Here is a 57,671-nt window from a genome sequence, read left to right on the forward strand (position 1 = left end):
CCATTGGTATGGAAGCGCGTGCTGACATGGAACGTTTATTTGATAACAAAGTTCACCTCGAACTTTGGGTAAAGGTCAAATCTGGTTGGGCTGACGATGAACGTGCACTGCGTAGTTTAGGATATATGGATGAATAAAGTGCGGTGAAATCCATAAGTAATAAATAGAAAAATCCCCATTATTGCGATGGGGATTTTTTTGTTTCTAATTTTTCACTGAATACACTTTAAATTTTCCTGTTTGAGCAAGCACTTCGTAATCACCGAAATGTTGTCTAAGTAATTCGGGATAAGGCAAAAATGCATTGGCGACAATACGTAATTCTCCACCTTGATTGAGGTGCCATTTTGCTTGAGTGATGAGTTCTGTCACTGCTCGATAGGCGGTATCAATGCCATTATGGAATGGAGGATTAGAAATGATCAAATCAAATTTTCCTTCTATATCAGAAAAGACATCACTGGCGTAAACCTCGCCTTGTAATTGATTTTCCGAAAGTGTTTTACGTGCTGATTCTAATGCCATTGCGTGAATATCAGTCATGGTAATTTGTGCATTAGGAGAGCTTTTTTTTATCATAGAGCCAATTACTCCTGCTCCACAGCCAAGATCGAGCACTTTTCCTTTTATTTTATTATCAATGGTTGAAAGTAACAGTTCTGTGCCCGTATCTAATTCCGCAGCACTAAATACCCCAGGTAAACTATATATAGTTAAGTCTTCTAGCGTAGGATGTTGATAGGTTTTCCAGAAATTTTTAAGTTCAAAGTGCGGTTTGTTTTGTAGTGAAAAATGATATAAACCGCAACGACGAGCAGAGTCAATTTTCGCTATTTCACCATAGGGTTCTAATGTTTTTTCTACTGAACGTACACCACAACGATTTTCTCCAATAATTAATATTTCTTGGCCAATAGGAGCCTTAGCTAATAGTTGAAGCAGTTGGAAATTGACTTCTTGTTTGTTTTTAGTCCAATAATAAACGATTAAATCAGTTTGGCCTTGAAATTCAACGGAAAAATTGACCGCACTTTGTGTTCTTGCATAGTCAAAATAGCAGCTCCAAATTTGGATTGATGGGTATTTTGAGGCTAATGTTTGAGGAAAATTATCAGAAATACCGCCAGCAAATAATACCGATTTTCCATCAAAAAATGAAAGATGTCGTTCTAAAACTTGGCTTTCTAGAGAAATCACGCTTTGAATCCTATGGGTTATTAGTTAAAATTACTCGCTATTTTAGCAAAATTATTAATAAAAATTGATTAAAACTATTTTAGGAAAATCCTTTATGAAAAAAATTCTCTCTGCAGCCTTAATGGCAACATTACTATCTGGATGTCAAGTTCTCGACCTTGTTCAAGGTACGCCTCAAAAGGCATCTAAAGTATCAAAGCCGGTATTAACTCCTGCTCAAACCGAAGTATTACAAAAGTTAGATGCACAGTTTCAGCGTATTTCAGCTAAAGGTATCGAAATTGAATTCAATGGCGAGAAATATGTGAAACAAACACAAGCGGTAAAAGGTGACGATCCTCGTTTTGTGAGTTTGGCATTAAGTAAAAACAGTGAGGCTCGTAAAGCTGTGCTAAGTGATACATTCTATTTAACTGATGTTTCTCATGAGAAAGCTATTACGGAACGTTATTTTGCAAAAAATAAAGAGACCTGCCAGTTACAGGCTGTGAAGTCAGATATTCATGATTATTATGCTTGTGCCAGTGATAAATTTAAACGTTATGTTGCTTTAGTGCATAAAGATAAAAATATTATTGCTTATCGTAGTTATACCTCATATCAAGTGGAACCTACTCAGGCTGAAGAACGTGTGATTATTAAGGCATTAGTCGATTATCCATTTGATAGTATTGCTCGTTAATATGAATAGACGCGATCTTCTTTTACAAGAAATGGGCATTTCCCAGTGGACGTTATATCGCCCAGAGGTGCTACAAGGTTCGGTAGGAATTAGTGTTGCTGAGAATATCCGCTTTATCACTGTTTCTGATGAAAATATAAGTGGCTCGCCTTTGTTGGCTGATGTGCTACTCAGCCTTGATCTTAAAAAAGAAGATTGCTTATGTTTGAATTACGATCAAATCCAGCATATTGAATGTAAGCAGCCTATTCGTTACTGGTTACTATCAGAAAATAACGACAAAATTGACCGTACTTTATCATTTTGTATGCAGGCTGAGCGTGTTTATCGCTCGCCAAGTTGGCAACAATTTCAATCTAATCACCAAGCCAAACGCGAGTTGTGGCAACAAATTCAGCAGCCTTAATTATGTCTATTATTTCTCAAATTGAAGCCAGTGATTTCGACCGATTGTATGAAATCGAGCAGCAAGCACATCTTGTGCCTTGGTCATTTGGTACGTTAAAAAACAATCAAGGTGAGCGTTATCTCAATTTAAAATTAATAGAGAATAATCAGATTATTGGTTTCGCTATTTGCCAAACAGTATTGGATGAAGCGACTTTGTTTAATATTGCTATTGTACCCTCTCATCAAGGTAATGGATTTGGGAAATTATTGTTGAATGAGTTAATCGCTCGATTGAAAGAAAAAGGTGTTCAGACCTTATGGCTAGAAGTCAGAGAGTCTAACCCAGCTCGTTTCTTGTATGAAAAAATTGGTTTTAATGAAGTTGATATTCGAAAAAATTATTATCCGAAACCTAGTGGCGGACGAGAAAATGCCGTAGTAATGGCCTATTATTTATAGATACAAATGATATAGCCTAGGATGTTTATCCTAGGCTATATTTTTTTATGCTTCTTCTGCTGGAAAAACAAATGGATTTAATCCGCTGCGTGCGAAACCTTTTTCTTCCATTTCAATGTCTAAGAAAATAGAAGCCAAATCATCGGCTACTGGCTCTACATGAGGATCTTTTTCTTGGAACATAATTTTCAAGTAACTTTCACAGCTACCACAGGTTTCAGCACGAACAAGTGCAAGTTCTTCATCTAATGACCACATTTCAAGTTTGTCGTGGCTATTACAGTTGGTGCATTGTGCGCGTACTAAATTCCATTCACTTTCACATAAATTACAATGTAAGTAGCGTAAACCTTGTGATGTACCAATTTGTACAATACTTGCAACAGGCAATGAGCCACAAACAGGGCAGTGATGTAAATTTTCAGCGTTTTCAACTCGGCTATTATGAGGAATTTGTTGAGCTGCTTGTAACCAATAAAGTGAAAGTGCGGCCCAGATAAAGACGGCTTTATCACTGCTGACTAAATTAAATTCTTGTGCTAAGAGTTTATTTGCCATTTCTTCTAATTCGGCAGAGGATGCTTTTTCAAGAAATTCAACTGTCGCGGCGACTTGTTCATTAGCCTTTGGTTTAATCTCATCAAGAATTTCAGTTAAGTATTCATGCCAGATGCTGTTTCTTTTAAAGGTTTTTGCATTTAGTGGCTCGATATCATTTAGCTGTTCAAATTGTTGTAGCGGTAAAGGATTTTTTTCTAACGTGGAAAGTTGGCTTTCAACTATGTCTGCAGCAAATAATAAATAATCTGATAGTGGGTGGTTTTGTGCTAAGTCTCTTAAACGTTTTGCTCTGCGTTGATAAAGATTTTTAGGATTGGCAAATAATACAGCAGGTGTTTGGAAAGAATTCGCTGCTTGTTTGATTTCTGATTCTGATAAGATTTTGATACTCATGTTCTTTTCTCACTTTCATAATAAAAAGTGCGGTCAATTTTAACCGCACTTTTTTCTTTTTCAAGATTTCAGCTTATTTGCCAAATCCTTTAAATAATACTTTGGTTTTGCCTTTTTTACCTGATTGCTCGTTGAGTAAATCTTTTTCAAGCTCAGGTAAAATTTCTTCGCGATACCATTTCGGGTGGTGTTTTTTCGCCCAACGAACGGTTACCCAACCTTCAATGATTCCTCGAATCGAACCTTTAATCCAGAATGCCATATACATATGCACTAAGATACCAGTGAATAACATAAATGCACTCAAAGAATGGAGCAGAATCGAAAAACGCAATACTGGGATTGAGAAGTAGTGCGAAAAATATTGACGCCACATAATGATGCCAGTGACTAATAACGTTACCATCGCCAAATTTAATGTCCAGAAGAGCATTTTTTGACCAAGGTTATATTTGCCATTATCAGCAACCGCGTGTTCATTCCCTTTAAGAACTTCAACGACACCTTTTGCCCAGCGAATATCGTTTTTCTCTGGAATATTGTGATCCCAGTACAATAATGCCAAGTAGATGAAGGCAAAGAACATTAAAATCCCAGTAAATGGGTGAATTGCACGCGCAATTTGTGGTGTACCTAAAATTTCTGTTAACCATGCGAAATCAGGGAAGAAAAACGCAACACCAGTGAACATTGTCATAAAGAAACAGATTACCAACATCCAGTGACTGATACGCGCTGGTGTTCTATGGCGGACGATTCGAGTATCGTTGTTGATCTCAATTTTACTCATTGTTTTCCCCCTTAGATGGTTTTTCTTCTTCAAATTCGTGGTGATGATCTTCCACATCTTCTTCAATATTAGGACCCACAGTTAAGTAGTGAGCGATTTCAGCTAATGCCAAGCCACCCATTGCAACTGCCGCTACTGGTTTCAATACATCTTTCCATAAGGTCACACTTAAATCAATTTGTGGATCTTTTGGAAGACCATTGTAAAGCTCTGGTTTATCAGCGTGATGTAACACATACATTACGTGTGTTCCGCCTACGCCTGGAGGATCGTAAAGTCCTGCATTTTCATAACCACGAGATTTTAAATCAGCTATGCGTTTTTCTGCGTAGAGCTTCATTTCTTCTTTAGAACCAAAACGAATAGCACCAGTTGGACAAGTTTTCACACATGCAGGCTCTTGACCTACAGAAACACGGTCCACACAAAGGGTACATTTGTACACACGGTTGTCATCTGGATTCATACGTGGAATGTTGAACGGACAGCCAGCAATACAATAACCACATCCGATACATTTATCAGATTGGAAGTCCACGATACCGTTTTTGTATTGAATGATAGCTCCTGGTGATGGACAAGCTTTTAAACAGCCTGGCTCAGCACAGTGCATACATCCATCTTTACGGATTAGCCATTCTAAACGATCGTTTTCCTCTACTTCGTTAAAACGCATCACAGTCCATGCTTTAGCATTTAGATCTACAGGGTTATCGTAAATACCATGACACTGCGCATTTACATCAGAGCGGATGTCATTCCACTCTGAGCAGCCAACTTGGCAAGCTTTACAACCGATACATGTACTGACATCGATTAATTTTGCCACTTCAACTTTATGATCACGCGCTTGTGGTGCTGGCGTTAAACCTGAAGTTGCGGAGATTTTAATAATATCTTGAGATTGTACATCCATTGCTCGCATATTATGCCTCCGCCTTTTCTACGTTCACCAAGAAAGTTTTATATTCCGGTGTTTGTGTAATTGATTCACCCCAAGATGGTGTTAAGGTATTTGCTGAGAAACCACGGTTACCTTTACCATTTAAGGATTTCATATTCCAGTGAATTGGAATACCAATATGGTGAACTGTGCGTCCATCGATTTCTAAATCTTTCAAACGTTTAGTCACAACGGCAACCGCTTTGATGTAACCACGTCTTGAAGTGACTTTTACCATATCACCTTTTTGGATGCCTTTTTCTGCAGCTAATTTCTCGCCAATTTCCACAAACTGTTGTGGTTGAGCGATGATGTTTAGAGCAGATTGAGCTGTCCAACTGTGGAAGTGTTCAGTTAAACGATAAGTTGTAGCCACAAATGGATACTCTTTATTTGAACCAATAAACTCACGGTCTTCTTTATAGATACGGATAGTTGGATCCGTTACTACACTTGGATGAAGTGGGTTAGTATCAATTGGGCTTTCAATCGGTTCAAAGTGTTCTGGTACTGGACCATTATTGATTTTATCAACAGCGAATAGACGACCAACACCTTCCGCAGACATAATAAACGGACCTGCATCTGAACCTGGCGGTTGCGCACCGTAGTCAGCAATGTCATACCAGTTCCAGTTTTTACCATTCCATTTAATTAATTGGCGGTGTTTGTCCCATGGATTACCGTTGATATCTAATGATGCGCGATTGTAAAGAACGCGACGATTTGCAGGCCATGCAAAGCCCCAGCCTACAGTACAACCTAATCCTGAAGGGTCAGAATTATCACGATTTGCCATTTGGTTACCTTTTTCTGTCCATTGACCAACATAGAGCCAGTTTCCGGATGTGGTAGTACCATCATCTCTTAAGTGAGCAAATCCATTTAATAATTGACCTTTCTTATAGATGAGATTGTTATTCGCATCATAAAGATCTTCAAGTGCATAACCATTAAGCTCTTTGGCTAGTTCAGCTGAGCTTGGTGAATGTGGTTGAGCATAATTCCAGGTCATCGCTTCAAAGGATTCAATACCACGACCACCTTCTTTTTTATAAAGGTCGTGCATTTCTTCACGAATCATGGAAAGAATTTCAACATCAGGCATTGCTTCGCCAGGTTGATCACAACCTTTCCAGTGCCATTGTGCCCAACGACCTGAGTTGGCAATAGAACCATCTTCTTCTGCGAAACAGGTTGTAGGTAAACGGAATACCTCAGTTTGAATTTCTGCTGGATTTACATTGTTAGATTCACCAAAGTTTTTCCAGAACTCAGAACTTTCAGTTTGTAATGGATCAAGCACAACTAAGTATTTTAATTTACTCATACCCGCAACAGTTTTGTTTTTGTTCGGTAAAGAGTTTAATACGTTGAAACCTTGTAAAATCCAGCCGTTTAATTCACCATCATGCATCATTTTTACATGCGTGATAGGGTCATAAACACGGTCAACTTTAGGGATGAAATCAAAGCCCCAGCCATTTTCTTTTGTAGCTTTATCTCCGTAGAAGGTTTTCATCATACTTACGAAGAATTTTGAGGTATTACGATAATAGTTGACTTGATTAGGCACGATATCTTTCGGCGTAATCGCATTCATATATTGTTCGTAAGAGGTTTCTTTTTCGTTTGGTAAACGCATATAGCCTGGCAACATTGTTGGTAGTAGGCCCATATCAGTTGTACCTTGAACATTTGAGTGTCCACGAAGTGCATTAATACCGCCTCCTGGCATACCAATATTACCTAAAAGTAATTGGATCATCGCCATAGAACGAATATTTTGTGTACCGATTGTGTGCTCTGTAAAACCTAATGCATATAAGTGCGTCATTGTTTTATTTGGCGCAGAAGTTTTACCGATTTCTTCACAAATTTGTAAGAACACTTTTTGTTTTACGCCGGTAACGCGTTCAACCATTTCTGGAGTATAACGAGAAACGTGATCTTTTAAGATATTAATTACACAACGAGGGTGTTGTAATGTCATATCACGTTTTGCATTGCCGTTTTCATCAAATTGGTAATTCCAAGTTGATTTATCGTAATTGCGTCTTTCTTCGTTAAAGCCAGAGAATAAACCGTCTTCAAACTTATAGCCTTCATTAATTAAGAATGATGCATTGGTATAGTGTTTAACGTATTCGTGTTGAATCTGATTAGTTTCCAATAGGTAACGGATTACGCCCATTAAGAACGCAATATCAGAACCAGAACGAATTGGTGCGTGAAGGTCAGCAACAGATGCTGTACGGTTAAAGCGAGGGTCAACTACGATGATTTTCGCACCGTTTTTCTTCGCTTCAATTGCCCAACGGAAGCCAACAGGGTGAGCTTCGGCAGGGTTACCACCTTGAACAAGAATAAGGTTTGCGTTTTTGATATCAACCCAGTTATTTGTCATGGCACCGCGACCAAATGATGGAGCAAGACTTGCTACCGTTGGTCCGTGTCAAGTATTAGCTTGGTTACATACCGGCAACATCCCTAACATTCGGATCCATTTATGGGTGAGTAACGCGGCTTCATTACTGATAGCGGATGCGGTCATAATCCCAGTGGTGGTCCAACGGTTTACAGTATTACCTGCAGCATTTTTTTCAACGAAGTTGGCATCACGGTCATCTTTCATTAAACGGGCAATACGCTTAATAGCATCATGCCAAGAAATGCGTTCCCATTTATCAGAGCCCGGTGCACGATATTCAGGATATAAACAGCGGCTTTCGCTATTTACATAATCAAGGGCGCCAGCACCTTTAGGACAGAGTGCACCACGGCTAACCGGATGATCTGGATCGCCCTCGAGATGGAATAATTTTGAACGAGTATTGGTGCCAGTGTGGCTGCTTAACGTATCGTAAGGTTTGCCTGTGCTATAAAGCAACATACCACAGCTTACGGAACAATATGTACAAGTGTTACGAGATTCAAATGCGCGTAATAATTTGTATTCACGCGGCGCAGCTAACGCACTTGCTGGGGCAAAACCCAACATCGCAGCCGATGTTCCCGCCATACCACCTGCACAGACCTTAAAGAATTTTCTTCTTGAGATCTGCATAATCACTCCTTTCAACAACAAGTTGTTGAGATATTTAGATAGTAATAAATTCGTTTAGTGTAACTAGATAATTTGGTTGATTTCGTTAAAATAACGTTACTCAACATAGTAAATTGGTTCAAAAGTAGGCCAATTTATGGGCGACTAGAATAACGATTTTTTAACGATAAATCCATAATCAAATGGCATTATAACGCAGAAATATTATGATCTAGATCATAAATTTACAAAAATATTAACATTTTTTTTACATTTTAGTAATGGGTAGGTAAAGAATGGATTGGCTGATTAAACAAACGATTAACTTTTTTAAAAGAAATAAAAGTATAGAAAATTCAACCGCACTTTTACAATCAAAAGAAGATTTTCTAGCTGTCGAAATGCCAGTTTCATTAGTTTATAACGGTATTTCTCATGCGGTTATGATGTGTTCACCGAAAGATTTAGAGGTATTTGCTCTGGGGTTTTCTCTCACGGAAGGCATTATTGAAAAACCTTCGGATATTTACGGCATTGATGTTGTGGAAGTTTGCAATGGTATTGAAGTGCAAATCGAACTGTCTAGCCGAAAATTTATGGCATTAAAAGAGCATCGTCGTACCCTAACTGGACGTACGGGGTGTGGCATTTGTGGCACGGAGCAGCTTAATCAAGTGTATAAAAACTTTCCAAAATTAGACCGCACTTTTAAGTTTGATTTGAATTTGCTCGATGGTTGTTTGTTAGATCTTCATAAAAATCAACGATTGGGTCAGCAAACAGGTTCGACTCATGCTTGTGGTTTTTTTGATTTAGAAGGCAATATGCTTGCTATTTTTGAAGATGTGGGTCGTCATGTTGCGCTTGATAAATTACTTGGCTGGCATGCAAAATCAGGCAAGCCTAATGGAATTATTGTCGCTTCGAGTCGTGCAAGTTATGAAATGGTTCAAAAAACTATTTCTTGTGGGGTGGAAATGTTAGTGACCATTTCTGGAGCAACTGATCTTGCTGTGAAAATGGCTGAAACACATCATTTGACTTTGATTGGCTTTGCAAGAGAAGGTAAAGGGAATATCTATAGTGGAGATGAACGAATTAATAGTTGATATCTGAAGTAACTCTATACATACGAAATATTTTTTCTATTTATTTGTAATCCAACTAGCCAGCGCGATAAAAATAGCAAATATGCAAAACCAAATTATGTGGAGTTTTGTACTTTTACGATTGATTTCAGCATTATGCAGTCGACGTCTTTCTAATTGTTGTTTATAAACTTCTAAATCTGCTTGTTTGAAAGAAAAACCGCAATTAGGGCAGTTTTCTGCATTTTCACTAATCTTTTTTCTGCATTCAGGGCATCGAGTTAAGGTCATCTTTTTCTTTATAATTATAAAATTACTTATTTATTAGTATTCTAATAGAATTCTTCGGTTTTACAAATGTGATGCAAGTCACAAATCCATAAAATTTCTTAAATTCAATTTTTGATTTTAAACAATTTGAAATAGAATACCGCAGCTTGTTTAGGGCATCTACTAAATACTTTCTTTTATCTTTTGAGGAGCCTTTTTATGTTATGGTTTTTCTTTTGTGTAGCCATCTTGATTCTTGGTTACTTTGTTTATGGAAAAATTATCGAAAAAATCTTTGTGATTAATCCACAACGTCAGACCCCTGCTTATCAAGTAAATGATGGCGTGGATTATATGCCAATGTCAAAAACCAAAATTTGGTTAATTCAATTATTAAACATTGCTGGAACTGGTCCTATTTTTGGTCCAATTCTTGGTGCGTTATACGGACCAGTGGCAATGCTATGGATTGTAATCGGTTGTATTTTTGCCGGTGCAGTACATGACTATTTCTGTGGTATGTTGAGTATCCGTCATGGCGGTGCAACTATGCCACATTTAGCTGGTAAATTCTTAGGTCGCCCTGTAAAAGTATTTATTAACACATTAGCACTTGTACTTCTATTATTAGTAGGTGTTGTGTTTGTATCAAGCCCAGCTCAATTAATGGGTACGATTACCATGGACTTATTGGGCGCATCTCAAGGCGCGTTACAATTAGGTGATGCTGAAGCTGTTCATCATGCAGTTGAAGCCGGTGGTATCAAAGTATGGGGAATGGATAAAGCAACGGTTGTTGCAGTTTGGACGATTATTATTTTTGCTTACTATATTCTTGCGACTTTATTGCCAATCGACAAAATTATCGGTCGAATCTATCCGCTCTTTGGCGCATTGTTGCTATTTATGTCTGTGGGTATGGTGTATGGCTTAGTTTCTGCACACTTTAGTGCAGTTGATCCTATTGAGTTCTTCCGTACTATCAATGCAGATGGTCAAGGTTTAACTTTAGAAAAATTTGCTCAAAACTTCCAAGTGAAGGGTGATGTTCCAATTTGGCCATTATTGTTCTTAACTATTTCTTGTGGTGCATTATCTGGTTTCCATGCAACTCAAACTCCTTTAATGGCGCGTTGTGCTGAAAATGAAAAAGAAGGTCGTTTTATCTTTTATGGTGCAATGATTGCTGAAGGTGTAATTGCGTTAATCTGGTGTATGGTTGGTCTTGCATTCTATGAAAATCCACAAGCATTACAAGATGCGATTACAGCAGGTTCACCATCTAAAGTTGTATATGACAGTTCATTACACTTCTTAGGCTTTATCGGTGGTATCTTTGCTGTGTTAGGTGTGGTGGTTTTACCTATTACTTCTGGCGATACCGCATTCCGTGCTGCTCGTTTACAATTAGCGGAAATTTTCCATATCGACCAACGTTCATTACCTAAACGTTTACTAATTGCTGTACCACTATTCGTATTAGGCTATTTCGTTTCAACGATTGACTTTAGTGTATTATGGCGTTATTTCACTTGGGCAAACCAAATGACAGCAATGGTAATGTTATGGACTGCAGCAGCATACTTATATCGCTACCATAAATTCCACTGGGTTGCGTCTATTCCAGCTTGGTTTATTACAACAGTATGTGCAACTTACTTGTTCTACAACAAAATCGGTTTCGGTTTAGATTATCAACTTTCTGTTTATCTTGGTTTTGCAACAACAATTGTTTGTATTGTGTTATTCTTCGCTATGCTTAAGCCATTAGGCGAGCGTGATGAAGAAGCGTATGTGAATAATTAATCAAGATAATTTGGTTTAAAAAAAGCCGTTTGAGATATTGTCTCAAACGGCTTTTTATTTTGATAAAAATAGGGTATTTCAGGGATAATCGCTTGCAACTTAAGCAAACAAATTATAAACTTACGTAGATGTGGAGAAAAGTGGTGTTTTGTGGAGATTTTTAGAAAAATTTCTCAAAATAAGTTCAATTTTTAAGGCGTAATATGTTTCGTGGTGCAACAGCGGTTAATTTAGATTCTAAGGGACGCGTAGCGATCCCAACCCGCTATCGCTCTGAAATTCTTGAAAAGAACCAAGGGCAAATGGTTTGTACTGTGGATATTCGTCAACCCTGCCTTTTACTTTATCCCCTTGATGAATGGGAAAAAATCGAACAAAAACTTCTCGCACTTTCTAACTTTGATCCTACTCAACGCCGTTTGCAACGAGTAATGCTTGGTCATGCCACTGAGTGTGAGATGGATGCTCAGGGCCGTATTTTGCTTAGTGGTCCATTACGCCAACATGCAAAATTAGAAAAAGGTTTAATGTTGGTTGGGCAACTTAATAAATTTGAAATTTGGAGCGCTGTAGAATGGCATGCCCAAATTGAAGAAGATATGGAAATTGGTTCAAGTGCAGACTTTGCGTCTGAGGCTTTGAAAGATTTCTCATTATAGAAAATGATTCACCGTTTTTTACTTTTATATTGTATTTATGGATACCGAAAATTCCTTTTCTTCACCTGAACATATCACAGTTTTACTTCACGAAGCCGTGAATGGCTTGGCATTGAAGGAAAATGGAATTTATATTGACGGTACTTTTGGCCGTGGTGGCCATTCTCGCTTAATCCTTTCTAAATTATCCTCAAATGGTCGTCTTATTGGTGTTGACCGAGATCCCAGAGCCATTGCTGAAGCTCAAAAAATTCAAGATTCACGTTTTCAGATTGAACACAACAGCTTTTCCCATATTCCTGAAATTTGTGAAAAATTAAATTTAGTGGGCAAAATTGACGGTATTTTGCTTGATCTTGGTGTGTCATCCCCACAGCTTGATGAAGCAGAGCGTGGTTTTAGTTTTATGAAAGATGGCCCGCTTGATATGCGTATGGACACGACTCAAGGTTTGTCTGCAGAAGAATGGTTAAAACAAGTAGCGGTTGAGGATTTAACTTGGGTTTTGAAAACTTTTGGCGAGGAGCGTTTTGCTAAACGTATTGCCACTGCTATTGTTGATTACAACAAAAGTGCGGCTAAAAATGGCACAGAATTTTTATCGCGTACTAGTCAATTAGCTGAGCTTATTTCACAAGCGGTACCTTTCAAAGATAAACATAAACATCCTGCTACTCGCAGTTTCCAAGCTATTCGTATTTTCATCAATGCAGAATTAGATGAATTGGAAAGTGTACTTAATTCTGCTTTAGATATGCTAGCGCCAGAAGGGCGTTTATCAATTATTAGTTTCCATTCTTTAGAAGATAGAATGGTGAAACATTTTATGAAAAAACAAAGTAAAGGTGAGGATATCCCTAAAGGTTTGCCATTGCGAGAAGACCAAATTCAACGTAATCAAAAATTAAAAACTATTGGTAAAGCAATTCAACCAAGTGATGCAGAAATTCAAGCAAATCCTCGTTCAAGAAGTGCGGTATTACGTGTAGCGGAGAGAATTTAGTGATGTCTGAAAATAATAAACCTCGTTATCCGTTACAGCAGATTTTGGTCGAAGATCTATTTTCTTCAAATAAATTGATTGTGTTGTTATTGGTTGCGATTTTGATTTCATCAATGAGCGTGATTTGGGTAACTCATCAGACTCGTCGATTAATTTCTGAAAATGGTCAATTGGTTTTACAGCGCCAAGCGCTTGAAAGTGAATATCGAAATTTGCAAGTACAAGAAGCAACAGAAGGAGACAGTACTCGAGTAGAGTCTATTGCTGTTGGCACCTTAAAAATGAAAACATTATCCCCAGAACAAGAAGTTGAAATTAGAGAATAATAGGTAGAAAAGATGGTTAAGTTCAATTCTTCTCGTAAATCAGGTAAAGCAAAAAAAACAATTAGAAAATTGACCGCACCTGAAGCCGTAAAACATAACAAACCGAAAATTGTGTTTGAAAAATGTTTTATGCGTGTTCGTTATTGGGTTTCTGCTTTTTTTATTTTGGCCGGTTTATGTGCTTTAGTCGCTCGTGCGGCTTATGTGCAGTCTGTTGATTCGAGCACCTTATCTGGAGAGGCGGATAAACGTTCTTTGCGTAAAGATGAAGTGTTATCTGTGCGTGGTTCAATTTTAGATCGTAATGGTCAGCTTTTATCTGTGAGTGTACCGATGAATGCTGTAGTTGCAGATCCGAAAACCATGTTAAAAGAAAATGCACTTGCGGATAAAGAACGGATTACTGCTTTGGCCCAAGAATTGGGTATGAGCGAAAATGATTTGGTGAAAAAAATCGAGAAGAATTCCAAATCAGGTTATTTGTATTTGGCCCGTCAAGTAGAATCGAACAAAGCAGATTATATTCGTAAACTTAAGATTAAAGGTATTAATTTAGAAACTGAGCATCGTCGTTTTTATCCTCGCGTAGAAGAAGCTGCGCATGTGGTGGGCTATACCGATATTGATGGAAACGGTATTGAGGGCATTGAGAAAAGCTTTAATTCCATGCTTGTGGGTAAAGATGGTTCACGTACTGTTCGTAAAGATAAACGCGGAAATATCGTTGAACATATTGCGGATGAGAAAAAATATGATGCGCAAGATGTCACCTTAAGTATCGATGAAAAATTACAATCCATGGTATATCGTGAGATTAAAAAGGCGGTGTCTGATAATAATGCCGAGTCTGGTACAGCGGTATTAGTTGATGTTCGAACTGGTGAAGTGTTGGCTATGGCTACTGCACCATCTTATAATCCAAACAACCGTGTGGGTGTGAAATCCGAGTTAATGCGTAACCGTGCAATCACCGATACGTTTGAGCCAGGTTCTACTGTAAAACCTTTCGTAGTTTTAACCGCACTTCAACGTGGAGTGGTGCGCCGTGATGAAATCATCAACACGGGATCATTCACAGTTAGCGGCAAAGAAATTGTGGACGTTGCACCTCGAGCACAACAAACTTTAGATGAGATTTTAATTAATTCCAGTAACCGCGGTGTGAGTCGCCTTGCATTGCGTATGCCACCTAGTGCATTGATGGAAACTTATCAAAATGCCGGTTTAAGTAAACCGACAGATTTAGGCTTGATTGGTGAACAAGTTGGGATTTTGAACGCAAACCGTAAACGCTGGGCAGATATTGAACGTGCAACAGTCGCTTATGGTTACGGTATTACTGCGACACCTTTACAAATAGCTAGAGCATATGCAACCCTTGGTAGTTTTGGTGTCTATCGCCCGCTTTCTATTACTAAAGTCGATCCGCCAGTCATTGGAAAACGTGTTTTCTCTGAGAAAATAACCAAAGATATCGTAGGGATTTTAGAGAAAGTAGCAATTAAAAATAAACGCGCTATGGTGGAAGGCTACCGTGTTGGCGTGAAAACGGGTACGGCACGTAAGATTGAAAATGGACATTATGTAAATAAATATGTGGCATTCACTGCGGGTATTGCACCGATTAGTGACCCTCGTTATGCATTAGTGATTTTGATTAATGATCCAAAAGCCGGTGAATATTATGGTGGTGCAGTCTCTGCGCCAGTATTCTCTAGCATTATGGGCTATGCTTTGCGTGCAAATGCTATTCCACAAGATGCTGAACCTGTTGAAAAAACAGCAACTAAAAGCGCAAAACGTATCGTATATGTTGGTGATCACAAGAATCAAAAAGTGAATTAAGGAAAAATTATGAAAAAACTCACCGCACTTTTTAATTTGCCTGAATTAAAGGATGATGTAGAACTCCATAATATGGTGTTGGATAGCCGTAAAGTTAAAGCTGGCGATCTTTTTGTGGCGATAAAAGGTCATCAGGTTGATGGAAATCAATTTATTAATTCAGCTATTCATTCTGGTGCGAGTGCGGTAGTTTCTGAGACAGAATTATCTAGTGAGCATTTAACTGTAACGTTTATCGGGAATGTACCAGTAGTTAAATATTATCAACTTGCACGTCATCTTTCGTCTTTGGCGGATATTTTCTATGATTCGCCTTCTAAAAAATTAACGCTTGTTGGCGTAACTGGGACAAATGGCAAAACCACTATTTCTCAATTATTAGCGCAATGGGCTGAATTATTAGGTCATCGTGCGGCAGTGATGGGAACCATTGGTAATGGCCTTTTAGGTCAAGTTGTAGAAGCTAAAAATACAACTGGCTCAGCTGTGGAAATTCAATCATCACTTTTCAGTTTTAAGCAAGCTGGCGCTGATTTTGCCTCTATTGAAGTTTCATCGCATGGTTTGGCACAACATCGCGTGGAGTCATTGCATTTTAAAGCAGCAATTTTTACGAACTTAACGCGTGATCATCTAGATTATCACCAGACTATGGAAAATTACGCTTCGGCTAAAAAACGCTTGTTCACCGAATTAGATACGCAAATTAAAGTGATTAACGCTGATGATGAGATTGGATGCCAATGGTTAAGTGAATTGCCTGATGCTATTGCGGTAAGTACGAGCGCTGACTTCCAATCAAACTCACATCAATGGATGAAGGCAACAAATATCCACTATCACGCTAAAGGTGCTGATATTACTTTTGAATCTAGCTGGGGTAATGGCGTATTGCATAGTCCATTAATCGGTGCTTTCAATGTAAGCAACTTATTATTAGTGATGACCACATTATTATCGTTTGGTTATCCGTTGGGAAATTTACTCGCTACGGCGAAATCTTTGAAAGGAGTATGTGGAAGAATGGAAATGATTCAATATCCAAATAAACCAACAGTTATTGTAGATTATGCGCATACACCTGACGCACTAGAAAAAGCCTTGATGGCAGCGCGTGAACATTGCCAAGGTGAGTTATGGTGTATTTTTGGCTGTGGTGGAGACCGCGATAGAGGTAAACGTCCATTGATGGCACAAGTCGCAGAGCAGTTTGCTGAAAAGGTTATAGTGACAAAAGATAATCCTCGAACAGAATCACAAAGCCAAATTGAATCAGATATTGTCGCTGGCTTTAAAAATATGGATAAAGTCGGCATTATTCCTGATCGCGAACAGGCTATTCAGTTTGCGATTGAAAGTGCGGTTGAAAATGATGTGATTTTAATCGCTGGCAAAGGCCATGAAAATTATCAAATTATTGGCACTGAAATCATGCATTTTTCAGACCAAGAAATTGCCCATGATTTTTTAAAATAATAACAATTAAATTATGATTAAACTCTCTACTGAAAAATTAGCACAGATTCTTCAAGCTAAATTAATTGGCGATAAAAATGTGCAAGTTGAAGAAATTAATACAGATACCCGAAAAAGCGTATCAAATAGTTTATTTTTTGCGTTGAAAGGCGAAAAGTTTGATGCTCACCAATATCTTGAACAAGCGGTAGCACAAGGTGCGGTAGCCGTTGTTGTTCAGCAAGAAAATTCTTCCATTTCTGTTCCACAACTGGTGGTTAAGGATACTCGAATTGCTTTGGGAGAACTTGCAAAATGGTTACGCGAGAAAATTAATCCGTGTACTGTCGCGATGACAGGGTCTTCTGGTAAAACTACAGTAAAAGAAATGACGGCGAGTATTTTGCAATATACTGCTGGTGATTCAGAAGCGGTACTTTTTACCAATGGGAATTTTAATAACGATATTGGTGTGCCTTTAACCCTTCTTCGTTTAACAGAAAAACATCGTTTCGCAGTGATCGAACTTGGTGCAAATCATCAAGGTGAAATTGATTACACCACAAAATTAGCTCAACCTGATGCCGCATTGATTAATAATATTGCGCCTGCGCATTTAGAGGGCTTTGGTTCTTTAGAGGGCGTTGCACAAGCTAAAGGTGAGATTTATCGTGGTTTAACATCGAATGGTGTGGCGATTATTAATGCAGAACATAACCATTTAGATTTTTGGCAAAAAGAAATCGGTGAACATGAAATTCAATATTTCAACGGTAAAGATTATTCTGCAAAAAATATTCATCATACTTCTCAAGGCTCCACTTTTATACTTATTTCCCCACAAGGTGAAATTGAGATTAACTTACCTTATCTGGGGGAACATAATGTAAAAAATGCTTTGGCAGCGACTGCACTTGCAATGAATGTTGGTGCCACTCTTACGGATGTAAAAGCTGGATTAGAACAACGCTCACAAGTGAAAGGACGTTTATTCCCTATTCAAGTAACACCTAATTTATTGTTATTAGATGATACTTATAATGCAAATAAAGATTCTCTCTGTGCTGCCATTGATGTCCTAAAAGGTTATGATGCTTTCCGTATTTTGTGTGTCGGTGATATGAAAGAGTTAGGCGAAAACTCTCTCGCTATTCACCGTGAAGTAGGAGAGCATGTCAATTCGGCAAATTTAGATTTAGTTTGTTCTTATGGCAACGAAAGTGCGGTTATTTCTGAGGCTGTTTCGGGTAAGCATTTTACTGATAAGGTGGAGATGGTTGATTTTCTTGTGCCATTAATTGAAACCCAATTACAACAAAATAACAAAGTTGTGGTGCTAGGAAAAGGCTCGCGCTCAATGAAAATGGAAGATGTGATCTATTCATTAAAGGATAAAATTAAATGTTAGTCTGGCTTGCTGAATATCTTGTTCGTTATGAAACCGCCTTTAATGCGATTTCTTATATTACCGTCCGTGCAATTCTTGCATTATTAACCGCACTTTTTATCTCACTTTGGATTGGTCCAAAAGTGATCAAACGTTTACAGATCTTAAAATTTGGCCAAGAAGTGCGAAATGATGGTCCTGAAAGCCACTTTGCAAAAAAAGGCACACCGACTATGGGAGGTGTGATGATTTTATTCTCTATTGGCGTAAGTACGTTATTATGGGCAAATCTCTCTAATCCTTATATTTGGGTTTGCTTATTTGTATTATTTGGATACGGTGCAATTGGTTTTGTGGATGATTTCCGAAAAATTACTCGTAAAAACACGGATGGTTTGATTGCTCGTTGGAAATATTTCTGGATGTCTGTTGTGGCATTAGTAGCAATCCTTTGGCTTTATTGGCTTGGCCATGATACTGATGCAACCCGTTTAGTGATTCCATTCTTTAAAGACATTATGCCTCAATTAGGTTTGTTCTATATTGTGTTGTCTTACTTTGTGATTGTTGGAACGGGTAATGCGGTGAATTTAACAGATGGTTTGGATGGATTGGCGATTATGCCAACAGCACTTGTTGCAGGCGCATTTGCGTTAATTGCATGGGCAACGGGTAACGTGAATTTTGCAGAATACTTGCACATCCCATACATTAAATATAGCTCTGAAGTGGTTGTATTCTGTACAGCCATTGTTGGTGCGGGGTTAGGATTCTTGTGGTTCAATACTTATCCCGCGCAAGTCTTTATGGGCGATGTAGGTTCCCTTGCATTAGGCGGAGCTCTTGGTGTAGTGGCGATCCTAGTTCGTCAGGAATTTTTGCTTGTGATAATGGGCGGGGTATTTGTTGTTGAAGCGCTCTCTGTTATTTTGCAAGTAGGGTCTTATAAGTTACGCAAACAACGTATTTTTAGAATGGCACCGATTCACCACCATTTTGAATTGAAGGGATGGCCAGAGCCAAGAGTGATTATTCGGTTTTGGATTATTTCCTTAATGTTGGTGTTGATGGGATTGGTCACCTTGAAGTTGCGTTAATAAATATAGCTAGGTTCGCTCTTTCAGTTTTTGAAAGGGCGACCTTTTTTACGTTAGTAAAAGAAATTTATATTTCCATCAATAATATAATTTTAGAATTTATAGCAATTAAGAAGAAAGAAAATGAACGCCTATCAAAACAAAAATATTACTATCATCGGGCTTGGCAAAACAGGTCTTTCTTGCGTGGATTATCTCCTATCCCAACAGGCTAATATTCGTGTGATTGATACCCGAAAAAATCCTACTGGTGTTGATAAACTTCCTCAAAATATCCCTCTTCATACTGGTAGTTTAAATCAGGAATGGTTACTTGAAAGTGATATGATTGTTATCAGTCCAGGGCTTGCGGTAAAAACACCTGAAATTCAAACCGCACTTAAAGCCGGAGTAGAAGTAATCGGTGATATTGAATTATTCTGCCGCGCGGCGATGAAGCCAATTGTGGGGATTACAGGCTCAAATGGAAAAAGTACCGTGACTACTTTAGTTTATGAAATGGCGAAAGCTGCTGGCGTGAAAGTTGGTATGGGTGGAAATATTGGGATTCCCGCTTTGTCATTATTGAATGAAGATTGTGAACTTTATGTATTAGAGTTGTCTAGTTTTCAGCTTGAAACAACTTACAGTTTAAAAGCTGCGGCAGCAACGGTCTTGAACGTGACAGAAGATCATATGGATCGCTATGTGGATTTAGAAGATTATCGCCAAGCAAAATTACGCATTTATCACAATGCTGAGGTCGGAGTTTTGAATAATGAGGATAAGTTGACTTTTGGTGAAGGTGAAAATCAAGCGAAACAAACCGTTTCTTTTGCGGAAAATACATCAGATTATTGGCTAAAAACGGAAAATGGCAAGCAATACTTAATGGCAAAAGATGAAGTAATTTTGCCTTGTGAAGAAGCAACATTAGTCGGTCGCCATAATTATATGAATATTTTGGCGGCAACGGCATTGGCACAATCTGTCGGTATTAATTTAGATTCAATTCGTACCGCACTTCGTCATTTCAAAGGGTTAGATCATCGTTTTCAATTAGCGCATCAAGCTAATGGCATTCGTTGGATTAATGACTCTAAAGCAACAAATGTGGGGAGTACAGTTGCCGCATTAGCAGGCCTTTATGTGGAAGGTAAATTGCATTTGTTGCTAGGTGGTGATGGAAAAGGAGCTGATTTTTCAGAATTAGCTGAATTAATTAATCAACCACACATTATTTGTTATTGTTTTGGTCGAGATGGAGCGCAACTCGCTAAGCTTTCATCGCAAAGTTATTTGTTCGATACAATGGAACAAGCGATAGAATTTTTACGCCCAACATTGCAAAGCGGAGATATGGTATTATTGTCGCCAGCTTGTGCAAGCCTCGATCAGTTTGCCTCTTTTGAAAAGCGCGGTGAAGAATTTACTCGTTTAGCACAATATTCAGCCTAATTTAGTAATATATGAAATAAGATGGAATTTTTACAAAACATCAAAAAAAATTACGATGAATGGACACGCATCACTCCGCAAGGTTTGTTGTATGATCGTGCGCTATTTTGGTTATTTGTTATTTTGCTTTTAATTGGTTTAGTTTCGGTAACATCTGCATCTATTCCTTATAGCTCTCGTTTATTTAATGATCCTTTTTACTTTGCAAAACGCGATGCTTTTTATGTATTTCTTTCTTTATCGACTTGTTATGCCATGTTGTATATTCCAACTGAAAAGTTGGAAAAATGGAATGTAAATATTTTCTGGGCAGCTGTGGCTTTATTGATAGCCGTATTATTTATCGGTACATCAGTGAATGGTGCTAAACGTTGGATTTCATTGGGGATTTTGAATTTTCAGCCAGCTGAATTTGCGAAGCTGGCACTAACTTGTTTCTTGGCAAGCTATTTTACTCGTCGTTATGATGAGGTTCGAGGTAGAAAATTTAGTGCGATAAAACCCTTTATTGTGATGGGCGTGATGGGGATGTTCCTCTTAGTTCAGCCTGATATGGGAAGTACAGTTGTACTGTTTGTTATTACTTTCGGTATGCTATTTATCGTTGGTGCGCACTTTTTCCAATTTATTTTGCTTGGCGCAACAGGTGTAATTCTTGGCGCTTGGTTAATCATCTCTGCTTCTTATCGTTTAAAACGTTTCACTGGTTTTTTAGATCCGTTTAAAGACCCTTATGGTACAGGCTTCCAATTAACGAACTCTCTTATGGCATTTGGTCGTGGAGAAATAACGGGGGAGGGGTTAGGTAATTCAATTCAAAAACTAGATTATTTACCTGAAGCGCATACTGACTTTATCATGGCGATTATTGGGGAAGAGTTTGGCTTTATAGGCATTTTAATTGTTGTTATTTTGCTTGGTTTACTTGTTTTTCGCGCCCTGAAGATTGGTAAAGAATCTTTAATGTTAGAACAACGTTTTAGAGGATTTTTAGCGTTAGGCATTGGCTTTTGGATTTTCTTTCAAGGCTTTGTTAATTTAGGTATGGCTCTAGGAATGTTACCGACTAAAGGTTTAACCTTTCCACTCGTGAGTTATGGTGGTTCGAGTATTATTATTATGTCAGCGACTATTGGCATTTTATTACGTATTGATCACGAAAATCGTTTACTTCGCGCAGGTCAAGCACGTCTACGTGATGATTAGAGATAAAGATGATGAAAAATAAAAAATTATTAGTGATGGCTGGTGGAACTGGCGGTCATGTTTTTCCAGCGATAGCTGTGGCCCAATTTTTACAAAAACAAGAATGGGATATTTGCTGGTTAGGTACCAAAGATCGAATGGAGGCTCACCTTGTACCAAAACATGGAATCCCGATTAGATTTATCCAAATTTCTGGTTTGCGAGGCAAAGGCATAAAAGCTTTATTAAGCGCTCCTTTTGCGATTTTCCGTGCCGTGTTTCAGGCAAAAAAAATTATCCAAGAAGAAAAGCCTGATGCGGTACTTGGAATGGGGGGGTATGTTTCAGGTCCTGGCGGTATTGCTGCAAAACTTTGTGGTGTACCGATAATTTTGCATGAGCAAAATGCGATAGCAGGTTTAACGAATAAATGGTTAGCTAAAATTGCTACTCGCGTATTGCAAGCATTTCCAAGTGCTTTTCCTCATGCTGAAGTTGTAGGAAATCCAGTTCGAGAAGATTTATTTAAGATGCCATATCCAACGCTCCGTTTTTCTGAGCGTGAGGAAAAATTACGTGTCTTAGTGGTTGGTGGTAGCCAAGGAGCGAGAGTGCTTAATCATACTTTACCTAAAGTAGTCGCCCAGCTTGCAGATAAATTATACGTTCGTCATCAAGTAGGTAAAGGTGCGGTAGAAGAAGTTACCAAACTTTATGGCGAGAATTCAGAACAAGTTAAAATAACAGAATTTATTGATGATATGGCTGAAGCTTATGCCTGGGCTGATGTGATAATTTGCCGTTCTGGCGCATTAACTGTATGTGAAATTGCGGCAGTTGGCTCTGCAGCTATTTTTGTACCTTTCCAACATAAAGATCGTCAACAATATTTGAATGCGAAATATTTGGCTGATGTGGGGGCGGCAAAGATTGTAGAACAGGCTGATTTAACACCTGAAATTCTGGTGAATTATTTAAAAAACTTTACTCGTGAAAATTTATTACAAATGGCTGAGAAAGCGAAAGCAATGTCGACACCACTCTCTGCACAGCGAGTTGCTGAGGTTATTATAGAAAATTCAAACTAATTGATATTCCAAAGAATAAGAAAAATATTGCGATTTTCAACCGCACTTTTAGAATAGGCACCAATATTTTGCCAATGTGTCAAAAAGGAAAAATAAATGAAACATTCCCACGAAGAAATTAGAAAAATTATCCCTGAAATGCGTCGAGTGCAACAAATTCATTTTATTGGAATTGGTGGCGCGGGAATGAGTGGTATTGCTGAGATTTTATTGAATGAAGGCTATCAAATCTCTGGCTCAGATATTGCTAACGGCTTAGTAACTCAACGTTTAGCTCAAGCTGGAGCAAAAATCTACATTGGCCATGCAGAAGAACATATTGAAGGTGCCAGTGTTGTTGTCGTATCTAGCGCGATAAAAGATGATAACCCTGAATTAGTTGCGGCGAAACAAAAACGCATTCCAGTGATTCAACGAGCACAAATGTTGGCTGAAATTATGCGTTTCCGTCATGGTATTGCTGTTGCAGGAACACATGGGAAGACGACAACAACTGCTATGATTTCTATGATTTATACCCAAGCAAAACTCGATCCAACATTCGTTAATGGTGGTTTGGTGAAATCTGCAGGTAAAAATGCACATCTAGGTGCAAGTCGTTATTTAATTGCCGAAGCGGATGAAAGTGACGCCTCGTTTTTGCATTTGCAGCCAATGGTATCTGTTGTGACTAACATGGAACCAGACCATATGGACACCTACGAAGGTGATTTCGAAAAAATGAAAGCCACTTATGTGAAATTCCTGCATAATTTGCCATTCTACGGTTTAGCTGTGATGTGTGCAGATGATCCTGTATTAATGGAACTTGTGCCAAAAGTTGGTCGCCAAGTGATTACATATGGTTTTAGTGAACACGCAGATTATCGTATTGAAGATTATGAACAAACAGGTTTTCAAGGTCATTACACAGTGATTTGTCCAGATAATGAGCGTATTAATGTGCTGTTAAATGTGCCAGGAAAACATAATGCGTTAAATGCAACGGCTGCACTTGCTGTAGCAAAAGAAGAAGGTATTGGCAATGAGGCTATTTTAGAAGCACTCGCTGATTTCCAAGGTGCAGGCCGTCGTTTTGATCAGTTAGGTGAATTCATTCGTCCAAATGGTAAGGTTCGTTTAGTTGATGATTATGGTCATCACCCAACAGAAGTGGACGTAACGATTAAAGCCGCACGAGAAGGATGGGGAGATAAACGTATTGTGATGGTTTTCCAACCTCATCGTTATTCTCGTACTCGTGATTTATTTGATGATTTTGTACAAGTGCTTTCACAAGTGGACGCATTAATTATGCTTGATGTGTACGCAGCAGGAGAAGCCCCAATTGTTGGAGCTGATAGTAAATCGCTTTGTCGTTCCATTAGAAATTTAGGAAAAATCGATCCAATCTTGGTTTCTGACACATCACAATTAGGTGACGTTCTTGATCAAATTATTCAAGATGGCGATTTGATTTTGGCGCAAGGTGCGGGTAGCGTAAGTAAAATCTCTCGTGGCTTAGCTCAATCTTGGAAAAATTAAGACTTTTATAAATAGATTTTAGAAATTTGAGATGGTCTTATCTATTAACTAAGGCCATCAGAATAAGATATATAAGTAGGATAAAATGAATTTAAAACAAGAAAAAATTGCAGTGTTATTAGGCGGAACATCCGCTGAGCGTGAAGTTTCTCTCAATTCAGGTAAAGCGGTATTAGAGGCTTTATTAAACCAAGGTTATGATGCTCATCCTATTGATCCTAAAGAATATAATGTTGCTAATCTTAAAAAGGATGGTTTTCATCGAGTGTTTAATATTTTGCATGGCCGAGGTGGTGAAGATGGCACAATGCAAGGTTTATTAGAGCAAATTGGTTTACCTTATACTGGTTGTGGAGTAATGGCTTCTGCATTAACTATGGATAAAATGCGTACAAAAATGTTGTGGAAAGCATTTGGATTACCTGTAGCAGATATGGAAGTGGTAACCCGAGAAACCTTTGCTGAATTAGACGCTCAGGCTGTAGTGGAAAAACTAGGTTTACCATTAATGGTGAAACCTTCTTTGGAAGGCTCTAGTGTTGGATTAACTAAAGTTAAAGCTGTGGATGATCTAAAAAGTGCGGTGGAATATGCACTTAAATTTGATAATACGATTCTGATTGAAGAATGGTTAGCTGGTGATGAATTAACAGTGCCTGTATTGGATAGTCAAGTGCTTCCAGCTATTCGTATTGTTCCTGAAGGTGAGTTCTACGATTACAATGCGAAATATATTTCTGATAATACTCAATATTTCTGTCCTGCAGGTTTAACGCCTGAGCGTGAGCAAGAGTTAGCTATATTAGTAAAACGCGCTTATGATGCAGTGGGTTGTCGTGGTTGGAGCCGTATTGATGTCATGTGCGATTCGAAAGGTGATTTTCGTTTAGTTGAAGTGAATACGAATCCAGGAATGACGAGCCACAGTTTATTCCCAAAATCTGCTGCAAGCGTGGGTATTTCTTTTGAACAGCTTGTTGTGAAAATCTTGGAGCTAAGTGTGTAATGAACATTCTGAAAAGGAAAACTCCACAGAATATTCGTTTTGGTGAACAAAAACCTAAATATTATTTTCATATTCGGGCTTTCTTGGCTTTGCTTGGTATACTTCTGGCTCTTGGTATCTATTTTAATTGGCAAACGCTGCTAGAGAAAATGGATGATAAGCCTATTAGCGGTTTTGCATTGGCTGGACAAAAGGTTTTTACTACGGATGCCGATATTAAGGAAAGCTTATTAAAAATGGGCACTCTTAAAGGCTTTTGGGGGCAAGATGTTGAGCCAATTCAAGCACAAATAGAAGCTTTACCTTGGGTTAAAAGTTCAATTGTGCGAAAAATATGGCCAAATCGTTTAAGTATTTGGATTACTGAATATCAACCAGTGGCATTTTGGAATCAGAATCAATTTGTTACTCAGGATGGCGTTGTATTTCAACTTCCAATTGAACGCTTAAAAGAGAATGCTTTGCCTTATTTAGGTGGGCCAGATTATCAGAGTTTAAAAGTATTGGAAGCATGGAATCAGATTTATGCCGATTTTAAATCAAAAAATTTAATTGCAAAAGGCATGAATATTGATGAACGCGGTGCATGGCAAGTAACACTTGATAATGACATTGTGTTAAAGTTAGGTCGTGGAGAATGGAAATCTAAGCTTGAACGATTTGTCACGATTTATCCGCAAGTTGATGTTCCAGAAAATAAAAAAATAGATTATGTAGATTTACGATATGCGGCAGGCGCTGCAGTGGGTATGGCTGATAAATAAAAACTAGGTGCGAAAATGGTTAAAGGTGTGGAAGCTAAAACAATTGTAGGATTAGAAGTCGGTACGTCAAAAGTTGTTGCCGTAGTGGGCGAGGTATTTCCTGATGGCGTAGTGAATGTGTTAGGTGTTGGTAGTTGCCCATCTAAAGGGATTGATCGTGGCAGTATCACCGATCTTGAAGCTGTCGTAAATTCTATTCAAAGAGCCATTGAAGCCGCGGAATCTATGGCTGATTGTCAGATTATGAGTGTCACTTTGGCAATTACTGGTGAACATATTCAAAGTTTAAATGAAAGTGGTTTTGTGCCAATTTCAGATGGCGAAGTAACACAAGATGAAATTGATTCTGCACTGCATACAGCGAGCTCCATCAAGTTGCCTGAAGGCTTATCCTTATTACATGTGATCCCACAAGAATATGCGGTGGATCGCCAGTTAAATATTAAAAATCCATTGGGGTTGCAAGGTGTTCGTTTAAAAGCACAAGTACATTTAATCGCCTGTCATCAAGATTGGCAAAACAACCTGAAAAAAGCGGTTGAGCGTTGCGGTTTACAGGTAGATAAAGTCGTTTTTTCTGGTTTTGCAGCAACACATTCAGTATTAACCGAAGATGAAAAAGATCTTGGTGTTTGCTTGATTGATTTCGGTGCAGGCACAATGAATGTGATGGTTTATACAAACGGCGCATTACGTTTCAGTAAGGTTATTCCTTATGCAGGAAATATTGTGACTAACGATATTGCCCACGCTTGTACTATTTCTCGTGCAGAAGCTGAACGAATTAAAGTTAATTATGCAAGTGCATTTTATCCAGCTCGTTTGCATGGTGATAAAAAAATTGAAGTTGCAAGTATTGGTGGACGAGCTCCTCGTTCATTAACAAAAAGTGATTTATCCTTAATTACATCAGCTCGCTACACGGAACTTCTAGGTGTTGTGAAAGATGAATTAGATAAATTAAAGTCTGAGTTGGAAACAAAACATGTGAAGTTTGAGCTTATTGCTGGCGTAGTGATTACTGGTGGTGGAGCACAAATAGAAGATTTGAAAGAATGTGCATCTGACGTATTTAATTGCCAAGTACGTATTGGTAGCCCGCTGAATATTACTGGATTGACAGATTACGTGAATCGTCCTCAATATTCAACAGTGGTCGGCTTATTGCAGTATAACCATAGTAACAGTGATGATGATTTGATTTCAGGAAATGATGAATCTGATGACGGAGTACTAAAACCAATTTGGAATGGAATTAAAAAAATTGTGAATAAAGTGCGGTCAGAATTTTGATTATTTTGATTTTTCATCTACAATAGAGAGAATTTAGGTTTTATATTGAGCCAGCTTATCTGGCCTTAACGGAGAACATCGATGTTATACCCAGAGTACCCTGAGTACGATAATTTTAATGAGTCCGGCGCACTGATCAAAGTCGTAGGCGTTGGCGGCGGTGGCGGTAATGCTGTAAACCATATGGTTATGAGTATGGTAAAGCAAGAAATGGGTGGTACTTATTTAGGTGAAAGCTCATTAACTTCAGAAGAGCATGGCCGTATTATTTTTTACGCTGTAAATACAGACGCTCAAGCATTACGTAAAAGCCAAGTTCAACAAACCGTACAAATTGGTGGAGAAACGACCAAAGGTTTAGGCGCTGGGGCAAATCCAAATGTTGGTCGTAAGGCTGCGGAAGATGATCAGGAAGAAATTCGCAAAATGCTTGAAGGTGCGGATATGGTCTTTATTGCAGCTGGTATGGGCGGTGGTACTGGTACTGGTGCAGCACCTGTTGTCGCAAAAATAGCTAAAGAATTAGGCATTTTAACTGTTGCTGTCGTGACCAAACCATTTGCTTTTGAAGGCAAGAAGCGTATGCAATTTGCAGAGCTTGGTATTAAAGATTTAGCTCAGTATGTTGATTCGATGATTATTATCCCTAATCAACAAATCCAAAAAGTTCTCCCTAAAAATGCTAAATTAATTGATGCTTTTGCTGCAGCAAACGATGTGTTACGTAATTCGGTTATGGGCATTTCGGATATGATTACATCACCAGGTCTAATCAATGTGGACTTTGCCGATGTAAGAACAGTTATGTCTGAAATGGGACAAGCGATGATTGGTTTCGGTTCTGCTATTGGTGCAGCAGGTGAGGGGCGAGCAGAAGAAGCCGCTCGTATTGCAGTACGTAATGATTTATTGGAAAAAATCGATCTTTCTAATGCTAAAGGTATTTTAGTAAATATCACAGCTGGTATGGATCTTTCTTTTGAAGAATTTAATATTGTTGGTGAAACTGTCGGTAGCTTTGCTTCAGAAGATGCAACAGTGGTTATTGGTACGAGTTTAGTGCCTGAGATGAGTGATGAAATTCGAGTGACTATTGTGGCAACAGGATTGGGGGAAATCGCTCCAACTGAGTCTGTTCAAGTATTGCGTCCTTCTCGTCCAGTTGAGCCAGAAGGTACAGGTCGAGTAAATATTGTGCCTGATATACATACTCGTGAGCCAGTAGAAACTCAAAAAACTCCAGCAGAAGAATATCATCGCCCGCTGGATAAACCGATCACAGATCGTTTAGAAGCATTTAAGAAAAACAGTTTCTTTAATCCTGCGCAACGTGAAGAAAATTAATTTAATTGGTTTTGAGAAATACCTGGAATATTAAGGTAGTAGAATGATTAAACAAAGAACATTAAAACAAAGTATTAAAGTAACAGGTGTTGGTTTACATAGCGGTAAGAAAGTGACTTTAACGTTACGTCCGGCTATGCCAAATACTGGTGTTGTTTACTATCGTACAGATTTAAATCCTGCAGTGGCATTCCCTGCTGATCCTAATTCCGTACGTGATACAATGCTTTGTACTGCACTAATTAATGAGCAAGGTGTACGAATTTCTACCGTTGAACATTTAAATGCCGCATTATCGGGCCTTGGTATTGATAATATCATTATTGAGGTTGATGCGCCTGAGATTCCTATTATGGATGGTAGCGCGAGTCCATTTATCTATTTGTTGTTAGATGCGGGAATTGAAGAACAAAATGCACCTAAGAAATTTATTCGTATTAAAGAATATGTTCGAGTTGAAGATGGTGATAAATGGGCTGAATTTAAACCTTACAATGGTTTCCGTTTAGATTTCACTATTGATTTTGATCATCCAGCTATTGGCAAAAATGTTCGTAATTATGTCATGGATTTCTCTGCTCAGGCATTTGTTCATCAAATTAGTCGAGCAAGAACATTTGGTTTCATGAAAGATATAGAATATCTTCAATCTCAAGGTTTAGCATTAGGTGGTAGCCTTGATAATGCTATTGTTCTTGATGATTATAGAATTTTAAATGAAGATGGCTTACGCTTTAAAGATGAACTTGTTCGTCATAAAATGTTAGACGCAATTGGCGATCTTTATATGGCTAGTTATAACATTATTGGTGATTTTAAAGCTTATAAGTCTGGTCATGGTTTAAATAACAAGTTACTACGTGCTGTATTAGCAAATCAAGAAGCGTGGGAGTTTGTAACTTTCGAAGATAAAGAACAAGTACCGCAAGGGTATGTTGCACCTGTTCAAGTATTTATCTAATCATTTTATTTTTGAAAAAGCTATATTTCTGCTAAGAAGTATAGCTTTTTTATTTTCATCGCACTTTAAAATGACTAATTGCCTAAAAGTGCGGTTTATTTTTCTCATTTTTTATAAGGGGATGCTATGAAGCTAGAATTATCTGAAATTCGCCAACAAATTACGCAAATAGATCGTAGTTTATTAAAATTGCTTTCTGAGCGTCATCGTTTAGCTTTCGATGTAGTGAGAAGTAAAGAGATCTCGCAAAAAGCTTTACGTGATGTAGAGCGAGAACAGCAACTTTTACAAGAATTAGTTCAATTTTCAGAAAATGAGAATTATCAACTTGAACCACAATATATCACTTCAATTTTCCAAAAAATTATTGAAGATTCAGTATTGACCCAGCAAGTCTATTTGCAGAATAAACTTAATGAACAACGTAATCAAAATTTACATATTGCTTTTTTAGGTAAGAGAGGGTCTTATTCAAATTTAGCTGCACGTAATTATGCTGCTCGTTATCAAAAACAATTTGTAGAACTAGGATGTCAGTCTTTTGAGCAAGTATTTGAAAAAGTGCAAAATGGTGAAGCAGATTTTGGCGTATTGCCTTTAGAAAATACAACATCAGGCGCTATTAATGAGGTCTATGATTTGCTCCAGCATACTGACTTATCATTGGTAGGCGAGCTAGCTTACCCAATTCAGCATTGTGTTTTGGTAAATGGCACGACTGAATTAAGTGAAATAGATACTTTATATAGTCATCCCCAAGTGATTCAACAATGTAGTCAATTTATACATAGTCTTGATCGAGTACATATTGAATATTGTGAAAGTAGCTCTCATGCAATGCAACTTATTGCAAGTTTAAATAAGCCGAATATTGCGGCATTAGGGAATGAAGATGGTGGTAAATTGTATGGACTTAGCGTATTAAAAACTAATATTGCTAATCAAGAGAACAATATTACGCGTTTTATTGTTGTTGCTAAAGAACAGCGTGAGGTTTCACCACAGATACCGGCAAAAACATTATTATTAATGACAACTTCACAGCAAATTGGCTCATTAGTTGATGCACTTTTAGTTTTCAAAAAACATCAAATTAATATGACGAAATTAGAGTCTCGTCCAATTTATGGGAAACCTTGGGAGGAAATGTTTTATCTTGAAATAGAAGCGAATATCCATCATCCTGATATTCAGCAAGCTTTGGAAGAGTTAAAGAATTGTAGTAACTATCTAAAGATTTTAGGTTGTTATCCTAGCGAAATTGTGAAACCAGTTAATTTATAAGAAAGTGCGGTCAATAAAATTATTTTTGACCGCACTTTTTTTATACTTTTTTATTTCGTTCTAAAGATTTATGCTGAATCTGGACGATTTTCCCTTTAGCTTGAAAATATTCGCCTAACTGCTGTGCTATATAAACGGAGCGGTGTTTTCCCCCTGTACACCCAATGGCAATGGTTAAATAGCTACGATTGTTTTTTTCTAACATTGGCAACCAAGTATCAATATAGTTACGAGTGAGGTAGATAAATTCATTTACTTGCGTGTGACTATTCAGAAATTCTGCTACTGGCGCATCTAATCCTGTCATAGGGCGTAATGTTGGATCCCAATGCGGGTTAGGTAAGAAACGTACATCGAAAACATAATCAGCGTCTAAAGGAATTCCATATTTAAAGCCAAAAGATTCAACAACGATTTTTAGTTCTTTATCACTATTTCCTCGTAAAAATTCGCGTAGGCGTTCCGCAAGAGTATGAGTAGAAAGATGGGTGGTATCAATAATAAAGTTTGCGTGTTGAATTAATGGCTCAAGGTAGCGATATTCTTCATCTATTGCTGCTTCAAGAGATAGATCTTGCAAGGAAAGTGGGTGCAGACGGCGTGAATCGCTATAACGACGAATCAATGTGCCACGATCTGCTTCAAGGAAAATAATCTTTAATTGATGATATTTTTGTAAGGTATTTAGAGTTTGTTCAAGAGTATTGGCTGAATTAGGAATATTACGAATATCAAGGCTGATTGCGACCGAAGATTGGGATTGGGATAGAATATCGGTCAATTGAGGAAGTAAATCTAGAGGAATATTATCAACACAATAATATCCAGCATCTTCTAATGCTCGTAAGGCTACGGATTTTCCTGCGCCAGAACGTCCGCTAATAATGATAATTTCCATAATTCCCCCTTTAAATTATTCTCGGGTTTCTTCAGGCGAAGTTTCTGCCCTATCTGAAATCTCAAAAACTTGCCAAATTTCATCCGCACTTTTAGCTGAACGTAATTGTTTTAACATATTTTTATCGGTAAGTTTTTCGATTAATGATGCCAATATAGGGATGTATGTTTCGCACTGATTCTCTGGAATAAGTATAGCAAAAATTAAATCTACAGGTTTACCATCAAGCGAATCATAATTAATTGGGTTATCCAATTGCATAAACACGGCGATTGCTTTGTCACATACCTCAAGAGGAATTTTCGCCTTAGGCATTGCTATGCCATTGCCTAGTCCTGAGTTACCCAGCTTTTCGCGCTCAAAAAGGGATTCAAAGCACGCTTGCTCACCTTTATCACAGTGAAGTTTTTCTTCTACAAAATGTGCGATAGATTCAAATAATCGTTTTTTGCTAGAAAAACTAACGCCCTGACGAATATTCTCAGGGCTTAATAGTTCAGTTATTTTCATTTTTATAATTTGAATTGTTCGCCCAAATAAACGCGTTTAACGTGTTCATCGTTCATAACTTGTTCTGGTGTGCCTGTTGCGATAATTTTGCCTTCACCTACGATATAAGCCCGTTCACATACATCAAGTGTTTCACGTACATTATGATCGGTAATCAAAACACCTAATCCTCGGTTACGTAAGTCGGTGATAATTTTTTTAATATCGCTCACAGAAATTGGATCTACACCAGCAAATGGCTCATCTAATAGAATAAACTTAGGATTTGCAGCTAATGCTCGTGCGATTTCAACTCGACGACGCTCACCGCCAGATAATGACTGACCTAAACTATCCCGAATATGGCCAATATTAAATTCCTCAATCAACTCATCAGCTTTTTCTCGACGTTGTTGAGAGGTTAAATCTTTGCGTATTTCTAATACAGCCATTAGATTTTCGTATACAGTCAAACGGCGAAAAATAGAGGCTTCTTGTGGCAAATAACCGATTCCACGTTGCGCACGATTATGCATTGGGAGCAAACTAATGTCTTCTCCGTCAATAATAATTTTACCTTGATCTTGGCGAACTAACCCCACAACCATGTAGAAGGTTGTTGTTTTCCCAGCGCCGTTTGGTCCGAGCAAACCAACAATTTCATTAGAGTTTACAGTTAAACTTACATCTGAAACAACTTTACGGCTTTTATAGCTCTTAGCTAAATTTTCAGCAGTCAGAATTGACATAAATTACTTCCCTTTAGCTTGTTGTAATTGCGATGGAATAAGGACTGTTGTTACACGTGATTTTCCATTACCATTAGCTTTAAGTTGTTGTTTTTTCACATCGTAGGTAATTAGTTGTCCATTAATCTTACTATCAAGTTGTTTTAATTCAGCATTATCAGTTAATGTTAAAAATTCAGTACCAAGATCATAGTGAACTTTGTTTGCTTTTCCATCCACTGGCTTACCATTATCTAGCTGCTGATGGAATATTACTGGAGTACCAAATGCTTCCACGGTTTCTTTTTTACCTGAATTTTCAGGTGGGCGCGTAATGACAACTTTATTTGCCTTGATTAAAATTGAACCCTGAGTAATTGAAACGTTATCAGTAAAAGTGACAACACTTTTTTCCATATCTAATGATTGATTATCGGAAACAATGTTAATTGGTTGATTCGTATCATCTTTCAACGCGAAAGCAGAGAAAGAGGTCATGATTAATGCCGCGAGTAAAATAATTTTATTGTTTGTTAATTTCATAATATGTTTTTACCTGTTCTTTTAATGTTGCAATTTGTTGGCGTAGGTTGCCAACCATTTTTAAGCCAGTTGAGTTAAAATGTTGTCCGTTTATTTTCACCATTGTACCTGATGAAATATCTTGAGTTTTTAAGTTAACCTCTGCAACTTGAGTTTCGATTCGCTGTAACCGAGAAGTTGGTTCTAAACTTTCAGCAACGACATCACCCTCTAAATAAAGCATTTCATCTTTCGTCAATTTGGCTTTTTTGGCGCTAAGTTTCCAACTTTGAGATTCTAATAATTTTGCTGAATTATTTGATTTTTCAGCATTATTAGATGTAGAGACATCGAATAAGTACACCAAAGGCATTTCAAACTCAGTATGACCATCAACTGTATAATGTTTCACTTTGTCTGCGGTCGAGAGATATTGTTTTTTACCTTCTGGGGAAAATACCGTAGTTTCCATTTTATTTCCAATATAATCTGGACTATCTGGTTTTTTTACTAAGTTTGACAAATCAGGTTTATCGCTATTTAAAGAATAAAACCATCCCAGCGAACCAAGAGCGATAAGACCTAAAATTACATTCCAACGAATATTCATATTTTTAAATTTGTTACTCGAAAAGTGCGGATAAAAATTTAATATTTTTTAATCTTCTAACATCAATGTTTTGAGCATTTGATAAATTTCTCGATAGGCTTTCGATGGTTTATTTTGCTCACGTTCTTTTTGTGCCGAACGAATAAGATTACGTAGTTGTTGACGATCTACATCAGGATAATCATTGAATAAATCGGTTAGAGCCACGTCACCTTTTTCTACTAATTCATCCCGCACTTTTTCGATTTTGTGCAGCATAGCCTGCTTTTGGTTATGTTTATTTTCGATTTTATCTAATGCTTCACGAATAGGCTCAACATCAATGCCTCTAAATAATTTGCCGATATACTGTAATTGACGGCGACGAGCTTCTTTTTGTAAACGCTGAGCAAGTTCAATGGCATCAAGTAAGGATTCATCAAGTGGGATTTTGGCAAGATTAGCTTTGGTTAAATTTACAATCTTTTCACCAAGTTGTTTTAAATCTTCAGCATCGCGTTTGATTTCGCTTTTACTTACCCAAATAATTTCTTCTTGTTCTTCATCTTCCCAATCGAAAGCTTCTTTTTTCTTACGTTTTGCCATAATTTCTCTCAACTAAAATTTGGCGCGTATTTTAGCACAAAGTTTCAAAATAATATAAAATGTGACAAATTTTTAACGGGAAAAAAATAATGAAAATAGCCGAAAATCAAACCGCACTTTTGAAAGCTCAAGAACAAGAATTACGTCAAGCAGTCAGCTTTGCTATTGAATTAGCAACAAAATCAGGCGCGAGTGCAGAAGTCGCCGTCACTAAAGTTAGCGGATTGTCAGTATCCACACGCTTGCAAGAAATTGAAAATGTTGAATTTACTAATGATGGTGCATTGGGGATCTCCGTTTATATGGGACAACAAAAAGGCAATGCATCAACATCAGATTTAAGTGAAGGCGCTATTCGAAACGCAGTGGAAGCCGCACTTGCTATTGCAAAATACACTTCACCCGATGATTGCACAGGCCTTGCGGATAAAGATTTAATGGCTTTTGATGCGCCTGATTTAGAACTTTATCATGCTGCTGATGTGAATGTTGATAAAGCAACAGAACTTGCACTTGAGGCTGAAAAGGCGGCTTTAGAGGCGGATGAACGCATTATAAATAGTAATGGTGCAAGTTTTAATTCACATACAGGCGTGAAAGTGTATGGAAATAGCCATGGCATGTTGCAAAGTTATTTATCAAGCCGTTATTCCTTATCTTGTTCGGTTATTGGTGGCGTAGAAGATGCCTTAGAAAATGATTACGAATACACGATCTCTCGTGAATTCGATAAACTCCAATCGCCAATTTGGGTTGGCGAAAATTGTGCAAAGAAAGTCATTTCTCGTTTAAATCCTCAAAAACTTAGTACACGAGAAGTGCCTGTCATTTTCTTAAATGATGTTGCAACGGGTCTTATTTCTCACTTTGCCACTGCAATAAGTGGTGGCAGTTTATATAGAAAATCGAGTTTCTTGCTCGATCATTTGGGTGAACAGGTCTTACCTGATTGGTTCAATATCAGTGAGAGACCACATTTATTACGCCGTTTGGCTTCAACGCCTTTTGATAGTGAAGGTGTTCGTACGCAAGATCGTGAAATTGTCGAAGACGGGATATTACAAACTTATTTAGTGACAAGTTACAGTGGTAAAAAACTCGGTATGCTAAGTACTGGTCATGCTGGTGGAATTCACAACTGGCTTGTTAAGCCAAATTTGAATGGTGGATTGACCGCACTTTTACGTCAAATGGGAACTGGATTATTAGTAACGGATGTCATGGGACAAGGTGTCAATATTGTTACAGGCGATTATTCGCGTGGCGCATCAGGTTTTTGGGTGGAAAATGGTGAAATTCAATACCCAGTCGCCGAAATTACTATTGCGGGGCAATTGCAAGATATGTTGAAGAATATGGTTGCTGTAGCGGATGATATAGAGCATCGTTCTAACATTCAAACTGGTTCTATTTTGTTAGATAAGATGAAAATTTCAGGAAATTAAAAAATATTTTTAAAATTGAGAATTATTCTTATTGACAATAACTAAATATCTGTTACTATACGCACATCTGTTAAGCGATTGCAGGTTGCTCCAACAGGTAGAGTAGAAAGTAAATTCGTTAGGGTTCAAAAAGGCTGAAGGTTTAAACTTCAGCCTTTTTTTTGTAAAATAGCAAACGATTTTATCCCCTGTCATCTCATAAGGAAACACAATGAAAAAACACCACGTTGACGTTTTAATTTCAGAGAACGATGTTCATGCTCGTATTGCTGAGTTAGGTTCTCAAATTACAAAATTTTATCAAGAAAAAAAGATCGATAGCCTTGTTGTTGTGGGGCTTTTACGTGGTTCCTTTATGTTTATGGCGGATATTGTTCGTCAGATAAATTTACCTGTGGAAATTGAATTTATGACTACTTCAAGTTATGGCACAGGTATGACTACGAATCACGACGTTCGAATTACCAAAGATTTGGACGGCGATATAAAAGGTAAACACGTTTTAATTGTGGAAGATATTATTGATACGGGCTATACGTTGGAAAAAGTGCGTGATATTTTGAATTTGCGTGAGCCTGCGAGCCTTGCAATTTGTACTTTGCTTGATAAACCTTCTCGTCGCGAAGTGGAAGTGCCTGTTGAATGGGTTGGTTTTGAAATTCCTGATAAATTTGTGGTGGGGTATGGTATCGATTACGCACAACGCCATCGTAATTTAGGCTATATCGGTAAAGTTGTTTTAGAAGAATAATTTGATTTTATTGAAAAGTGCGGTTGAAATTTTAAATGAATTTTTAGCCGCACTTTTATAACTTAAATCGATGAATAATTTGATTTGCTGAACCTCGCCAAACCAGACTTGGATCTGCCTGTTCTTGAATAAATTTCCCATCAATTAACACATCAATATAAGGCAACATAGCACGTTGTTGTTCATCTAATTCATCTAGCTTATAACCCGTCCAAACCCAGATGTCTTTATCAGGGCATTCTCGTTTTACGCGTTGCACAAATGGCAATAATGTTTCTACGTTGAGGGGATGAAGTGGATCACCACCTGAAAGTGTCAGCCCTTGGCGTTTAATACGAGTGTCTTTTAAATCATTGATGATTTGTTGTTCCATTGCTTCATCAAATAATACACCCGCTGAAAATGACCAACTTTTTTGGTTATAGCAACCTTTGCAAGCATGCGTACATCCACTGACGAAAAGTGTACATCTTGTACCTTCGCCATTGATCACATCGGTAGGGTAGTATTGAAGGTAGTTCATTTCATAAAAATCCTAAAAATGTGGCTTAAATTCTCGCCAAATTCACCGCACTTTTGAATTAATCTTTGCAATACGGCAGTAATTTCTGCATAATAGCGCGCAATCGCATTGCGATATCAATGGAAACCTTCTCGGTCTCTCGCAACGGTGTCTGGTTTACTCGGTCAGGTCCGGAAGGAAGCAGCCAAAGTCGGAATTACTGTGTGCCGAGAAGAAGCTGGGAAGGTTTCCGCCCAACTTTATTTTCTTATACCCGCTCAACTAATCTTTTAAAGAAACCATTTTCTTTTGTGATTAAATTATTGTAATCGCCTTCTTCGATTAATCTTCCGTTATCAATTACACAAATTTTATCGAATTGTTCAATTGAACTGAGACGGTGAGTGACCATAATTAGGGTTTTATTTTCGGCATGTTGCAGAATTAAACGTAAAATTTGACGTTCAGTTTCGCGATCTAAGCCTTCTGTCGGTTCATCCAATAATAAAATTGGCGCATTATTGAGTAAAATACGAGCTAAACCTAAACGGCGTTGTTCCCCACCAGAAAGTGGACGACCGCCATCTCCAAGCCAAAGATTTAAACCTTTTCCTTCTTGCTCAAGTAATTTGCTTAAGCCAACTTGATGTAGCACTTTAATCATTTTCTCATCAGAAATTTCATCCGCACTTGCAAATTGTAAATTTTGACGAAGTGTATCGCTGAATACGTGAACACGTTGAGTTAAAAAACAAATTTGGCCGCGTAATGTCTCTTCTGAATAGGCGGAAATGGGTTTTTCTGCCAATAAAAGCTCACCTTGATTCGCATCGTAATTGCGCACTAAAAGTTGAAGGAGTGAAGATTTCCCACTTCCAGTTTTGCCTAAAATAGCAATTTTTTGGCCTTGTTCTAAATCTAATGTAAGATTTTTTAATACGAGCGTTTCTTGCCCTGGATAGGAAAAACTTAAATTCTTCGCAGAAATCAACCGCACTTTTGTTTCAAATTTCTCGTTGCCATTAAACTCAACAAGTGATTTTTGCTCAATGATTTCGGTCACACGTTCTGCTGCCGCAATAACTTGACCTATATGTAAAAATGCCGCACCCAATGGCATGATGATCTCAAAGGCTGCAAGTGCAGCAAAAGTGAAAAGTGCAATATAAGCCGTGCGATATTCATCTGTGCCAAAATCGGCGTTACTTGCAAACCATAGCATTCCAGAAATCAACAAACCATTAAGAAAGAGAACAAGTGCGGTAGAAAATCCGCTTAATTTTGCTTCTTTGGCTTGATCTTCCTGCCATGTTTTTTCTGTGACTGACATTTTCTCTTTTAATTTATCTTCTGCATTAAATAATAAAAGCTCGGCTTGTGCTTGGATAAATTCTAAAAACTGGGTTCGATAGGTTGCGCGTGCTTGGATTAAGCGTTCACCAAATTCCTGTCCTAGTCGATAGAAAACAGTTGGGATAATTATTAATAAAATTAACAAAAATAAGCCTAAACCAAGAGCGAGTGGAATATTGACGAAGCTGAGTCCAATCGTCATGGCAATGATTACAAATGTAGCAGTGAAAAATGGCGCAAGTAAACGTAAATAGAGGCTATCAAGTGTATCAACATCAGACACTAAACGGTTTAACAAATCGCTGTTGCGATAACGATTTAATACCGCTGGGCTTAAAGGAATGATTTTTTCAAATACTTGTACGCGTAATTTGGACAAAATGCGGAATGTTGCATCATGCGTCACTATTTTTTCAAAATAGCGCATGACGGTTCGTCCGATAGCTAAACCTCGCACGCTGGCTGAAGGGTAGAAAAAGTTAAATAGCGTGCCTAGTCCTGCAATGGCTGTAGCGGCTAAAAACCAGCCTGAAACGGTAAGCAAGCCCATGCTAGAGCCTAAGCCTAAAATCATCAGCACCAAGCCTAAAATAAGAGGAAATTTGGCGAATTTAAATAAACGTATAAACGGAAGTAATGTGCGCATTATTGGATATCCTGTTGTCGTTGAGCGAGGAGTTCAGCAAAGAAACCTTCATGTTGTAATTCGGCAAATTTACCTTGCTGTACTATTTCTCCTCGTTGCATCACAAAAATTTGATCACATTGTTTCAAATCTTCAATTCGGTGGGTAATCATCAGCGTAGTTTGATGCTGGCTTGCTTCATTCAGTGCGTGCAAAACAAGATTTTCTGATTGCGCATCTAAGCTTGCGGTTGGCTCATCGAGCAGAAGTAAATCGCCTTTGCGTAACAAGGCACGAGCAATGGCAAGGCGTTGCGCTTGTCCCACAGAAACGCCTAATCCACCATCTTTTATTTCGTGATGAAGTCCAAGTTTATCAGTAAATTCTTTCGCTTGAGAACGCATTAACGCTTGATTAATTTCTTCATCGTTGGCTTGAATATTGCCAAGTAGTAAGTTTTCTTTAATTGTGCCTTGTAGTAATAATGGATTTTGTCCTACCCAGGCAATATGTTTACGCCAGTCAGCTAGATTACTTTCGCGAAGTTCTTGCCCATTAATTTTGAGAGATCCCTCATAAGGTAAAAAGCCTAAAATTACATTCATTAATGAGGTTTTCCCTGCGCCACTTTGTCCTACAAGCGCAACATTGTGATTTGCTGGAATTTGGAAGTTTAATGGTTTGGTTAATGCTGAACCCTGTGTAGAAAGTACCACTAAATTTTCGGCATAAATTTCAACCGCACTTTCTAAAGAAATTGTTTTTTCATTTTGATGAACGGTTAAATAATCGGATTCTAAGAAATCAACAATGGCATCTGCTGCACCAATACCCGCTGCTCGGTCGTGGTAATAAGCGCCCAGATCGCGTAAGGGTTGATAAAATTCAGGTGCAAGAATTAAACAAAAGAAACCTGTGAAAAGTGTAAGCGGTGCATTATAGGTACCAAATTCAATTTGACCTAAGTAGCTAAAACCAAAATAGACCGCCATCAGTGCAATGGAAATAGAGGTAAAAAATTCCAATACGGCAGAAGAGAGAAAAGCGAGTTTTAACACATCCATTGTGGTTTCACGGAAATCTTCAGTGGCATTTTCAATATGCTCAGTTTGTTCAGAAGTGCGGTTAAAAAGACGCAAGGTTTCCAAGCCGCGTAAGCGATCTAAAAATTGGGCACTGAGGCGAGAAAGGGTATCCATATTTTTTTGGCTGTTGTCAGCCGCAGCAATACCGACAATGATCATAAACAAAGGAACAAGCGGTGCGGTAATCATTAAGATTAAGCCTGCCGCCCAGTTCAACGGAAATACAGCAATTAAAATAACGACTGGAACAATAGCGGAAAGGCTTTGTTGAGGCAGAAAACGAGCATAGAAATTATGTAAGTTTTCTACTTGTTCCAACATAATGCTTGCCCAACTTCCAGCTGGTTTTTGATTGATTGTCGCAGGGCCCACAAGATGTATTTTATCCAGAATTTTTTGACGAATATGATTGCGTAATAATTGTCCGCTTTGGAAACCAATTTTTTCTCGTGCCCATAAAATAATAGCACGCATCCCGAAGCCGATAATTAGCCCGAGAAAATAAGGAATAAGCTCATCACGAGGCACATTTTGCATAATCAGTTTATCGAGCAAAGTCGCAAGAAAATAAGTTTGCGCGACTAAAATGAGTGCAGAAAGCGTAGCTAGGACAATGTTTGCGCGCATTAATTTTTTGATAGGTTCTTGTTGTGCGCGAAGCCATTTTTGTAAATATTTTTGGCGAAGTTTGTTCATAGTTTTATCGTGATATAGAAAAAGTTCCCCTCTTTTAAAAAGAGGGGAATTGGTTAGAGAATTTATGCTTCTTGAGCATCTAAGTAGCGTTCTGCATCCAATGCTGCCATACAACCAGTTCCCGCAGAGGTAATGGCTTGGCGATAATTGTGATCCATTACATCGCCAGCTGCGAATACGCCTTCCACAGAAGTGGCAGTTGCATTTCCTTCAAGACCAGATTTTACAACGATATAGCCATTATTCAATTCTAGTTGCCCTTGGAAAATTTCCGTATTTGGCGAGTGACCAATCGCTACGAATAAGCCATCTAATTTGAGTTCTTCTTTCTCCCCAGTTTTTGTGTTGGCTAAACGTAATCCGGTTACGCCCATGTTGTCACCCAACACTTCATCTAAAGTGCGGTCAGTATGAAGAACGATTTTCCCTTCTTCTACTTTTTTGTATAAACGGTCGATAAGGATTTTTTCAGCACGGAAGCTATCGCGACGGTGGATTAAATGCACTGTACTTGCGATATTGGCTAAGTAAAGCGCTTCTTCTACCGCGGTATTTCCTCCACCAATCACACCAACTGGCTTATTACGATAAAAGAAACCATCACAGGTTGCGCAAGCTGAAACCCCACGTCCTTTGTAGTTTTCTTCTGAAGGTAAGCCAATATAGCGTGCAGAGGCACCTGTTGCGATAATTAACGCATCACAAGTGAAATTTTGCACATCGCCAAAAAGTTTGAATGGGCGAGAAGATAAATCTACGCGATTGATATGATCGAAGACGATTTCTGTCTCAAATTTTTCTGCATGTTGCAACATTCGTTGCATTAAACCTGAACCAGTAGTCATCTCAAAATCACCCGGCCAGTTTTCGATTTCATCTGTGGTGGTAAGCTGGCCGCCTTGTTGCAAACCAGTCACCAATACCGGTTTTAAGTTTGCACGTGCTGCATAAATGGCTGCCGTATAACCAGCAGGGCCAGAGCCTAAAATTAAAAGTTTTGCGTGTTTGATATCTGACATAAAGAATCCTTGTTTTTCGTAAAGGGAGAATTAATTAAATTCAAGCCTATTCTAATGATTGCTATGTATGAAATTGTTCCATACACCTTATCAATTATAAACCTTTCGATTAATAGAGCAGTGAATAAAGCAATCGGCGAAACTTATTTGTTAAGGGATCAGCATTGCCCATTGCACTTAAAATGGATAAAAATTGTTGTTTCACTTCACCATTCTGCGCGCCTAAGTCGGTTTTTAAAATACCGAAAAGTAGTGTCAGCGCTTCTTCATTTCGTCCAGCTTGATGAAGTTGTACAGCAAGTTTTATTGCAATTTCAGCTGTTGGGTTTTTAGCATAATCGGCCTGTAATTGTTGGATTTCAGGTGTATCTGCTGCTTGAATTTGTAGCTCAATTTGTGCTTGTAATCCGAGCCAACGACTATCACGATCTTGCAATGGAATTTGATTTAAAATTTCCTGTGCTGGCTCCGTTTTTTTCATTGCAATATAGGTTTCAGCGTAGAGTAGGGCGACATCACTATTTTTCTTATCAGAAAGCTCCCATGCGTCTTTCAATAATGGCAATGCTGCCTCATAATTTTCTACTTGCAAGAAATCTAATGCTTGTTGGAATTTTAAATCTTCTTCTTTAGGTAAAATAATGCTTAATCGTTGGATTAATGATGCTTTATCAAGCGCGCCTGGAAATGCATCTAATGCCTGTGCTTCTTTAAACAAATAGGTGGTTGGCAATGCTTGGATGCGGAATTGTGCGGCAATCATTTGCTCTTTTTCACAATTTACTTTTCCAAGAATAAATTGTCCTTGATATTGTTCTGCAACTTGCTCAAGTAGTGCCAAAAAATCCGCCGATTCTTTATGTGTTGGCGCGTAAAAATTGATTACAAGTGCTTTTTCTAAGGATTGTTGCAGTATTTCAGTAAGATTTTGTTCGTTGATGTCAACGATAAAAGGAAAATCAGCCATGTTTTATCCTTGTGAAAAAATAATGGCTGATTTTAGCAAAGTGCGGAAGATTTTAGAAACGTTTTACCATTTCTATTATTAAGCAAGTTTTTCTAGGATCAATTTTCCCATCATTTCAATATGTGCATGCTCTACATTAAGTGCGGGAATATATTGATAAGATTGTCCACCATTATTTAGGAAATTTTCTCGATTTTCTTTGTCAATTTCTTCAATGGTTTCTAAACAATCTACGGAGAAACCTGGGCAAATAACGGCAATTTTTTGAATATTCTGCGTTGCAGCAGATTCTAAAAATTTATCGGTATAAGGTTGTAGCCATTCTTCACGCCCAAAGCGAGATTGAAACGTCATTCCCCATTGGTTTTCTATTAAGCCCAGCTTATTAACAACTGCAATAGTCGTTTGTTTACAATGTTCACGATAATAATCGCCCATTTTTTCATAACGCAAAGGAATACCGTGATAAGAAAATAGTAAAAACTCATCGGGTTTTAACCGCACTTTTATGGAATCTGCTAAGGCGTTAATGTAATTTTCATCAACATGATAAGAATGGATGAAATCAAAAGGCACTAATCCTCGTTCTTCTTTAAGAGTATTAGCGAAAGCGTCAAATACAGCGCCTGTTGTTGAGCTAGAGTATTGCGGATAAAGTGGCAAAACAATAATTCGCTCAACTTGATTTTTAAGCAAGTTTTTCACCGCACTTTGCATTGATGGATTGCCGTATGTCATGGCAATTTCTACTTGAGTATCGATATTTTGCTTATCTAAATAGGCTTGTAATGCGTCTTTTTGTTGTCGTGAAATGGCAAGTAAAGGCGAGCCTTGTTCTGTCCAAATGGCTTGATAATTTTTGGCGATACGTTTTGAACGCAATGGCAAAATAATGGCTTTGAGCAGTGGATACCATTTGCAACGCGGTAAATCTACCACGCGAGGATCTGTTAAAAATTGCCATAAATAACGGCTAATTGACTTCGGTGTCGGGCTATCTGGCGTGCCTAGATTGGCAAGTAATACGCCGATTTTTACGGATTTTGTCATAAATTGATTACGGAAAGGGTTAATCTAGAAACACAACAAAGTTTATTCTCTTCTGTGCGGATGTCAATTTGCCAAACTTGGATATTCCTGCCTAAATTAATTGGCGTGGCTCTTGCGGTTACTTTACCTGAACGAATAGGGCGAAGATGATTGGCGTTAATATCTAATCCTACCGCAGTTTTGCCTTCTTCTAAACAAAGCGAACCCGCAAGGGAAGCAACTGTTTCAGCTAAAGCAACCGAAACCCCGCCATGCAACACACCAAACGGCTGCATAGTACGATGATCCACTGGCATTGTCGCTTCAATCCAATCCTCGCCAAAAGCAGAAATTTCAATGCCAAGATGGCTAACTGCACTGTTGGAGCAAAGTTGATTTAAGTTTTCGAGCGTGAAGTTTTTTTGCCAAATCATGATGTTCCTTTCATTACGCTAAAATTTCTAATAATGCCTGTACAGGGTGTTTTAGCACCACATGTTCATAACGTTTTACCTGACTGCGGCAAGAATAACCGGTTGCTAAACAAAAGTGTGGATCTTTTCCATGTAGTTTTTTATGCCACGATACATCGTAGATTTCTCGGCTCATTTTTTGATTTTTCACTTCATGTCCAAATACACCGGCCATACCGCAACATCCTACTTTTTCTACATTAAGTTGTAGTCCAAATCTTCCAAAAATTTCTTGCCATTCTTTTGGACTGTTCGGCATAAAGGTAGATTCCGTACAATGCGGGAATAAATACCAATCGGAAGTGCGGTCAGTTTTGGCGATGTTTTTCAGTTTATCTTGTAATGCCGTATTTTGTAATCTTTGTTTTAACCATTCGTGTGAGGTGAGAACGTGAAAGTCTCCCCGTTTTTCTTGTAGAGCTTCCTTGTATTCATCTCGATAAGACAGCACGATGGCTGGATCAACGCCTACAAGTGGAATGCCTAATTTTGCCATTCGATTTAAAAACTCGGCTTGGTTTTCTGCTGTTTTGCTAAAGCGTTTTAAGAAACCTTTAATATGCATTGCTTTGCCGTTTGGTTTAAATGGCAACAGAATTGGTGTGAAGCCTAATTTCTGCGTAAGCACAACAAAATCGCGAACCACTTTCGCATCATAGTAAGATGTGTAAGGATCTTGCACAATAAATAAAATATCGGTTTTTTCTACCGCACTTAGACTTTCCAATTCTTCCAAGGATTTGCCTTGATAATGAATTTCCACCAGCTGTTGTTGCAAATTGGGTTCAGAAAGCAAGGGCAAATCGGTCATGCCTAGCGTTTTTTCCACTAATGTTTGCGTGACTTTCAGCTTGGTAAAATAATTAAAGAATTTTGCCTGTTTTGCCATATAAGGCGCAGCGATTTCTAAATTTGCCACAACGTGGTCTTTTGCGGGGCGTAAGTAGCGGCTGTGATAGAAATGAAAGAATTTCGCGCGGAAACTTGGCACATCGATTTTAATCGGGCATTGGCTCGCGCAGGCTTTACAAGCAAGGCAAGTATCCATCGCAGCTTTCACTTCGTGAGAAAAATCATAATTGCCTCGCCATTTTTGAATCGTATTGCTTAGTCTTTTCACAAGTGCGGTTAGTTTTATTTCTGTTTTACGGAAGTCTAATTGTTCGGGCGAAACATTTTCATTTGCCATCAATCGAAGCCATTCTCGAACCATGGCTGCGCGACCTTTCGGCGAAAATACACGGTTTTTACTGACTTTCATCGATGGGCACATAATGCTGTGTTCATCAAAATTGAAACATAAACCGTTTCCATTGCAGTTCATCGCACCCTTAAATTCATCGCGTATTTGGATAGGAATTTGGCGATCGTTATCAGCCCGCATTGGCGAAAGAATAGAATAAAGTTCCTCTTTGGAATCCAAAGGCGTACAGATTTTGCCGGGATTTAAGCGATTGTTTGGATCGAATAAGGTTTTGATATAACGAAGTTCGTGCCAGAGTTCTGGCGTAAAGAATTTTTCGCCGTAATGGGATCGTACGCCTTTTCCATGCTCTCCCCAGAGTAATCCACCATATTTAATCGTAAGTTCTGCTACTTCATCTGAAATTTGTTTGAATAATTTCACTTGTTCTTTATCGCATAAATCAAGTGCAGGGCGAACGTGCAACACGCCCGCATCTACGTGCCCAAACATGCCATATTGTAAATTATGTTTGTCTAATAAAGCGCGAAATTCACTGATGTAATCGGCAAGATTTTCTGGGGGGACACAAGTATCTTCTACAAAAGGAATAGGTTTGGCTGCACCTTTTGCATTACCAAGTAAGCCCACTGCTTTTTTGCGCATTGCATAAATACGTTCAATAGAAGGTAAATCAGAACAAACTTGATAGCCAATAATGTGATCTTGGTTGTGTTCGATTTTTTCATCAAGTAAGCGACAAAGTGCGGTAACTTGACGGTCTATTTTTTCTTTATTATTACCAGCAAATTCCACAATATTTAAACCAAGAATTGGATCTTTTTCATCTTCTGTAAGAAGTTCATTCACAGAGTGCCAAATAATATCTTGTTTGGCGAGGTTTAAGACTTTGGAATCAACTGTTTCCACAGAAAGTGCATTGGCTTTTACCATAAAGGGCGCATTGCGTAATGCCGCATCAAAAGAACGATATTTAATATTGATGAGCGTGCGATACTGAGGAATTGGCAGAAGATTGAGTTTAGCTTCACAAATAAATGCGAGAGAACCTTCAGAGCCAGTGAGAATTCTCGTAAGATTAAATTCACTTTCATCTTCATTGAATACATTTTTGAGATCATATCCCGTTAAAAAACGGTTAAGTTGTGGCAGATCTTTAATTATTACCGCTCTTTTTTCTTTGCAGTGTTGCGCAATGGTTTGATGGAGTCTTTTGCTACTATCACTTAATTCAAGTGCATCGATGTTTTCTAAAACATCAACAGAATTGACCGCACTTGTATCTAAAATTTCACCGTTCATTAATACTGCGCGTAATGCCAAAACGTGATTAGAGGTTTTACCATATTGCAATGAACCTTGCCCAGAAGCATCGGTATTAATCATTCCGCCTAAAGTCGCTCGGTTGCTAGTAGATAGCTCTGGGGCAAAGAACAAACCATGTGGTTTTAAAAATTGATTAAGTTGATCTTTTACTACGCCTGCTTGTACTCGAACCCAGCGTTCTTTTACGTTTAGCTCTAAAATAGCAGTCATATGGCGAGAGAGATCCACTATTATATTGTTATTGATTGATTGTCCATTGGTTCCCGTACCACCACCGCGAGGCGTAAAGCTGATCGATTGATATTCAGGTAAATTTGCTAATTTTGTTATACGTACTATATCAGCGACAGTTTTCGGAAAAAGAATCGCTTGAGGAAGTTGTTGGTAAATGCTGTTATCCGTAGCAAGACTTAATCTATCTGCATAGTTTGTAGCGATATTACCTTCAAAGTGCTGCTTTTGAAGTGTGTGGAGATAGTTAAGTACATTTTGTTCAATTTGTGGAGTGCGATTCAGACTTGGCAACATAGCATTTAACTCATTTAAAGATATAAATAGCTGGATACTCTCGATAATATCTTAAGGTGCGAACAATGTCGAATTAGATTTTGAGCGTTTTTAAGATACGTTTTATGGAGTAAATGAGTCAAGAAAAGAGTATTTTGGGATAAAAAATAAACAAAAGGTTCAAAAGGATTTGATCTTTTCAATTTTTATAGGATAATAGGCGCACTTTTGAACGTTCCTTTGGCGTAAACAAAGGAATTGAATTTGTCAAAAGGTAAAAAGTAGGGCAAATTCAAAACCCTAGTTAAGCGACTGTTTAGAATGTAACTTTAATTAAAAGTTCAGTATAAACAAGGACACTTTTTTATTACTATTCGATGACTAAATAGAGGACATCAAAATGAAAAAAACTGCAATCGCATTAGTAGTTGCTGGTTTAGCAGCAGCTTCAGTAGCTCAAGCAGCTCCACAAGAAAACACTTTCTATGCGGGTGTTAAAGCTGGTCAAGCATCTTTCCATGATGGTATCAGAGATCAAGCTCCAGGTTATCACCGTAATTCTTTCACTTATGGAGTATTCGGTGGTTATCAAATTTTAAATCAAGATAACTTAGGTTTAGCGGTTGAATTAGGTTATGACGATTTTGGTCGTGTTAGATACCGTTCAGATGCTCAACCTTTAGGTAAGCATACCGCTCATGGTGCTCATCTAACTTTAAAAGGTAGTTATGATGTGGGTAGCCTAGTAGGTTTAAATGGGTTAGATTTTTACGGACGTGCAGGTGTTGCTTTAGTTCGATCTGATATTAAAATTACTAAAGCAGCATATGCAGCAGATCCTCAAGAAAATGCAACTTTTGATGGAAAACGTAAACAACATAATTTACATGTTTCCCCTGTGTTTGCAGCTGGTTTAGAATATGCTATTTTGCCTGAATTAGCAGCTCGTTTAGAATATCAATGGGTGAATAAGGTGGGTCGTTTTAATGATCAAGACGGTCATCGTGTAGACTATTCTCCATGGATTGGTTCAATCAACGCTGGTGTTTCTTACCGTTTCGGTCAAGGCGCAGCGCCAGTTGTAGCAGCACCTGAAGTTGTAAGCAAAACTTTCAACTTAAACTCTGATGTAACTTTCGCATTCGGTAAAGCAAACTTAAAACCACAAGCTAAAGCAGCTTTAGATGGTATCTACGGTGAAATCGCACAAGTTAACAACGCTAAAGTAGCTGTTGCTGGTTACACTGACCGTATCGGTTCTGACGCTGGTAACTTAAAACTTTCTCAACGTCGTGCTGACACTGTAGCTAACTACTTCGTTGCTAAAGGTGTTTCTGCAGATGCAATCTCTGCAACTGGTTATGGTAAAGCAAACCCAGTGACTGGCGCAACTTGTGACCAAGTTAAAGGCCGTAAAGCGCTTATCGCATGTCTTGCTCCAGACCGTCGTGTAGAAATCGCAGTTAACGGTACTAAATAATTTTAGTATTCGTTTAACGAAAGATTAAATACAGCAAAGGCTTAAACTTCGGTTTAGGCCTTTTGTCTTATATGAATCTAAAATCAAGCATTTCAATCAAGTTTTAACTTGTGATAGAATGCGGTTCTCATTTATTTATAGGGAACATTATGGAAACCTTAGACAAAATCAAAAAGCAAATTAGTGAAAATCCAATTCTTATTTATATGAAAGGTTCACCAAAATTACCATCTTGTGGCTTTTCTGCTCGTGCATCTGAAGCATTGATGAATTGTAAAGTACCTTTTGGTTATGTAGATATTTTGCAACATCCAGATATTCGTGCTGAATTACCAGCATATGCAAACTGGCCAACTTTTCCGCAATTATGGGTGGAGGGAGAATTAATTGGTGGTTGTGATATCATTTTAGAGATGTATCAATCTGGTGAATTACAAACTTTATTAGCTGAAGTTGCAGCAAAACACGCTTAATTACATTAGAAAAATGAAACCCGCTTATAGCGGGTTTTTTATACAAATAAATTTGTTTTTTATTGAATAAATAGTCTAGGCAAGCTTTAATACCTTAGAAAGTGCGGTAAAAAATCGATTATTTTCTTCAGGTAAACCAATACTTATACGCAAATGATTCGGCATGCCATAACCAGCAATTGGGCGAACAATTACGCCTTCATGTAATAATGCATCATAAATTGGGGCTGCAGATTGTTTGAAATCGATCGTTATAAAATTTCCTTTGGAAGGAATATATTCTAATTGATGATGTTGGCAGAACTCTTCGTAACGTCGCATTTCTACTCGATTATTTTCAGCTACTTTTTCAACAAATTCATCGTCATTCATTACGGCAACCGCAGCGGTTAATGCCAAAGAATTACAGTTAAATGGTTGTCGAACTCGATTTAATAAATCTGCTATTTCAGGATTAGATACCGCATAACCAATGCGTAAACCTGCTAAACCATAGGCTTTAGAAAGAGTGCGTGAAATAATTAAATTTGAATATTTTTTTAATAAACGGAAGGAGTCCACTCGTTCTTCAGATCTGGTAAATTCAGTGTAGGCTTCATCTAATACCACGATTACATTTTGGGGAACTTTTGCTAAAAAATCTTCAATTTCTTGTGTTGTTAAAAAATTACCCGTTGGATTATTGGGATTTGCAATGTAAATTAGCTTTGTTTTATCAGAAAGTGCGGTCAAAAATCCTTGTAAATCGTGCCCCCAATTTTTAGCTGGAATTTCTTTTGCAACTGCATTGATTGCTTTAGTTACTAAAGGATAAACAATAAAGGCATATTGTGAATAAATGATTTCATCGCCTTCGCTTGCGAAAGTGTGAGCAAAAAGTTCTAATAAATCATTTGAGCCATTTCCGAGCGTGATTTGATTTGGTTGAACACCAAATTTTTTTGCGATAGTTTGTTTTAGTTCAAAGCCATTCGCATCTGGATAACGAGTCAGTTTATCTAATTGTTCGAAAATTGCTTTTTTTGCACTTTCTGGAAAACCAAATGGGTTTTCGTTTGAGGCCAGTTTAACGATATTGGAAATGCCAAGTTCTCGTTCTAATTCTTCAATGGGTTTTCCTGCTTGATAAGGGGATAAGAATTTTACGCCACGATTGGCAATGTTGATGTACTGCATAGTGTTATTTGAAAATATTGATGTGGATTAGGATTAATTTTCAAGTAAATTTGGGCGTAGTAAATACGCCCATTGAAAATATTCTTTAACTATTGAGGAAGATTTTCAGCTTCAAATTTTTTCATAAATGAAATGAGTGCCTCAACGCCTTCTTGTGGCATTGCATTGTAAATAGACGCACGCATTCCACCTAAAACCTTGTGACCTTTCAAGGCTTGTAAGCCCGCAGCAGTGGATTCTGCGACAAATTTTGCATCTAATTCAGCATTGCCAGTGATGAAAGTGACATTCATTGTTGAGCGGTTTTCTTTTGCTACCACATTGCGGTAAAGTTTGCTCGAATCAATATAATTATAAAGGGTTTGTGCTTTTAACGCATTACGTTTTGCGATCACCTCTAAGCCCCCCATCTCTTTAAGATGTTTAAATACGAGGGAACATAAATACCAAGCAAATGTTGGTGGTGTATTAATCATTGAATCTGCATCACGTTGAGTTGCATAATTCCAAATAGATGGGGTTTCTTTACGTGCATTACCGATTAAATCATCACGAATAATGACTAACGTAATGCCCGCAGGACCAAGATTTTTTTGCGCACCTGCATAAATTACACCAAATTTACTGATATCGATTTGGCGTGAAAGAATATTTGAAGACATATCTGCGACCAATACGGCATCGCCCACATTTGGTACATCAAAAATCTCTACACCACTGATGGTTTCATTTGGGCAATAATGAACATAGTCATATTGATCGGCGATATGGCTAAAATCAAGATTAGTAATTCGAGTCTGTTCGCCATTTTCTACAATAGTGATTTCATCAATTTCTGCAAAATTTCTTGCTTCTTTTGCCGCTGTAGCTGACCAATGTCCACTATTTAAATAAAGGGCTTTGCCTTTTTTACCGATCAAGTTCATCGGAATCGCTGCAAATTGACCACGAGCACCGCCTTGTAGGAAAAGTACGCGATAGTTATCAGGAATATTGTAAACCTCACGTAGATCTTTTTCTGCTTGTGCAATAAGTTCCATGAAATATTTGCCGCGATGGCTCACCTCCATCACGGATACGCCTTGATTGAGCCAATTTGTCAGTTCACCTTGTGCTTTTTGTAGTACTTCTGGAAAAATCATCGCTGGGCCAGCGCTAAAATTAAAGACTTGTGACATTGTGTTTCCTTATTTTTGTAGATAGTCGAATCTGTTTTATCATTACAAAAGCAGAGAATCAAACGCTTTTTCGGTAAATAAAAAATTTTTTTGAGCTGACTCACAAAATTTACTTTCAGCTTTTGACGAATTACCAAAAAGAGGCTACATTACCGCCATCAATTTTCTTACTAAAAGAGAGTCATTATGGAAACTGTAAACAAGCAATCTTTCCAAGAAGTGTTGGAATACGTGCGTATGTATCGTTCGAAAAACAAAATTAAGCGCGACATGGAAGACAATAATCGTAAAATCCGTGACAATCAAAAACGCGTATTATTGTTAGATAACTTAAATCAATATATTCGTGATGATATGACCATCGAAGAGGTGCGAGGAATTATTGAAAGTATGCGTGATGACTATGAAAGTCGTGTTGATGATTATATGATTCGTAATGCTGAACTTTCTACGCAACGTCGTGAGATTAGCGCCAAAATGAAAAGTCAGAAAAAAGCGCATGCGGAATTATTGAAAAATTCTGAAAAATAATTGTAAATAAAGTAGCCGACTGAATCAGTCGGCTTATTTTTTATAAGCTATTCATTGCGTTAATGATTTTAATTTCGTCAAAATTGACAATATCTTCTTGAAATATAGTAGTTTCTTGAATTTTTCCTTCTTGTAATAATATTTCTCGTTGTGTGCCTCTAAGTAATGGGGTGTCTGGTGTGTACCATTTTTTCCCTTGGCGGAAAATTAAATTACCAATGGAACAATCTGTCACTTTTCCATTTTTGATAATCATAATTTCATCACAAGAACCACGTTGTGCAAACAATATATTAATTAAACTGCGATCAGAATATTTCAAGCCATATTCGATATCGTCACAAATTACAGGTTGAAAAGTGCGGTAAATTTTTCGATGGTATTCAAAATATTGAATTTGTGTGGTTTTGTCATTGTAATCAATGCGGCAGCGAACTAATCGATTTTGTAAGAGAGCAGGAAGTTGAATGAGTGAAAAAAGATTAAAAATTTTCACCGCACTTTTGCCATAATATTCACGCAAACTGCGTTCATATCGCGCTTGGTGTAAATCGATATTTTGAATTTTCCCGTTTTCAATACAAAGGGTTTCAAATAGAGGATACATTAATCAGCACCTTCAATCGGTAAATAGACTTTTTCTAACAATTCTTCATATTCATCTTGCATATTGCTATGAATGGTAATACCGCCTCCGCTATGAAAATAAAATTTTTCATCTACTTGAGAAATAAATCGAATTGCCACTGCACTTTGTAGTGTTTTACCATCAAATATGCCAAAAATTCCTGTGTAATAACCGCGTTTTTGTTTTTCTGCTTGTTGAATAATTTGTGTGGTTTTTTCTTTTGGCGCGCCACTAATGGAACCGGCAGGCAAGAGTTTCGCTAAAATATTCCCAATTTGGTTTTGCCAGTTTTCATTCAATTTTCCGCAAATTTCAGAACTGGTTTGCAGTATTTCGCCTTTTTGTGTTTTGATGCGATCGATATAACGAAATTTTTTCACCTGAATGTTTTCTGCCACCATGGATAAATCATTACGCATTAAATCAACAATTGTGTAATGCTCGCGTTGTTCTTTTTCATTTGTGAGTAACTGATTTTCTGCATCGGGTAGAGATGCATTAATTGTCCCTTTCATGGGATAAGTAAAAATGCTGTTGTCATGAATATTGACAAAACATTCTGGTGAGAAGCAAACAAATTGATCTTGTAACCACAATTTATAAGGTGCATTTGTTTGATGAAAAATTTGTTCAAGTGAAATATTTCCTGAAATTTCTGTGGGGTAGGTGAGATTCAATAAATAAGAATTGCCTTTTTGCAATTCACTTTGAACAAGTTCAAAACCTTGTTGATAACGCGAGAAGGGCATTGGATGTTTGGTAAAATTAAGAGGGAGAGGTTGTGGAGAAATCGTGCTATTTCTTTTCCCTAAAATATCAAAATAAATGCGTTGTTGTGCAGAATTTTCGAGAGGACAAATTAATGGTTTTTCTTTTTCAAAATCAATGAGAAAGAAAAATGGCGTACGCTGTTTGCCATAATGATTAGCCTGTTTAATAAAATGTTGCATTGTGCTTTGTGCCATTTTGCGTAAAATTGCCCGATTATAACGAATGCCGAGCAGTTATGAAATTACTCATCATTAATAATCACGATTCTTTTACTTTTAACTTGGTAGATTTAATTCGAAAATTAAATGTGCCTTATGATGTTTTAAACGTGGAAGATTTAAAGGAAAGTACAGCTGAAAAATATAGTCATATATTGATTTCACCGGGGCCTGATGTACCACGCGCTTATCCACAACTTTTTTCTATGTTGAAAAAATATTATCAGCAAAAATCTATTTTAGGTGTGTGTTTAGGGCATCAAACCTTATGTGAATTTTTTGGTGGTACATTGTATAACTTACAGAAAGTCCGTCATGGCCAGAAACGAATTTTAAAAGTGCGGTCAAATTCTCCATTATTTTTTAGCCTTCCAAGCGAATTTAATATCGGGCTATATCATTCTTGGGGCGTACAGAAAAAAGATTTTCCTAGTTGCCTAGAAATTACCGCACTTTGTGATGAAGGTGTGGTAATGGCGATTCAGCATAAATCGTTACCAATTTATGGTGTTCAGTTTCATCCAGAGTCTTATATGTCAGACTTCGGTGAGCAAATTTTGCGTAATTGGTTGACTATTCCTGCTGCGATTAATCAATAATAGCGCTTGCTTATTAAGCAAAAATACGTATTATAGCCGTCTATACGTCAATACATCCAAATTTAAAAGAAAAAGAGAGAAAATATGTCTAGCTATTTATTTACATCCGAATCAGTCTCTGAAGGGCATCCAGATAAAATTGCCGATCAAATTTCTGATGCGGTACTTGATGAAATCCTAAAACAAGATCCAAAAGCACGAGTAGCTTGTGAGACCTACGTAAAAACCGGTATGGCATTGGTTGGTGGTGAAATTACCACATCAGCATGGGTCGATATTGAGAATTTAACGCGTAAAGTGATTTGTGATATTGGTTATGAACATTCTGAAATGGGTTTTGATGGCCATTCTTGTGCGGTGCTTAATGCGATTGGTAAACAATCTGCAGATATTAATCAAGGCGTTGATCGTGAAAATCCATTAGATCAAGGCGCAGGCGACCAAGGTATTATGTTTGGTTATGCCACCAATGAAACGGATGTATTAATGCCTGCAGCTATTACTTATGCACATCGTTTAATGGAAAAACAAGCTGAAGTGCGTAAAAGCGGTAAACTAGCATGGTTACGCCCAGATGCGAAAAGCCAAGTAACGTTAAAATATGAAGATAATAAAATTGTTGGTGTGGATGCGGTTGTGCTTTCTACTCAACATTCTGAAGAAGTTACCCAAAAAGATTTACATGAAGGTGTGATGGAAGAAATTATCAAACCTGTATTACCAAGTGAATGGCTTTCTAAAGAAACAAAATTCTTCATTAACCCGACTGGTCGTTTTGTTATTGGTGGACCGATGGGGGATTGTGGTTTAACTGGTCGTAAAATTATCGTGGATACTTACGGTGGTGCTGCTCGTCACGGTGGTGGCGCATTCTCAGGAAAAGATCCATCTAAAGTTGATCGCTCAGCAGCTTATGCTGCACGTTATGTCGCAAAAAATATTGTTGCAGCAGGTCTCGCAGATCGTTGTGAAATCCAACTTTCTTATGCGATTGGTGTGGCAGAGCCAACATCTATTATGGTCGAAACCTTTGGGACTGGAAAAGTTGCGAATGAATTATTGGTTTCATTAGTTCGTGAATTCTTTGATTTACGTCCTTATGGCTTAATTAAAATGTTAGATTTAATCCAACCAATCTATCGTGAAACGGCAGCTTATGGCCATTTCGGTCGTGAGCAATTCCCTTGGGAAAAAGTGGATCGTGCAGCAGAATTACGTGTTGCAGCAGGATTAAAATAATCTTATTTTTTAATTTAGTAAATTATATAAAAGCCGCTTATCTAGCGGTTTTTTCTTTTCAATCATGACATCAATAGAGCAAATTCCATTTCGTCATTTAAAAATGCAAGTGCAACGTAAATTAAATAAGTCTTTGCAGCTTGCAGAGGCTTATTTTAAGCGAAAATTTACAATGCCTGAGGTAAATTATGAGTTACGTGGAATAAAGGCAGGAGTGGCTTACCTACAAAAAAATGAAATAAAATTTAACCGCACTTTGTTATTAGAAAATGCAGATGAATTTATTCGACAAGTCGTGCCGCATGAGCTTGCGCATTTGATTGTGTATCAAATGTTTGGTCGTGTAAAACCACATGGGCGGGAATGGCAGCTTGTAATGAATGAAATTTTTAAGCTTCCTGCGGATACTTGCCATCAATTTGATATAAAAAATGTGCAAGGGAAAACTTTTAAATATCGTTGTGCGTGTCAAACTCATTTTCTAAGTATTCGACGTCATAATAGAGTCGTAAAAGAAAACATTGAATATTTATGTAGAAAATGTAAGGGAAAATTAGTTTTTGTCGATGAAACAGAATAATTTTTGTGATATATTTTCCCAGTTTATTCAATAAATAAAGGAGTTATCCAATGAAAAAATCTTTATTAGCAGTTATTGTTGGTGCATTTGCCTTTGCTTCTGTTGCAAATGCGAATATCTATGCTGAAGGCGATATAGGTTTATCTCAAACTAAAGCAAACGGTAGTAATAACACTCGAATTGAACCTCGTGTAGCGGTTGGTTATAAATTAGGAAATACGCGTGTTGCGGGTGATTATACTCATCATGGAAAAGTTGATGGTGCGAAAATTCACGGTTTAGGTGCATCAGTATTATATGATTTTGATACAAATTCTAAAGTTGAACCTTATGTAGGTGCTCGTGTTGCAGCTAACCAATTCAAATATGATAATAGAGCTAACCAAGTATATAAAAGTTCTTCTGAAACTAAAATTGGCTATGGTGTTGTAGCTGGCGCTAAATATAAATTAGATGGTAACTGGTATGCGAATGGCGGTGTTGAGTATAACCGTCTAGGTAGTTTTGATAACACCAAAGTTAATAACTATGGTGCAAAAGTTGGTGTGGGTTACGGATTCTAATTTTTACAATACGTAAAATCCTTTTATTAAACACTTTAATTTAACGGTGATCGTCTAAGGCGATCACCGTTATTCGTTTTAGGGCAGAGTAGAAAATAGTTGACTAAAAGTGCGGTTAAAATTCTCGGAAATTTTCTT

General features: G+C 37.8%; 56 protein-coding genes and 1 other RNA gene (1 of these 57 running past the window's edge). 33 read left to right on the plus strand and 24 right to left on the minus strand.

Annotated elements, in window-relative coordinates; all coding sequences use genetic code 11:
- Positions 1-137, plus strand: partial view of a GTPase Era gene (gene era, locus A8M50_RS01855; protein ID WP_005646435.1) — the end only. It extends 772 nt beyond the left edge of the window; the window shows 137 of its 909 coding nt (coding positions 773-909); its start codon lies beyond the left edge, outside the window; its stop codon occupies positions 135-137.
- 67 nt (positions 138-204) lie between these two features.
- Here era and rsmC read toward each other — a convergent pair whose 3' ends face one another.
- Positions 205-1,197: a 16S rRNA (guanine(1207)-N(2))-methyltransferase RsmC gene (gene rsmC, locus A8M50_RS01860; protein WP_005646329.1), complete on the minus strand. Its 993-nt coding sequence runs from the start codon at positions 1,195-1,197 to the stop codon at positions 205-207.
- 94 nt (positions 1,198-1,291) lie between these two features.
- Here rsmC and A8M50_RS01865 point away from each other — a divergent pair, with 94 nt between their 5' ends.
- Genes A8M50_RS01865 through rimI form a run of 3 tightly spaced genes read left to right on the plus strand, consistent with a single transcriptional unit; the run spans position 1,292 to position 2,728 of the window.
- Positions 1,292-1,879: a YdgH/BhsA/McbA family protein gene (locus tag A8M50_RS01865; protein WP_005646295.1), complete on the plus strand. Its 588-nt coding sequence runs from the start codon at positions 1,292-1,294 to the stop codon at positions 1,877-1,879.
- Position 1,880: 1 nt separating this feature from the next.
- Entirely contained in the window at positions 1,881-2,285 is a 405-nt protein-coding gene (gene holD, locus A8M50_RS01870) for a DNA polymerase III subunit psi (protein ID WP_005646393.1), read from the plus strand.
- A 2-nt stretch (positions 2,286-2,287) separates the two neighbouring features.
- Positions 2,288-2,728, plus strand: coding sequence for a ribosomal protein S18-alanine N-acetyltransferase (rimI, locus tag A8M50_RS01875; protein ID WP_005646318.1), 441 nt, complete (start codon positions 2,288-2,290; stop codon positions 2,726-2,728).
- A 45-nt stretch (positions 2,729-2,773) separates the two neighbouring features.
- Here rimI and fdhE read toward each other — a convergent pair whose 3' ends face one another.
- The 4 genes from fdhE to fdnG all read right to left on the minus strand — a co-directional run bounded on the left by fdhE (position 2,774) and on the right by fdnG (position 8,482).
- Positions 2,774-3,682: a formate dehydrogenase accessory protein FdhE gene (gene fdhE / locus A8M50_RS01880; RefSeq protein ID WP_005646366.1), complete on the minus strand. Its 909-nt coding sequence runs from the start codon at positions 3,680-3,682 to the stop codon at positions 2,774-2,776.
- Between the two features lie 73 nt (positions 3,683-3,755).
- On the minus strand, positions 3,756-4,472 hold the full coding sequence (locus A8M50_RS01885) for a formate dehydrogenase subunit gamma (protein ID WP_005628717.1): 717 nt from the start codon (positions 4,470-4,472) through the stop codon (positions 3,756-3,758).
- The gene (fdxH, locus tag A8M50_RS01890; protein ID WP_005635030.1) at positions 4,465-5,397 is read right to left on the minus strand and encodes a formate dehydrogenase subunit beta; all 933 of its coding nucleotides are present in this window, start codon (positions 5,395-5,397) and stop codon (positions 4,465-4,467) included. The genes A8M50_RS01885 and fdxH overlap by 8 nt, the downstream gene beginning before the upstream one ends.
- Position 5,398: 1 nt before the next feature.
- A complete protein-coding gene (fdnG, locus tag A8M50_RS01895; RefSeq protein WP_155759340.1) occupies positions 5,399-8,482 on the minus strand; it encodes a formate dehydrogenase-N subunit alpha in 3,084 nt (1,027 codons plus the stop codon).
- Between the two features lie 275 nt (positions 8,483-8,757).
- Between fdnG and fdhD the strand changes: the two genes are divergently transcribed.
- Positions 8,758-9,570, plus strand: coding sequence for a formate dehydrogenase accessory sulfurtransferase FdhD (fdhD, locus tag A8M50_RS01905; RefSeq protein ID WP_005646379.1), 813 nt, complete (start codon positions 8,758-8,760; stop codon positions 9,568-9,570).
- 36 nt (positions 9,571-9,606) lie between these two features.
- Here fdhD and A8M50_RS01910 read toward each other — a convergent pair whose 3' ends face one another.
- Entirely contained in the window at positions 9,607-9,840 is a 234-nt protein-coding gene (locus A8M50_RS01910) for a zinc ribbon domain-containing protein (RefSeq protein ID WP_005646381.1), read from the minus strand.
- A 198-nt stretch (positions 9,841-10,038) separates the two neighbouring features.
- Here A8M50_RS01910 and A8M50_RS01915 point away from each other — a divergent pair, with 198 nt between their 5' ends.
- The 18 genes from A8M50_RS01915 to A8M50_RS02000 all read left to right on the plus strand — a co-directional run bounded on the left by A8M50_RS01915 (position 10,039) and on the right by A8M50_RS02000 (position 31,283).
- Positions 10,039-11,625 (plus strand): carbon starvation CstA family protein, encoded by a 1,587-nt coding sequence (locus tag A8M50_RS01915; protein ID WP_005646407.1) that lies wholly within the window; start codon positions 10,039-10,041, stop codon positions 11,623-11,625.
- Between the two features lie 203 nt (positions 11,626-11,828).
- Positions 11,829-12,284 (plus strand): division/cell wall cluster transcriptional repressor MraZ, encoded by a 456-nt coding sequence (mraZ, locus tag A8M50_RS01920; protein WP_005628276.1) that lies wholly within the window; start codon positions 11,829-11,831, stop codon positions 12,282-12,284.
- 37 nt (positions 12,285-12,321) lie between these two features.
- Positions 12,322-13,287 (plus strand): 16S rRNA (cytosine(1402)-N(4))-methyltransferase RsmH, encoded by a 966-nt coding sequence (gene rsmH / locus A8M50_RS01925; RefSeq protein WP_005646431.1) that lies wholly within the window; start codon positions 12,322-12,324, stop codon positions 13,285-13,287.
- A gap of 2 nt (positions 13,288-13,289) precedes the next feature.
- On the plus strand, positions 13,290-13,613 hold the full coding sequence (ftsL, locus tag A8M50_RS01930; RefSeq protein ID WP_005643553.1) for a cell division protein FtsL: 324 nt from the start codon (positions 13,290-13,292) through the stop codon (positions 13,611-13,613).
- 12 nt (positions 13,614-13,625) lie between these two features.
- The gene (locus A8M50_RS01935) at positions 13,626-15,458 is read left to right on the plus strand and encodes a penicillin-binding transpeptidase domain-containing protein (RefSeq protein WP_005643555.1); all 1,833 of its coding nucleotides are present in this window, start codon (positions 13,626-13,628) and stop codon (positions 15,456-15,458) included.
- Between the two features lie 9 nt (positions 15,459-15,467).
- Entirely contained in the window at positions 15,468-16,934 is a 1,467-nt protein-coding gene (murE, locus tag A8M50_RS01940) for a UDP-N-acetylmuramoyl-L-alanyl-D-glutamate--2,6-diaminopimelate ligase (protein WP_005646287.1), read from the plus strand.
- 13 nt (positions 16,935-16,947) lie between these two features.
- Entirely contained in the window at positions 16,948-18,321 is a 1,374-nt protein-coding gene (gene murF, locus A8M50_RS01945; protein WP_005646285.1) for a UDP-N-acetylmuramoyl-tripeptide--D-alanyl-D-alanine ligase, read from the plus strand.
- Positions 18,315-19,397, plus strand: coding sequence for a phospho-N-acetylmuramoyl-pentapeptide-transferase (gene mraY, locus A8M50_RS01950; protein ID WP_005646401.1), 1,083 nt, complete (start codon positions 18,315-18,317; stop codon positions 19,395-19,397). Before murF ends, mraY begins: the two co-directional genes overlap by 7 nt.
- A 123-nt stretch (positions 19,398-19,520) precedes the next feature.
- Positions 19,521-20,834 (plus strand): UDP-N-acetylmuramoyl-L-alanine--D-glutamate ligase, encoded by a 1,314-nt coding sequence (gene murD / locus A8M50_RS01955; protein ID WP_005646371.1) that lies wholly within the window; start codon positions 19,521-19,523, stop codon positions 20,832-20,834.
- Positions 20,835-20,855: 21 nt separating this feature from the next.
- Positions 20,856-22,040, plus strand: coding sequence for a putative lipid II flippase FtsW (ftsW, locus tag A8M50_RS01960; protein WP_005646358.1), 1,185 nt, complete (start codon positions 20,856-20,858; stop codon positions 22,038-22,040).
- Positions 22,041-22,051: 11 nt separating this feature from the next.
- Positions 22,052-23,107, plus strand: coding sequence for an undecaprenyldiphospho-muramoylpentapeptide beta-N-acetylglucosaminyltransferase (gene murG, locus A8M50_RS01965; protein ID WP_032826587.1), 1,056 nt, complete (start codon positions 22,052-22,054; stop codon positions 23,105-23,107).
- A gap of 96 nt (positions 23,108-23,203) precedes the next feature.
- Complete coding sequence (murC, locus tag A8M50_RS01970) at positions 23,204-24,631, plus strand: UDP-N-acetylmuramate--L-alanine ligase (protein ID WP_005646351.1); 1,428 nt, start codon at positions 23,204-23,206, stop codon at positions 24,629-24,631.
- Between the two features lie 85 nt (positions 24,632-24,716).
- Entirely contained in the window at positions 24,717-25,637 is a 921-nt protein-coding gene (locus tag A8M50_RS01975; protein ID WP_005646444.1) for a D-alanine--D-alanine ligase, read from the plus strand.
- Positions 25,637-26,401: a cell division protein FtsQ/DivIB gene (locus tag A8M50_RS01980; RefSeq protein WP_005646427.1), complete on the plus strand. Its 765-nt coding sequence runs from the start codon at positions 25,637-25,639 to the stop codon at positions 26,399-26,401. Before A8M50_RS01975 ends, A8M50_RS01980 begins: the two co-directional genes overlap by 1 nt.
- A gap of 15 nt (positions 26,402-26,416) precedes the next feature.
- Positions 26,417-27,694, plus strand: a complete 1,278-nt coding sequence (gene ftsA / locus A8M50_RS01985; protein WP_005646429.1) for a cell division protein FtsA — start codon at positions 26,417-26,419, stop codon at positions 27,692-27,694.
- Positions 27,695-27,775: 81 nt separating this feature from the next.
- Positions 27,776-29,038: a cell division protein FtsZ gene (gene ftsZ / locus A8M50_RS01990; protein ID WP_005637676.1), complete on the plus strand. Its 1,263-nt coding sequence runs from the start codon at positions 27,776-27,778 to the stop codon at positions 29,036-29,038.
- Positions 29,039-29,081: 43 nt separating this feature from the next.
- Positions 29,082-29,999 (plus strand): UDP-3-O-acyl-N-acetylglucosamine deacetylase, encoded by a 918-nt coding sequence (gene lpxC / locus A8M50_RS01995; protein WP_005646440.1) that lies wholly within the window; start codon positions 29,082-29,084, stop codon positions 29,997-29,999.
- A gap of 126 nt (positions 30,000-30,125) precedes the next feature.
- A complete protein-coding gene (locus tag A8M50_RS02000) occupies positions 30,126-31,283 on the plus strand; it encodes a chorismate mutase (RefSeq protein ID WP_005635006.1) in 1,158 nt (385 codons plus the stop codon).
- Between the two features lie 40 nt (positions 31,284-31,323).
- On the opposite strand, the gene rapZ is transcribed toward A8M50_RS02000, so the two are convergent.
- From rapZ to yjgA, 6 genes are read right to left on the minus strand one after another with little or no spacing between them, the layout of a single operon-like run.
- Complete coding sequence (gene rapZ / locus A8M50_RS02005; protein ID WP_005646269.1) at positions 31,324-32,181, minus strand: RNase adapter RapZ; 858 nt, start codon at positions 32,179-32,181, stop codon at positions 31,324-31,326.
- A gap of 15 nt (positions 32,182-32,196) precedes the next feature.
- Positions 32,197-32,691, minus strand: a complete 495-nt coding sequence (ptsN, locus tag A8M50_RS02010) for a PTS IIA-like nitrogen regulatory protein PtsN (protein ID WP_005646278.1) — start codon at positions 32,689-32,691, stop codon at positions 32,197-32,199.
- Positions 32,692-32,693: 2 nt separating this feature from the next.
- The gene (gene lptB, locus A8M50_RS02015) at positions 32,694-33,419 is read right to left on the minus strand and encodes an LPS export ABC transporter ATP-binding protein (protein ID WP_005627189.1); all 726 of its coding nucleotides are present in this window, start codon (positions 33,417-33,419) and stop codon (positions 32,694-32,696) included.
- Between the two features lie 3 nt (positions 33,420-33,422).
- Positions 33,423-33,941: a lipopolysaccharide transport periplasmic protein LptA gene (gene lptA, locus A8M50_RS02020; protein ID WP_005646293.1), complete on the minus strand. Its 519-nt coding sequence runs from the start codon at positions 33,939-33,941 to the stop codon at positions 33,423-33,425.
- Positions 33,922-34,530, minus strand: coding sequence for an LPS export ABC transporter periplasmic protein LptC (gene lptC, locus A8M50_RS02025; protein ID WP_005646375.1), 609 nt, complete (start codon positions 34,528-34,530; stop codon positions 33,922-33,924). The genes lptA and lptC overlap by 20 nt, the downstream gene beginning before the upstream one ends.
- 48 nt (positions 34,531-34,578) lie before the next feature.
- A complete protein-coding gene (yjgA, locus tag A8M50_RS02030) occupies positions 34,579-35,115 on the minus strand; it encodes a ribosome biogenesis factor YjgA (RefSeq protein ID WP_005646450.1) in 537 nt (178 codons plus the stop codon).
- Positions 35,116-35,204: 89 nt separating this feature from the next.
- On the opposite strand from yjgA, the gene pmbA reads away from it, so the two are divergent.
- Positions 35,205-36,560 (plus strand): metalloprotease PmbA, encoded by a 1,356-nt coding sequence (gene pmbA, locus A8M50_RS02035; RefSeq protein ID WP_005646422.1) that lies wholly within the window; start codon positions 35,205-35,207, stop codon positions 36,558-36,560.
- Positions 36,561-36,771: 211 nt separating this feature from the next.
- The gene (hpt, locus tag A8M50_RS02040; protein ID WP_005646414.1) at positions 36,772-37,311 is read left to right on the plus strand and encodes a hypoxanthine phosphoribosyltransferase; all 540 of its coding nucleotides are present in this window, start codon (positions 36,772-36,774) and stop codon (positions 37,309-37,311) included.
- Between the two features lie 55 nt (positions 37,312-37,366).
- Here hpt and nrdG read toward each other — a convergent pair whose 3' ends face one another.
- Entirely contained in the window at positions 37,367-37,834 is a 468-nt protein-coding gene (nrdG, locus tag A8M50_RS02045; RefSeq protein WP_005637703.1) for an anaerobic ribonucleoside-triphosphate reductase-activating protein, read from the minus strand.
- A gap of 128 nt (positions 37,835-37,962) precedes the next feature.
- On the opposite strand from nrdG, the gene ffs reads away from it, so the two are divergent.
- Positions 37,963-38,061: signal recognition particle sRNA small type (gene ffs / locus A8M50_RS02050), an RNA gene on the plus strand.
- Between the two features lie 20 nt (positions 38,062-38,081).
- Here the strand turns inward: ffs and cydC are convergent.
- From cydC to ydiJ, 7 genes are all read right to left on the minus strand, one after another.
- Positions 38,082-39,812: a heme ABC transporter ATP-binding protein/permease CydC gene (gene cydC, locus A8M50_RS02055; RefSeq protein WP_005646343.1), complete on the minus strand. Its 1,731-nt coding sequence runs from the start codon at positions 39,810-39,812 to the stop codon at positions 38,082-38,084.
- Positions 39,812-41,572, minus strand: a complete 1,761-nt coding sequence (gene cydD, locus A8M50_RS02060) for a heme ABC transporter permease/ATP-binding protein CydD (RefSeq protein ID WP_005646420.1) — start codon at positions 41,570-41,572, stop codon at positions 39,812-39,814. The genes cydC and cydD overlap by 1 nt, the downstream gene beginning before the upstream one ends.
- A 62-nt stretch (positions 41,573-41,634) precedes the next feature.
- Positions 41,635-42,591 (minus strand): thioredoxin-disulfide reductase, encoded by a 957-nt coding sequence (gene trxB, locus A8M50_RS02065; protein WP_005646388.1) that lies wholly within the window; start codon positions 42,589-42,591, stop codon positions 41,635-41,637.
- 109 nt (positions 42,592-42,700) lie between these two features.
- Positions 42,701-43,558: a co-chaperone YbbN gene (locus tag A8M50_RS02070; RefSeq protein ID WP_005646320.1), complete on the minus strand. Its 858-nt coding sequence runs from the start codon at positions 43,556-43,558 to the stop codon at positions 42,701-42,703.
- Positions 43,559-43,636: 78 nt separating this feature from the next.
- Positions 43,637-44,608, minus strand: a complete 972-nt coding sequence (gene hemH / locus A8M50_RS02075) for a ferrochelatase (RefSeq protein ID WP_005646348.1) — start codon at positions 44,606-44,608, stop codon at positions 43,637-43,639.
- Complete coding sequence (locus tag A8M50_RS02080) at positions 44,605-45,021, minus strand: hotdog fold thioesterase (RefSeq protein ID WP_005646386.1); 417 nt, start codon at positions 45,019-45,021, stop codon at positions 44,605-44,607. Before A8M50_RS02080 ends, hemH begins: the two co-directional genes overlap by 4 nt.
- Before the next feature lie 13 nt (positions 45,022-45,034).
- Complete coding sequence (gene ydiJ / locus A8M50_RS02085; protein WP_005646346.1) at positions 45,035-48,118, minus strand: D-2-hydroxyglutarate dehydrogenase YdiJ; 3,084 nt, start codon at positions 48,116-48,118, stop codon at positions 45,035-45,037.
- Between the two features lie 379 nt (positions 48,119-48,497).
- Here ydiJ and ompA point away from each other — a divergent pair, with 379 nt between their 5' ends.
- Positions 48,498-49,577, plus strand: coding sequence for a porin OmpA (gene ompA, locus A8M50_RS02090; RefSeq protein ID WP_005646263.1), 1,080 nt, complete (start codon positions 48,498-48,500; stop codon positions 49,575-49,577).
- 149 nt (positions 49,578-49,726) lie between these two features.
- Positions 49,727-50,050: a Grx4 family monothiol glutaredoxin gene (grxD, locus tag A8M50_RS02095; protein ID WP_005627223.1), complete on the plus strand. Its 324-nt coding sequence runs from the start codon at positions 49,727-49,729 to the stop codon at positions 50,048-50,050.
- 75 nt (positions 50,051-50,125) lie between these two features.
- Here grxD and hisC read toward each other — a convergent pair whose 3' ends face one another.
- Together hisC and serC are read right to left on the minus strand one after the other, a co-directional pair.
- Positions 50,126-51,226, minus strand: a complete 1,101-nt coding sequence (gene hisC / locus A8M50_RS02100) for a histidinol-phosphate transaminase (protein WP_005646406.1) — start codon at positions 51,224-51,226, stop codon at positions 50,126-50,128.
- Between the two features lie 89 nt (positions 51,227-51,315).
- Positions 51,316-52,404 (minus strand): 3-phosphoserine/phosphohydroxythreonine transaminase, encoded by a 1,089-nt coding sequence (gene serC / locus A8M50_RS02105; RefSeq protein ID WP_005646289.1) that lies wholly within the window; start codon positions 52,402-52,404, stop codon positions 51,316-51,318.
- Positions 52,405-52,590: 186 nt separating this feature from the next.
- Between serC and A8M50_RS02110 the strand changes: the two genes are divergently transcribed.
- Positions 52,591-52,935 carry a DUF496 family protein gene (locus tag A8M50_RS02110; protein ID WP_005646383.1) on the plus strand — a complete coding sequence of 115 codons (345 nt, stop codon included), beginning with the start codon at positions 52,591-52,593 and terminating at the stop codon, positions 52,933-52,935.
- 40 nt (positions 52,936-52,975) lie between these two features.
- Here the strand turns inward: A8M50_RS02110 and A8M50_RS09095 are convergent, their stop codons facing one another.
- Positions 52,976-53,542, minus strand: a complete 567-nt coding sequence (locus A8M50_RS09095) for an aminotransferase class IV family protein (RefSeq protein WP_005646438.1) — start codon at positions 53,540-53,542, stop codon at positions 52,976-52,978.
- A complete protein-coding gene (locus A8M50_RS02120) occupies positions 53,542-54,528 on the minus strand; it encodes an aminodeoxychorismate synthase component I (protein WP_005646377.1) in 987 nt (328 codons plus the stop codon). The genes A8M50_RS09095 and A8M50_RS02120 overlap by 1 nt, the downstream gene beginning before the upstream one ends.
- A gap of 41 nt (positions 54,529-54,569) precedes the next feature.
- Here A8M50_RS02120 and A8M50_RS02125 point away from each other — a divergent pair, with 41 nt between their 5' ends.
- The 4 genes from A8M50_RS02125 to A8M50_RS02140 all read left to right on the plus strand — a co-directional run bounded on the left by A8M50_RS02125 (position 54,570) and on the right by A8M50_RS02140 (position 57,533).
- Entirely contained in the window at positions 54,570-55,151 is a 582-nt protein-coding gene (locus tag A8M50_RS02125) for an anthranilate synthase component II (protein WP_005646356.1), read from the plus strand.
- Positions 55,152-55,235: 84 nt separating this feature from the next.
- Positions 55,236-56,390 (plus strand): methionine adenosyltransferase, encoded by a 1,155-nt coding sequence (metK, locus tag A8M50_RS02130; RefSeq protein ID WP_005646315.1) that lies wholly within the window; start codon positions 55,236-55,238, stop codon positions 56,388-56,390.
- Positions 56,391-56,454: 64 nt separating this feature from the next.
- The gene (locus A8M50_RS02135) at positions 56,455-56,970 is read left to right on the plus strand and encodes a SprT family zinc-dependent metalloprotease (protein ID WP_005646373.1); all 516 of its coding nucleotides are present in this window, start codon (positions 56,455-56,457) and stop codon (positions 56,968-56,970) included.
- A gap of 50 nt (positions 56,971-57,020) precedes the next feature.
- Complete coding sequence (locus A8M50_RS02140) at positions 57,021-57,533, plus strand: opacity family porin (protein ID WP_005634965.1); 513 nt, start codon at positions 57,021-57,023, stop codon at positions 57,531-57,533.
- Positions 57,534-57,671 lie beyond the last annotated feature (138 nt).

It is taken from the genome of Haemophilus haemolyticus (assembly GCF_001679045.1).
GTDB classification, from domain to species: domain Bacteria; phylum Pseudomonadota; class Gammaproteobacteria; order Enterobacterales; family Pasteurellaceae; genus Haemophilus; species Haemophilus haemolyticus.

Excerpts from the sequence above, each read along its gene's own strand:
- A8M50_RS01865 (WP_005646295.1), top strand. The coding sequence starts at position 1,292 with ATGAAAAAAATTCTCTCTGCAGCCTTAATGGCAACATTACTATCTGGA.
- holD (WP_005646393.1), top strand. The coding sequence starts at position 1,881 with ATGAATAGACGCGATCTTCTTTTACAAGAAATGGGCATTTCCCAGTGG.
- rimI (WP_005646318.1), top strand. The coding sequence starts at position 2,288 with ATGTCTATTATTTCTCAAATTGAAGCCAGTGATTTCGACCGATTGTAT.
- fdhE (WP_005646366.1), bottom strand. The coding sequence starts at position 3,682 with ATGAGTATCAAAATCTTATCAGAATCAGAAATCAAACAAGCAGCGAAT.
- A8M50_RS01885 (WP_005628717.1), bottom strand. The coding sequence starts at position 4,472 with ATGAGTAAAATTGAGATCAACAACGATACTCGAATCGTCCGCCATAGA.
- fdxH (WP_005635030.1), bottom strand. The coding sequence starts at position 5,397 with ATGCGAGCAATGGATGTACAATCTCAAGATATTATTAAAATCTCCGCA.
- fdhD (WP_005646379.1), top strand. The coding sequence starts at position 8,758 with ATGGATTGGCTGATTAAACAAACGATTAACTTTTTTAAAAGAAATAAA.
- A8M50_RS01910 (WP_005646381.1), bottom strand. The coding sequence starts at position 9,840 with ATGACCTTAACTCGATGCCCTGAATGCAGAAAAAAGATTAGTGAAAAT.
- A8M50_RS01915 (WP_005646407.1), top strand. The coding sequence starts at position 10,039 with ATGTTATGGTTTTTCTTTTGTGTAGCCATCTTGATTCTTGGTTACTTT.
- mraZ (WP_005628276.1), top strand. The coding sequence starts at position 11,829 with ATGTTTCGTGGTGCAACAGCGGTTAATTTAGATTCTAAGGGACGCGTA.
- rsmH (WP_005646431.1), top strand. The coding sequence starts at position 12,322 with ATGGATACCGAAAATTCCTTTTCTTCACCTGAACATATCACAGTTTTA.
- ftsL (WP_005643553.1), top strand. The coding sequence starts at position 13,290 with ATGTCTGAAAATAATAAACCTCGTTATCCGTTACAGCAGATTTTGGTC.
- A8M50_RS01935 (WP_005643555.1), top strand. The coding sequence starts at position 13,626 with ATGGTTAAGTTCAATTCTTCTCGTAAATCAGGTAAAGCAAAAAAAACA.
- murE (WP_005646287.1), top strand. The coding sequence starts at position 15,468 with ATGAAAAAACTCACCGCACTTTTTAATTTGCCTGAATTAAAGGATGAT.
- murF (WP_005646285.1), top strand. The coding sequence starts at position 16,948 with ATGATTAAACTCTCTACTGAAAAATTAGCACAGATTCTTCAAGCTAAA.
- mraY (WP_005646401.1), top strand. The coding sequence starts at position 18,315 with ATGTTAGTCTGGCTTGCTGAATATCTTGTTCGTTATGAAACCGCCTTT.
- murD (WP_005646371.1), top strand. The coding sequence starts at position 19,521 with ATGAACGCCTATCAAAACAAAAATATTACTATCATCGGGCTTGGCAAA.
- ftsW (WP_005646358.1), top strand. The coding sequence starts at position 20,856 with ATGGAATTTTTACAAAACATCAAAAAAAATTACGATGAATGGACACGC.
- murG (WP_032826587.1), top strand. The coding sequence starts at position 22,052 with ATGAAAAATAAAAAATTATTAGTGATGGCTGGTGGAACTGGCGGTCAT.
- murC (WP_005646351.1), top strand. The coding sequence starts at position 23,204 with ATGAAACATTCCCACGAAGAAATTAGAAAAATTATCCCTGAAATGCGT.
- A8M50_RS01975 (WP_005646444.1), top strand. The coding sequence starts at position 24,717 with ATGAATTTAAAACAAGAAAAAATTGCAGTGTTATTAGGCGGAACATCC.
- A8M50_RS01980 (WP_005646427.1), top strand. The coding sequence starts at position 25,637 with ATGAACATTCTGAAAAGGAAAACTCCACAGAATATTCGTTTTGGTGAA.
- ftsA (WP_005646429.1), top strand. The coding sequence starts at position 26,417 with ATGGTTAAAGGTGTGGAAGCTAAAACAATTGTAGGATTAGAAGTCGGT.
- ftsZ (WP_005637676.1), top strand. The coding sequence starts at position 27,776 with ATGTTATACCCAGAGTACCCTGAGTACGATAATTTTAATGAGTCCGGC.
- lpxC (WP_005646440.1), top strand. The coding sequence starts at position 29,082 with ATGATTAAACAAAGAACATTAAAACAAAGTATTAAAGTAACAGGTGTT.
- A8M50_RS02000 (WP_005635006.1), top strand. The coding sequence starts at position 30,126 with ATGAAGCTAGAATTATCTGAAATTCGCCAACAAATTACGCAAATAGAT.
- rapZ (WP_005646269.1), bottom strand. The coding sequence starts at position 32,181 with ATGGAAATTATCATTATTAGCGGACGTTCTGGCGCAGGAAAATCCGTA.
- ptsN (WP_005646278.1), bottom strand. The coding sequence starts at position 32,691 with ATGAAAATAACTGAACTATTAAGCCCTGAGAATATTCGTCAGGGCGTT.
- lptB (WP_005627189.1), bottom strand. The coding sequence starts at position 33,419 with ATGTCAATTCTGACTGCTGAAAATTTAGCTAAGAGCTATAAAAGCCGT.
- lptA (WP_005646293.1), bottom strand. The coding sequence starts at position 33,941 with ATGAAATTAACAAACAATAAAATTATTTTACTCGCGGCATTAATCATG.
- lptC (WP_005646375.1), bottom strand. The coding sequence starts at position 34,530 with ATGAATATTCGTTGGAATGTAATTTTAGGTCTTATCGCTCTTGGTTCG.
- yjgA (WP_005646450.1), bottom strand. The coding sequence starts at position 35,115 with ATGGCAAAACGTAAGAAAAAAGAAGCTTTCGATTGGGAAGATGAAGAA.
- pmbA (WP_005646422.1), top strand. The coding sequence starts at position 35,205 with ATGAAAATAGCCGAAAATCAAACCGCACTTTTGAAAGCTCAAGAACAA.
- hpt (WP_005646414.1), top strand. The coding sequence starts at position 36,772 with ATGAAAAAACACCACGTTGACGTTTTAATTTCAGAGAACGATGTTCAT.
- nrdG (WP_005637703.1), bottom strand. The coding sequence starts at position 37,834 with ATGAACTACCTTCAATACTACCCTACCGATGTGATCAATGGCGAAGGT.
- cydC (WP_005646343.1), bottom strand. The coding sequence starts at position 39,812 with ATGCGCACATTACTTCCGTTTATACGTTTATTTAAATTCGCCAAATTT.
- cydD (WP_005646420.1), bottom strand. The coding sequence starts at position 41,572 with ATGAACAAACTTCGCCAAAAATATTTACAAAAATGGCTTCGCGCACAA.
- trxB (WP_005646388.1), bottom strand. The coding sequence starts at position 42,591 with ATGTCAGATATCAAACACGCAAAACTTTTAATTTTAGGCTCTGGCCCT.
- A8M50_RS02070 (WP_005646320.1), bottom strand. The coding sequence starts at position 43,558 with ATGGCTGATTTTCCTTTTATCGTTGACATCAACGAACAAAATCTTACT.
- hemH (WP_005646348.1), bottom strand. The coding sequence starts at position 44,608 with ATGACAAAATCCGTAAAAATCGGCGTATTACTTGCCAATCTAGGCACG.
- A8M50_RS02080 (WP_005646386.1), bottom strand. The coding sequence starts at position 45,021 with ATGATTTGGCAAAAAAACTTCACGCTCGAAAACTTAAATCAACTTTGC.
- ydiJ (WP_005646346.1), bottom strand. The coding sequence starts at position 48,118 with ATGTTGCCAAGTCTGAATCGCACTCCACAAATTGAACAAAATGTACTT.
- ompA (WP_005646263.1), top strand. The coding sequence starts at position 48,498 with ATGAAAAAAACTGCAATCGCATTAGTAGTTGCTGGTTTAGCAGCAGCT.
- grxD (WP_005627223.1), top strand. The coding sequence starts at position 49,727 with ATGGAAACCTTAGACAAAATCAAAAAGCAAATTAGTGAAAATCCAATT.
- hisC (WP_005646406.1), bottom strand. The coding sequence starts at position 51,226 with ATGCAGTACATCAACATTGCCAATCGTGGCGTAAAATTCTTATCCCCT.
- serC (WP_005646289.1), bottom strand. The coding sequence starts at position 52,404 with ATGTCACAAGTCTTTAATTTTAGCGCTGGCCCAGCGATGATTTTTCCA.
- A8M50_RS02110 (WP_005646383.1), top strand. The coding sequence starts at position 52,591 with ATGGAAACTGTAAACAAGCAATCTTTCCAAGAAGTGTTGGAATACGTG.
- A8M50_RS09095 (WP_005646438.1), bottom strand. The coding sequence starts at position 53,542 with ATGTATCCTCTATTTGAAACCCTTTGTATTGAAAACGGGAAAATTCAA.
- A8M50_RS02120 (WP_005646377.1), bottom strand. The coding sequence starts at position 54,528 with ATGGCACAAAGCACAATGCAACATTTTATTAAACAGGCTAATCATTAT.
- A8M50_RS02125 (WP_005646356.1), top strand. The coding sequence starts at position 54,570 with ATGAAATTACTCATCATTAATAATCACGATTCTTTTACTTTTAACTTG.
- metK (WP_005646315.1), top strand. The coding sequence starts at position 55,236 with ATGTCTAGCTATTTATTTACATCCGAATCAGTCTCTGAAGGGCATCCA.
- A8M50_RS02135 (WP_005646373.1), top strand. The coding sequence starts at position 56,455 with ATGACATCAATAGAGCAAATTCCATTTCGTCATTTAAAAATGCAAGTG.
- A8M50_RS02140 (WP_005634965.1), top strand. The coding sequence starts at position 57,021 with ATGAAAAAATCTTTATTAGCAGTTATTGTTGGTGCATTTGCCTTTGCT.